The sequence below is a fragment of the Planktothricoides sp. SR001 genome (genome assembly GCF_001276715.1).
Taxonomy (GTDB): domain Bacteria; phylum Cyanobacteriota; class Cyanobacteriia; order Cyanobacteriales; family Laspinemataceae; genus Planktothricoides; species Planktothricoides raciborskii.
In genome coordinates, this window is sequence record NZ_LIUQ01000006.1 from 2,707 (window position 1) to 60,377 (window position 57,671).

General features: G+C 43.2%; 51 protein-coding genes, 1 tRNA gene and 2 CRISPR repeat arrays (1 of these 54 running past the window's edge). Of the genes, 26 read left to right on the top strand and 26 right to left on the bottom strand.

Annotated elements, in window-relative coordinates:
• Positions 1-32: 32 nt before the first annotated feature.
• Positions 33-3,268: direct repeats of the CRISPR family, unit length 37 nt; unit sequence GTTTCAATCCCTAATAGGGATTCAATATAGTTGCAAC.
• Between the two features lie 113 nt (positions 3,269-3,381).
• Positions 3,382-11,583: a CRISPR direct-repeat array (repeat unit 37 nt; unit sequence GTTTCAATCCCTAATAGGGATTCAATATAGTTGCAAC).
• Between the two features lie 359 nt (positions 11,584-11,942).
• Complete coding sequence (gene dusA, locus AM228_RS05290; protein WP_054465062.1) at positions 11,943-12,977, bottom strand: tRNA dihydrouridine(20/20a) synthase DusA; 1,035 nt, start codon at positions 12,975-12,977, stop codon at positions 11,943-11,945.
• A gap of 53 nt (positions 12,978-13,030) precedes the next feature.
• On the opposite strand from dusA, the gene AM228_RS29220 reads away from it, so the two are divergent.
• Positions 13,031-13,309, top strand: coding sequence for a hypothetical protein (locus tag AM228_RS29220; protein WP_156331557.1), 279 nt, complete (start codon positions 13,031-13,033; stop codon positions 13,307-13,309).
• Positions 13,310-13,328: 19 nt separating this feature from the next.
• Here the strand turns inward: AM228_RS29220 and AM228_RS05295 are convergent.
• The 4 genes from AM228_RS05295 to AM228_RS05310 all read right to left on the bottom strand — a co-directional run bounded on the left by AM228_RS05295 (position 13,329) and on the right by AM228_RS05310 (position 18,020).
• Positions 13,329-13,401, bottom strand: a tRNA-Glu gene (locus AM228_RS05295).
• 210 nt (positions 13,402-13,611) lie between these two features.
• Positions 13,612-14,325, bottom strand: a complete 714-nt coding sequence (locus tag AM228_RS05300) for a YdcF family protein (RefSeq protein ID WP_082348763.1) — start codon at positions 14,323-14,325, stop codon at positions 13,612-13,614.
• Between the two features lie 172 nt (positions 14,326-14,497).
• Positions 14,498-16,102 carry a B12-binding domain-containing radical SAM protein gene (locus AM228_RS05305; RefSeq protein ID WP_054465063.1) on the bottom strand — a complete coding sequence of 535 codons (1,605 nt, stop codon included), beginning with the start codon at positions 16,100-16,102 and terminating at the stop codon, positions 14,498-14,500.
• A 412-nt stretch (positions 16,103-16,514) separates the two neighbouring features.
• The gene (locus AM228_RS05310) at positions 16,515-18,020 is read right to left on the bottom strand and encodes an S-layer homology domain-containing protein (protein ID WP_231636631.1); all 1,506 of its coding nucleotides are present in this window, start codon (positions 18,018-18,020) and stop codon (positions 16,515-16,517) included.
• 82 nt (positions 18,021-18,102) lie between these two features.
• Between AM228_RS05310 and AM228_RS05315 the strand changes: the two genes are divergently transcribed.
• Positions 18,103-18,324, top strand: coding sequence for a DUF6887 family protein (locus tag AM228_RS05315; protein ID WP_054465065.1), 222 nt, complete (start codon positions 18,103-18,105; stop codon positions 18,322-18,324).
• Between the two features lie 107 nt (positions 18,325-18,431).
• Here AM228_RS05315 and bioF read toward each other — a convergent pair whose 3' ends face one another.
• From bioF to AM228_RS05340, 5 genes are all read right to left on the bottom strand, one after another.
• Positions 18,432-19,610 (bottom strand): 8-amino-7-oxononanoate synthase, encoded by a 1,179-nt coding sequence (gene bioF / locus AM228_RS05320; RefSeq protein WP_054465066.1) that lies wholly within the window; start codon positions 19,608-19,610, stop codon positions 18,432-18,434.
• 65 nt (positions 19,611-19,675) lie between these two features.
• Positions 19,676-20,062: a hypothetical protein gene (locus tag AM228_RS05325; RefSeq protein WP_054465201.1), complete on the bottom strand. Its 387-nt coding sequence runs from the start codon at positions 20,060-20,062 to the stop codon at positions 19,676-19,678.
• A 28-nt stretch (positions 20,063-20,090) separates the two neighbouring features.
• Positions 20,091-20,474, bottom strand: a complete 384-nt coding sequence (locus AM228_RS05330; RefSeq protein ID WP_054465067.1) for a papain fold toxin domain-containing protein — start codon at positions 20,472-20,474, stop codon at positions 20,091-20,093.
• A 76-nt stretch (positions 20,475-20,550) separates the two neighbouring features.
• On the bottom strand, positions 20,551-20,754 hold the full coding sequence (locus AM228_RS05335; RefSeq protein WP_054465068.1) for a hypothetical protein: 204 nt from the start codon (positions 20,752-20,754) through the stop codon (positions 20,551-20,553).
• 137 nt (positions 20,755-20,891) lie between these two features.
• Positions 20,892-21,212: a hypothetical protein gene (locus tag AM228_RS05340; RefSeq protein ID WP_156331558.1), complete on the bottom strand. Its 321-nt coding sequence runs from the start codon at positions 21,210-21,212 to the stop codon at positions 20,892-20,894.
• An 89-nt stretch (positions 21,213-21,301) separates the two neighbouring features.
• On the opposite strand from AM228_RS05340, the gene AM228_RS05345 reads away from it, so the two are divergent.
• The 8 genes from AM228_RS05345 to AM228_RS05375 all read left to right on the top strand — a co-directional run bounded on the left by AM228_RS05345 (position 21,302) and on the right by AM228_RS05375 (position 30,308).
• Positions 21,302-25,015 carry a filamentous hemagglutinin N-terminal domain-containing protein gene (locus tag AM228_RS05345; protein WP_054465070.1) on the top strand — a complete coding sequence of 1,238 codons (3,714 nt, stop codon included), beginning with the start codon at positions 21,302-21,304 and terminating at the stop codon, positions 25,013-25,015.
• 132 nt (positions 25,016-25,147) lie between these two features.
• Positions 25,148-25,270 carry a hypothetical protein gene (locus tag AM228_RS36025; RefSeq protein WP_255353155.1) on the top strand — a complete coding sequence of 41 codons (123 nt, stop codon included), beginning with the start codon at positions 25,148-25,150 and terminating at the stop codon, positions 25,268-25,270.
• Positions 25,271-25,726: 456 nt separating this feature from the next.
• On the top strand, positions 25,727-27,184 hold the full coding sequence (gene ffh / locus AM228_RS05350; RefSeq protein WP_054465071.1) for a signal recognition particle protein: 1,458 nt from the start codon (positions 25,727-25,729) through the stop codon (positions 27,182-27,184).
• Positions 27,185-27,356: 172 nt separating this feature from the next.
• Entirely contained in the window at positions 27,357-27,623 is a 267-nt protein-coding gene (gene rpsP / locus AM228_RS05355) for a 30S ribosomal protein S16 (RefSeq protein WP_054465072.1), read from the top strand.
• A complete protein-coding gene (locus tag AM228_RS05360) occupies positions 27,610-28,050 on the top strand; it encodes a KH domain-containing protein (protein WP_231636632.1) in 441 nt (146 codons plus the stop codon). The genes rpsP and AM228_RS05360 overlap by 14 nt, the downstream gene beginning before the upstream one ends.
• 296 nt (positions 28,051-28,346) lie before the next feature.
• A complete protein-coding gene (locus tag AM228_RS05365; protein WP_054465073.1) occupies positions 28,347-29,300 on the top strand; it encodes a PhoH family protein in 954 nt (317 codons plus the stop codon).
• Between the two features lie 232 nt (positions 29,301-29,532).
• A complete protein-coding gene (locus tag AM228_RS05370) occupies positions 29,533-29,949 on the top strand; it encodes a XisH family protein (protein WP_054465074.1) in 417 nt (138 codons plus the stop codon).
• Positions 29,937-30,308, top strand: a complete 372-nt coding sequence (locus AM228_RS05375; RefSeq protein WP_054465075.1) for a XisI protein — start codon at positions 29,937-29,939, stop codon at positions 30,306-30,308. The genes AM228_RS05370 and AM228_RS05375 overlap by 13 nt, the downstream gene beginning before the upstream one ends.
• Before the next feature lie 69 nt (positions 30,309-30,377).
• Here AM228_RS05375 and AM228_RS05380 read toward each other — a convergent pair whose 3' ends face one another.
• The 4 genes from AM228_RS05380 to AM228_RS05395 all read right to left on the bottom strand — a co-directional run bounded on the left by AM228_RS05380 (position 30,378) and on the right by AM228_RS05395 (position 32,026).
• Complete coding sequence (locus AM228_RS05380; protein ID WP_054465076.1) at positions 30,378-30,590, bottom strand: hypothetical protein; 213 nt, start codon at positions 30,588-30,590, stop codon at positions 30,378-30,380.
• Positions 30,591-30,671: 81 nt separating this feature from the next.
• Positions 30,672-30,980 (bottom strand): type II toxin-antitoxin system HigA family antitoxin, encoded by a 309-nt coding sequence (locus tag AM228_RS05385; protein ID WP_054465077.1) that lies wholly within the window; start codon positions 30,978-30,980, stop codon positions 30,672-30,674.
• Between the two features lie 145 nt (positions 30,981-31,125).
• The gene (locus tag AM228_RS05390) at positions 31,126-31,569 is read right to left on the bottom strand and encodes a hypothetical protein (RefSeq protein ID WP_231636633.1); all 444 of its coding nucleotides are present in this window, start codon (positions 31,567-31,569) and stop codon (positions 31,126-31,128) included.
• Positions 31,550-32,026 (bottom strand): Panacea domain-containing protein, encoded by a 477-nt coding sequence (locus AM228_RS05395; RefSeq protein ID WP_054465078.1) that lies wholly within the window; start codon positions 32,024-32,026, stop codon positions 31,550-31,552. The genes AM228_RS05390 and AM228_RS05395 overlap by 20 nt, the downstream gene beginning before the upstream one ends.
• 278 nt (positions 32,027-32,304) lie before the next feature.
• On the opposite strand from AM228_RS05395, the gene AM228_RS05400 reads away from it, so the two are divergent.
• Together AM228_RS05400 and AM228_RS05405 are read left to right on the top strand one after the other, a co-directional pair.
• Complete coding sequence (locus AM228_RS05400; RefSeq protein WP_054465079.1) at positions 32,305-32,565, top strand: hypothetical protein; 261 nt, start codon at positions 32,305-32,307, stop codon at positions 32,563-32,565.
• Complete coding sequence (locus tag AM228_RS05405) at positions 32,562-32,987, top strand: putative toxin-antitoxin system toxin component, PIN family (RefSeq protein WP_054465080.1); 426 nt, start codon at positions 32,562-32,564, stop codon at positions 32,985-32,987. The genes AM228_RS05400 and AM228_RS05405 overlap by 4 nt, the downstream gene beginning before the upstream one ends.
• A gap of 20 nt (positions 32,988-33,007) precedes the next feature.
• Here AM228_RS05405 and AM228_RS05410 read toward each other — a convergent pair whose 3' ends face one another.
• A complete protein-coding gene (locus AM228_RS05410) occupies positions 33,008-33,493 on the bottom strand; it encodes a LuxR C-terminal-related transcriptional regulator (RefSeq protein ID WP_072160669.1) in 486 nt (161 codons plus the stop codon).
• Between the two features lie 648 nt (positions 33,494-34,141).
• Here AM228_RS05410 and AM228_RS05415 point away from each other — a divergent pair.
• Positions 34,142-35,470, top strand: a complete 1,329-nt coding sequence (locus tag AM228_RS05415; protein WP_054465081.1) for an RDD family protein — start codon at positions 34,142-34,144, stop codon at positions 35,468-35,470.
• A gap of 4 nt (positions 35,471-35,474) precedes the next feature.
• Entirely contained in the window at positions 35,475-36,671 is a 1,197-nt protein-coding gene (locus AM228_RS05420) for an RDD family protein (protein WP_054465082.1), read from the top strand.
• A 242-nt stretch (positions 36,672-36,913) separates the two neighbouring features.
• Here the strand turns inward: AM228_RS05420 and AM228_RS05425 are convergent, their stop codons facing one another.
• The 3 genes from AM228_RS05425 to AM228_RS05435 form a co-directional block, all read right to left on the bottom strand.
• On the bottom strand, positions 36,914-37,240 hold the full coding sequence (locus AM228_RS05425) for a hypothetical protein (protein ID WP_054465083.1): 327 nt from the start codon (positions 37,238-37,240) through the stop codon (positions 36,914-36,916).
• A gap of 182 nt (positions 37,241-37,422) precedes the next feature.
• Positions 37,423-38,172, bottom strand: coding sequence for a fatty acid desaturase (locus AM228_RS05430; RefSeq protein ID WP_054465084.1), 750 nt, complete (start codon positions 38,170-38,172; stop codon positions 37,423-37,425).
• A gap of 220 nt (positions 38,173-38,392) precedes the next feature.
• On the bottom strand, positions 38,393-39,355 hold the full coding sequence (locus tag AM228_RS05435) for an orange carotenoid-binding protein (RefSeq protein WP_054465085.1): 963 nt from the start codon (positions 39,353-39,355) through the stop codon (positions 38,393-38,395).
• A 469-nt stretch (positions 39,356-39,824) separates the two neighbouring features.
• On the opposite strand from AM228_RS05435, the gene AM228_RS29225 reads away from it, so the two are divergent.
• Positions 39,825-39,992 (top strand): DUF433 domain-containing protein, encoded by a 168-nt coding sequence (locus AM228_RS29225; RefSeq protein WP_072160671.1) that lies wholly within the window; start codon positions 39,825-39,827, stop codon positions 39,990-39,992.
• Between the two features lie 115 nt (positions 39,993-40,107).
• Here the strand turns inward: AM228_RS29225 and AM228_RS05440 are convergent, their stop codons facing one another.
• The 4 genes from AM228_RS05440 to AM228_RS36030 form a co-directional block, all read right to left on the bottom strand.
• Positions 40,108-40,353, bottom strand: a complete 246-nt coding sequence (locus AM228_RS05440; protein ID WP_054465086.1) for a DUF4926 domain-containing protein — start codon at positions 40,351-40,353, stop codon at positions 40,108-40,110.
• Entirely contained in the window at positions 40,346-40,687 is a 342-nt protein-coding gene (locus tag AM228_RS05445; RefSeq protein WP_054465087.1) for a DUF6883 domain-containing protein, read from the bottom strand. The genes AM228_RS05440 and AM228_RS05445 overlap by 8 nt, the downstream gene beginning before the upstream one ends.
• A gap of 266 nt (positions 40,688-40,953) precedes the next feature.
• Positions 40,954-41,148 carry a DUF433 domain-containing protein gene (locus AM228_RS05450; protein WP_082348752.1) on the bottom strand — a complete coding sequence of 65 codons (195 nt, stop codon included), beginning with the start codon at positions 41,146-41,148 and terminating at the stop codon, positions 40,954-40,956.
• A gap of 101 nt (positions 41,149-41,249) precedes the next feature.
• Positions 41,250-41,378 carry a hypothetical protein gene (locus AM228_RS36030; RefSeq protein ID WP_255353156.1) on the bottom strand — a complete coding sequence of 43 codons (129 nt, stop codon included), beginning with the start codon at positions 41,376-41,378 and terminating at the stop codon, positions 41,250-41,252.
• 51 nt (positions 41,379-41,429) lie between these two features.
• On the opposite strand from AM228_RS36030, the gene AM228_RS05455 reads away from it, so the two are divergent.
• Positions 41,430-41,654, top strand: a complete 225-nt coding sequence (locus AM228_RS05455; RefSeq protein WP_054465088.1) for a DUF433 domain-containing protein — start codon at positions 41,430-41,432, stop codon at positions 41,652-41,654.
• 493 nt (positions 41,655-42,147) lie between these two features.
• On the opposite strand, the gene AM228_RS05460 is transcribed toward AM228_RS05455, so the two are convergent.
• Complete coding sequence (locus AM228_RS05460) at positions 42,148-42,348, bottom strand: hypothetical protein (protein ID WP_054465089.1); 201 nt, start codon at positions 42,346-42,348, stop codon at positions 42,148-42,150.
• A 346-nt stretch (positions 42,349-42,694) separates the two neighbouring features.
• On the opposite strand from AM228_RS05460, the gene bchH reads away from it, so the two are divergent.
• The 4 genes from bchH (at position 42,695) to AM228_RS05480 (ending at position 50,309) form a co-directional block, all read left to right on the top strand.
• Positions 42,695-46,426 carry a magnesium chelatase subunit H gene (bchH, locus tag AM228_RS05465; RefSeq protein ID WP_054465090.1) on the top strand — a complete coding sequence of 1,244 codons (3,732 nt, stop codon included), beginning with the start codon at positions 42,695-42,697 and terminating at the stop codon, positions 46,424-46,426.
• A gap of 107 nt (positions 46,427-46,533) precedes the next feature.
• Positions 46,534-47,037: a hypothetical protein gene (locus tag AM228_RS05470; RefSeq protein ID WP_156331560.1), complete on the top strand. Its 504-nt coding sequence runs from the start codon at positions 46,534-46,536 to the stop codon at positions 47,035-47,037.
• Positions 47,038-47,322: 285 nt separating this feature from the next.
• Positions 47,323-48,147, top strand: coding sequence for an Rpn family recombination-promoting nuclease/putative transposase (locus AM228_RS05475; protein ID WP_054465092.1), 825 nt, complete (start codon positions 47,323-47,325; stop codon positions 48,145-48,147).
• A 200-nt stretch (positions 48,148-48,347) separates the two neighbouring features.
• Positions 48,348-50,309, top strand: coding sequence for a P-loop NTPase fold protein (locus AM228_RS05480; RefSeq protein WP_054465093.1), 1,962 nt, complete (start codon positions 48,348-48,350; stop codon positions 50,307-50,309).
• Positions 50,310-50,380: 71 nt separating this feature from the next.
• Here AM228_RS05480 and AM228_RS36035 read toward each other — a convergent pair whose 3' ends face one another.
• On the bottom strand, positions 50,381-50,512 hold the full coding sequence (locus AM228_RS36035; RefSeq protein WP_255353157.1) for a hypothetical protein: 132 nt from the start codon (positions 50,510-50,512) through the stop codon (positions 50,381-50,383).
• Positions 50,513-50,637: 125 nt separating this feature from the next.
• On the opposite strand from AM228_RS36035, the gene AM228_RS05485 reads away from it, so the two are divergent.
• The 3 genes from AM228_RS05485 (at position 50,638) to AM228_RS05495 (ending at position 52,062) form a co-directional block, all read left to right on the top strand.
• Complete coding sequence (locus AM228_RS05485; protein WP_054465094.1) at positions 50,638-50,850, top strand: hypothetical protein; 213 nt, start codon at positions 50,638-50,640, stop codon at positions 50,848-50,850.
• A gap of 188 nt (positions 50,851-51,038) precedes the next feature.
• Complete coding sequence (locus AM228_RS05490; protein ID WP_054465095.1) at positions 51,039-51,239, top strand: hypothetical protein; 201 nt, start codon at positions 51,039-51,041, stop codon at positions 51,237-51,239.
• 295 nt (positions 51,240-51,534) lie between these two features.
• Complete coding sequence (locus AM228_RS05495) at positions 51,535-52,062, top strand: DUF4330 domain-containing protein (RefSeq protein WP_054465096.1); 528 nt, start codon at positions 51,535-51,537, stop codon at positions 52,060-52,062.
• A 78-nt stretch (positions 52,063-52,140) separates the two neighbouring features.
• On the opposite strand, the gene AM228_RS05500 is transcribed toward AM228_RS05495, so the two are convergent.
• Together AM228_RS05500 and AM228_RS05505 are read right to left on the bottom strand one after the other, a co-directional pair.
• On the bottom strand, positions 52,141-52,833 hold the full coding sequence (locus AM228_RS05500) for a response regulator transcription factor (protein WP_054465097.1): 693 nt from the start codon (positions 52,831-52,833) through the stop codon (positions 52,141-52,143).
• 188 nt (positions 52,834-53,021) lie between these two features.
• Positions 53,022-54,308 (bottom strand): PAS domain-containing sensor histidine kinase, encoded by a 1,287-nt coding sequence (locus AM228_RS05505; RefSeq protein WP_197285226.1) that lies wholly within the window; start codon positions 54,306-54,308, stop codon positions 53,022-53,024.
• A gap of 192 nt (positions 54,309-54,500) precedes the next feature.
• Here AM228_RS05505 and AM228_RS05510 point away from each other — a divergent pair, with 192 nt between their 5' ends.
• The 3 genes from AM228_RS05510 to AM228_RS05520 all read left to right on the top strand — a co-directional run.
• Positions 54,501-55,034, top strand: coding sequence for a DUF4255 domain-containing protein (locus AM228_RS05510; RefSeq protein WP_054465099.1), 534 nt, complete (start codon positions 54,501-54,503; stop codon positions 55,032-55,034).
• A 323-nt stretch (positions 55,035-55,357) separates the two neighbouring features.
• Positions 55,358-57,076 carry a phage tail sheath C-terminal domain-containing protein gene (locus AM228_RS05515; protein ID WP_054465100.1) on the top strand — a complete coding sequence of 573 codons (1,719 nt, stop codon included), beginning with the start codon at positions 55,358-55,360 and terminating at the stop codon, positions 57,074-57,076.
• 307 nt (positions 57,077-57,383) lie between these two features.
• A protein-coding gene (locus tag AM228_RS05520) for a phage tail protein (RefSeq protein ID WP_054465101.1) crosses the window boundary here: on the top strand, positions 57,384-57,671 show its 5' portion. Its footprint extends 186 nt past the window's final position; the window shows 288 of its 474 coding nt (coding positions 1-288); it begins with the start codon at positions 57,384-57,386; the stop codon falls past the right edge of the window.

A 57,671-nucleotide genomic window follows, 5' to 3' on the forward strand; every position in this document is an offset into this window, starting at 1 on the left:
AAGTTCTCCCGCTTTTTTGGTGATTTGGGTCAGTTTCAATCCCTAATAGGGATTCAATATAGTTGCAACAATGCTAGGCCGCGACCGGCGTAGGCGGCAGGAAAGTTTCAATCCCTAATAGGGATTCAATATAGTTGCAACGCATCAGAAAACTACACTTAAATGGAGCGATAGCGTTTCAATCCCTAATAGGGATTCAATATAGTTGCAACTGGAATCAAATTAAGGAGAAAATATAATGAGTTTTAGTTTCAATCCCTAATAGGGATTCAATATAGTTGCAACTTTTCTCAGTCGGGCGATCGCTTTCGAGATGGCCGTTTCAATCCCTAATAGGGATTCAATATAGTTGCAACGACTAAGCAAGCCTTCGGCGCAGCGTAGAAAGAATAGTTTCAATCCCTAATAGGGATTCAATATAGTTGCAACGCGCGATCGACATCATTGCCACGGAAGGTCCTGAGAAGTTTCAATCCCTAATAGGGATTCAATATAGTTGCAACCTTGATAATTTCTATCAGATTGCTCCAACATTTTTTGCGTTTCAATCCCTAATAGGGATTCAATATAGTTGCAACTCCGGGATTACCGCCTAAAGGTTGGGGCGATCGCCAAGTTTCAATCCCTAATAGGGATTCAATATAGTTGCAACTATGGGGTGAGTCTGATAGCGATCGCCCACACAAGCGTTTCAATCCCTAATAGGGATTCAATATAGTTGCAACGGGAAAGTCTGGGATTGTGGGCATGACAGACTAAAACGTTTCAATCCCTAATAGGGATTCAATATAGTTGCAACGCCGATAGCCGATACAACATATCAGCTATCCGTAAGTTTCAATCCCTAATAGGGATTCAATATAGTTGCAACCGGGGATTGAGTTTCAGCCGTCCCAATCAAAAGTTGGGTTTCAATCCCTAATAGGGATTCAATATAGTTGCAACCATAGAGGTTCGGGATTCATCATCCGTTGATGATTTTGTTTCAATCCCTAATAGGGATTCAATATAGTTGCAACTCTTTCTCAGTTTTCCAGTTTTCCGTTTTGATTCCAGTCAGTTTCAATCCCTAATAGGGATTCAATATAGTTGCAACTAATTCATCCAAAAATTTAATTTTAGGTAAATAGTTTCAATCCCTAATAGGGATTCAATATAGTTGCAACGTTAGCCCCCGGTGCAAAGCAGTAGTCTCTAGCCGTTTCAATCCCTAATAGGGATTCAATATAGTTGCAACGATCTTGGAAGCTGAGGCTAAGGCTGCCCAGTGGGGTTTCAATCCCTAATAGGGATTCAATATAGTTGCAACACGCTAATTCAATGGTACTGCTGAGTTGGCCGATGGGTTTCAATCCCTAATAGGGATTCAATATAGTTGCAACCATCCTAACTTGCCAGCCCTATCGCAACCAACCACGTTTCAATCCCTAATAGGGATTCAATATAGTTGCAACAATACAGCCGCACATCAGGAAAAGAGCGATCAACGTTTCAATCCCTAATAGGGATTCAATATAGTTGCAACTTCTCTCCTTTTATATATGTATATATATAGGGAAATTGGGTTTCAATCCCTAATAGGGATTCAATATAGTTGCAACGAATTTCGCCGGCCTGACACTTCTTAAATGCCGCACGTTTCAATCCCTAATAGGGATTCAATATAGTTGCAACATCCCCGATAAATTTTGCAGGGAATTTCGCCGGCCTGTTTCAATCCCTAATAGGGATTCAATATAGTTGCAACAATATATTTTCTAGCAAGCTGTTAAAAAAAAAAAAAGTTTCAATCCCTAATAGGGATTCAATATAGTTGCAACAAAGTAGAAATCCCAAAATATTCTAGATCCTTTTGAGTTTCAATCCCTAATAGGGATTCAATATAGTTGCAACTCTTTTCCTGGTGGGCCTTGCCCCGCTGGGTTGCGTTTCAATCCCTAATAGGGATTCAATATAGTTGCAACAGCGAATCATTCACGGCGATATATCGTCGGCAAGCGTTTCAATCCCTAATAGGGATTCAATATAGTTGCAACGGACCCGAACCCCAGAGCCCAGACGAGACAGAAAACACAGTTTCAATCCCTAATAGGGATTCAATATAGTTCCAACTTTTTAAAATCCTGCAAAAATTGTCCCTTGCTGAGGTTTCAATCCCTAATAGGGATTCAATATAGTTGCAACCGAAATCGAAAATTGTGCCATACTCAAAAATTGTGTTTCAATCCCTAATAGGGATTCAATATAGTTGCAACGTTGACCAGCGCCATTGATGAGGAATTAGCCCGGTTTCAATCCCTAATAGGGATTCAATATAGTTGCAACAAACCTTGCTACTGATAGCTTTCGGCGGATTCTCTCGTTTCAATCCCTAATAGGGATTCAATATAGTTGCAACTGTAGGCTGACACGCCCTCGGTTTCAATCACAACGGATGTTTCAATCCCTAATAGGGATTCAATATAGTTGCAACGAAATCAGGCTCTTTACCATCTCGTAGGCGTTGGTTTCAATCCCTAATAGGGATTCAATATAGTTGCAACTCTAAGGCGTCACTTGATATTGGCCAAGGCTTGTTTCAATCCCTAATAGGGATTCAATATAGTTGCAACATTTTTCTGAAATGATGAATCTAGCCATTCAGCACATCGTTTCAATCCCTAATAGGGATTCAATATAGTTGCAACTCGGGGTGCATTGTACCGGATGCGGGCCAATGCCTGTTTCAATCCCTAATAGGGATTCAATATAGTTGCAACTTTGGCAGGGCTTTTGGATTCCCATAAATTCGATTGGAAGTTTCAATCCCTAATAGGGATTCAATATAGTTGCAACAAATGGATTGGTAGACCGGCTGCGGGCCCCATAAATGTTTCAATCCCTAATAGGGATTCAATATAGTTGCAACTAGGTAGAGAATTAATTAAGGAGAGAAGATATTATGTTTCAATCCCTAATAGGGATTCAATATAGTTGCAACTGTTTGAGTAGTTGGCTCTGATTTTTCCTGCGGTGGTTTCAATCCCTAATAGGGATTCAATATAGTTGCAACAATTATTTCACCGTGGCAGGGCTGAGGATGGCAAAGTTTCAATCCCTAATAGGGATTCAATATAGTTGCAACAAATCCTTATTATGCAAGATTCTCCACTGAATCCCGTTTCAATCCCTAATAGGGATTCAATATAGTTGCAACGCATCAAAGCTGGCAGAAATTTAATAGCTACACCCGTTTCAATCCCTAATAGGGATTCAATATAGTTGCAACTCTACCGGGGCGTAAATCCATCTGTCACAGTTGTATCGGTTTCAATTTCACAGCTTTATCATGGCATTGCCAAGCCATTTCCAAGCGTAAATCCATCTGTCACAGTTGTATCGGTTTCAATCCCTAATAGGGATTCAATATAGTTGCAACCGATTGAAATTCCCTCGGATGCTTGCTCATCAGTCGAGTTTCAATCCCTAATAGGGATTCAATATAGTTGCAACGATTTGTCCAGACGGTAGCAATGCTACTACAATAGTTTCAATCCCTAATAGGGATTCAATATAGTTGCAACGCAAATGGAAATTTTGTAATTTGCTCAATAGGCGGGTTTCAATCCCTAATAGGGATTCAATATAGTTGCAACAGTTCAGTGACCTGCGCCACGATCTTTCTAGCAATCAGTTTCAATCCCTAATAGGGATTCAATATAGTTGCAACATGCAGCGGACGGACTCTGGACAATCGAAAATTGGGACGTTTCAATCCCTAATAGGGATTCAATATAGTTGCAACTTAATGCACTAAATCAGCAAATTGAATCGGCAAATGTTTCAATCCCTAATAGGGATTCAATATAGTTGCAACAGGAACCGTAGTGAATGCAACGCCATAAGCCAACCAAGTTTCAATCCCTAATAGGGATTCAATATAGTTGCAACCGCCACCCGCTTTAGAGGTGGTGCTGATGAGGTAGTTTCAATCCCTAATAGGGATTCAATATAGTTGCAACGAATTCAAGAATTAGATGATTTTATTACAGATGGAAGATGAGGTAGTTTCAATCCCTAATAGGGATTCAATATAGTTGCAACGATACAGATCGATAACGTGGTCAGGAAAAATTTTAGTTTCAATCCCTAATAGGGATTCAATATAGTTGCAACTTGATATGTTGGTTGCACCATACGCCAAAGCTGGGTTTCAATCCCTAATAGGGATTCAATATAGTTGCAACTTCTACAGAGATTTTCCCGGCAGTGCCTTCGCCGGGTTTCAATCCCTAATAGGGATTCAATATAGTTGCAACGCAATAATTAGGCAACCTAAATATGCTTATTCTAGTTTCAATCCCTAATAGGGATTCAATATAGTTGCAACGCGATCGCTGGGTTGTTTACCCAGTTATTTTTGAGTTTCAATCCCTAATAGGGATTCAATATAGTTGCAACAAGATAAGTTTGATTTTTCATTGCTACCTCACAAGTTTCAATCCCTAATAGGGATTCAATATAGTTGCAACCTGAATAAGCTGTCAGAATTACGGGCAAAAGAGTGCGTTTCAATCCCTAATAGGGATTCAATATAGTTGCAACGAGCAAACAGCCCTATAAGCGGATGCAGTCTCTCCAGTTTCAATCCCTAATAGGGATTCAATATAGTTGCAACCCTAAGAAATCTCGTCAATACCGCGAGTTTTGTGGTTTCAATCCCTAATAGGGATTCAATATAGTTGCAACCTCCAGATGATTGGCAAATTCTGGGAAATATTGCTGGTTTCAATCCCTAATAGGGATTCAATATAGTTGCAACCAGCGGCGGATGATTGATATGGAAGAACGCAGAAGTTTCAATCCCTAATAGGGATTCAATATAGTTGCAACTGGGTGACCAGGGTATTCAAGGACCAAAAGGAGACGTTTCAATCCCTAATAGGGATTCAATATAGTTGCAACCTTTATGAGTAATTTAGTATTTCACTCGCTGAATGTTTCAATCCCTAATAGGGATTCAATATAGTTGCAACTCTACAGTAATCGGTCTACCGAGTAACATTCGGTTTGTTTCAATCCCTAATAGGGATTCAATATAGTTGCAACAAAAAAATAGAATCGGTTTTATATGAATTCTTTTTGTTTCAATCCCTAATAGGGATTCAATATAGTTGCAACTGTATCAACAATTGCAAATTGAAGGCCAAAAAATGTTTCAATCCCTAATAGGGATTCAATATAGTTGCAACTGTGAGGCTCGGTGAGAGTTAGTGCTAAGTCACGAGTTTCAATCCCTAATAGGGATTCAATATAGTTGCAACAGCCTTACGCCATACCGATTCTGAGCGACATAGGGTTTCAATCCCTAATAGGGATTCAATATAGTTGCAACTTTATTGGTCAACATGGGATTTGAAAAAAATCTGGTTTCAATCCCTAATAGGGATTCAATATAGTTGCAACAAAGTGATCGCCAGCAAAGCCAGTGGAAATTAGCAGTTTCAATCCCTAATAGGGATTCAATATAGTTGCAACTTTTCAGCAATTCTACGTTACGGCGTCCGGTTAGGAGTGTTTCAATCCCTAATAGGGATTCAATATAGTTGCAACATCTTTTTACTAGATAGCCAGATAGCCGATAGCCAGATAGTTTCAATCCCTAATAGGGATTCAATATAGTTGCAACGATATCCGATGCGAAAATAATTGGATTACTGGGAGTTTCAATCCCTAATAGGGATTCAATATAGTTGCAACCTGTACTAAAATTGTCAGCCAAATTACAACAGGGCTGCGTTTCAATCCCTAATAGGGATTCAATATAGTTGCAACTCAAGCGCCCTTTGCAGTTGTCGATTTTTTTTCAGTTTCAATCCCTAATAGGGATTCAATATAGTTGCAACGGTCTAATGCAATCCTTTAAGTCAGCAATTTTTGTTTCAATCCCTAATAGGGATTCAATATAGTTGCAACTAGTGGAAGGCAAGCAAGTCATCCGCATTGAGGAAGTTTCAATCCCTAATAGGGATTCAATATAGTTGCAACGCGTCGTTTTCGGGGTTGTAGGGTTTTGCAATGGTGTTTCAATCCCTAATAGGGATTCAATATAGTTGCAACATTTGGAAGTAAGAAAAAAGTATCCCCGCGTAGCTTGCGTTTCAATCCCTAATAGGGATTCAATATAGTTGCAACCAAATCTACTTTCAGGTTTACCAGAATCGGTTGCTAGACGTTTCAATCCCTAATAGGGATTCAATATAGTTGCAACATTTTTTGACCCACATTCGGGACATTTGGGGCCATCAAGTTTCAATCCCTAATAGGGATTCAATATAGTTGCAACTATCATGGGAGGTATCCCTCGGAAAAGGGATCGATGTTTCAATCCCTAATAGGGATTCAATATAGTTGCAACTCCGTTTTCGGGTTGGATGATGAACCTCTAAAACCAGCGTTTCAATCCCTAATAGGGATTCAATATAGTTGCAACTATGCCGTGACATAAAATCTCTAATTAGTTTTTGCTCTGTTTCAATCCCTAATAGGGATTCAATATAGTTGCAACTGACTTTCTGCGATATAATCAGAGTAGTCAAAAATTTGTTTCAATCCCTAATAGGGATTCAATATAGTTGCAACCTGCCATATAAATGTAATTAATGTTTAATTACAAGTTTCAATCCCTAATAGGGATTCAATATAGTTGCAACGCGATCGCTTGCTGATCGGTTTTTTTCCAGATGTTTCAATCCCTAATAGGGATTCAATATAGTTGCAACAAAATGCCATCATTACCCCGGCTGAACTGCTTAATGTTTCAATCCCTAATAGGGATTCAATATAGTTGCAACGGGTAAGTCTTTAAGAGCGATCGCCTCTCACCTTTCGGGTTTCAATCCCTAATAGGGATTCAATATAGTTGCAACTCTTCAAAAATTGCATAGGATCCATGAGTAGGATGGTGTTTCAATCCCTAATAGGGATTCAATATAGTTGCAACTCACCACAAGGAGCCCTTTATGATTTCAATTGTATGTTTCAATCCCTAATAGGGATTCAATATAGTTGCAACATCCGTTGATATGGTTCGGTCTTATCGGCTAGATGTTTCAATCCCTAATAGGGATTCAATATAGTTGCAACATTGTCTAGCGAGTGTGAGGCATGGCAGTGGCGTGTTTCAATCCCTAATAGGGATTCAATATAGTTGCAACTCGGAAAATTGGTGAGGCTATCAAAATAGGTGCGGAGTTTCAATCCCTAATAGGGATTCAATATAGTTGCAACTTAAGCCGCCATTTGATAGCCATGTTTTTGGTTCTGTTTCAATCCCTAATAGGGATTCAATATAGTTGCAACCTGATAACGACGCTCAAATTTACTTTCAGGTCTATCAAGTTTCAATCCCTAATAGGGATTCAATATAGTTGCAACGGTAATTAGGTGGTATTCTAAAAGTATCAAAAAAATGTTTCAATCCCTAATAGGGATTCAATATAGTTGCAACTTTGCTTTGCAATCTTTTCTGCTTCTTTGATTGAATATTCGTTTCAATCCCTAATAGGGATTCAATATAGTTGCAACGCTCCTGTTGTACCGATGATGGTAAGCCAAGAAAGTTTCAATCCCTAATAGGGATTCAATATAGTTGCAACAAAAGAAACCTGCCATTTTTTGGCAGTTTTTACTCTTTGGTTTCAATCCCTAATAGGGATTCAATATAGTTGCAACTATTCGCTTAGTTTTTGATGGAAAAATTGATATTGTTTCAATCCCTAATAGGGATTCAATATAGTTGCAACTTGAATCCAGCGAACCCGAAACAAAGTCAACATCTGTTTCAATCCCTAATAGGGATTCAATATAGTTGCAACCAGATTAGTGTTAACCCCGTGGACTTTTTTAAATCCGTTTCAATCCCTAATAGGGATTCAATATAGTTGCAACCCTTGTCTACCCCCGATGGTTGCAATTGGAAATCACAGTTTCAATCCCTAATAGGGATTCAATATAGTTGCAACCGCAGTTTCAACAGCACCGGGAAATGGTCGTGTCCGTTTCAATCCCTAATAGGGATTCAATATAGTTGCAACAGTAAATGGATTGATGCGTACACGCCAAACTTTGAAGTTTCAATCCCTAATAGGGATTCAATATAGTTGCAACTATATAGATAGGCTACCACTGAGTACAGATATTTCTGTTTCAATCCCTAATAGGGATTCAATATAGTTGCAACCTGGTCAATTCCGGTTATCTCCCGAAGAAGGGCAGGGTTTCAATCCCTAATAGGGATTCAATATAGTTGCAACGCGCGGATAAAAGATTATGAAATGTTTCTAGAAAAAAGTTTCAATCCCTAATAGGGATTCAATATAGTTGCAACCTGATCTCGCAAAGGCTTCTGTTGTAGCTCTATCTGTTTCAATCCCTAATAGGGATTCAATATAGTTGCAACTTACCGAGTTCAAGGAATCCGCAAAAACAATTTATGGTTTCAATCCCTAATAGGGATTCAATATAGTTGCAACTGTGCCGATGGTGGCACCAGTAAGCCATCAAGTTTCAACTCATCTGTTTCAATCCCTAATAGGGATTCAATATAGTTGCAACAAATTTTGCATTTTGGTCTCCAGTTTTGCTTTCGATGTTTCAATCCCTAATAGGGATTCAATATAGTTGCAACACGAAAAAACAAGTTATTTGTTTGAATAATTTTTGTTTCAATCCCTAATAGGGATTCAATATAGTTGCAACGAATCAAATTAAGGAGAAAGTACAATGAGTTTTAAGTTTCAATCCCTAATAGGGATTCAATATAGTTGCAACCTTTTTTTGGTAACTGTGTTACAATGAAAATAAAATGTTTCAATCCCTAATAGGGATTCAATATAGTTGCAACGCCAAAGAACTTTGGCAATCATTAGAGGTTTTGATGTTTCAATCCCTAATAGGGATTCAATATAGTTGCAACTCAATCGAATAAAAATCCAATAATTCAAAAAATTGTTTCAATCCCTAATAGGGATTCAATATAGTTGCAACTATCCGGGTGCCAGAGAGTATCGCTGAAGACGTGAGTTTCAATCCCTAATAGGGATTCAATATAGTTGCAACCTAACCCTTGATTTGGCTAAAGAAGCCATTTTAATGTTTCAATCCCTAATAGGGATTCAATATAGTTGCAACTTGGTTTTGCAAATAGTAGTGCGGCTCCGCCCGCGGTTTCAATCCCTAATAGGGATTCAATATAGTTGCAACGATACAGCAACCGATACCGCCACCACTGCGATCGCGTTTCAATCCCTAATAGGGATTCAATATAGTTGCAACTATGAAGTTATTCAATTAGATGCTGGGCAATTGTTGTTTCAATCCCTAATAGGGATTCAATATAGTTGCAACTCCGTGTATGTGATCAATCCCAGTGAATTGCTGAAAGTTGTTTCAATCCCTAATAGGGATTCAATATAGTTGCAACCCGAAACAATAGGGGGCATCTCCTATTGTCTGCGTTTCAATCCCTAATAGGGATTCAATATAGTTGCAACTGGTGTGACTGGTGGATGCCTTCCGAGGGATATGCAGTTTCAATCCCTAATAGGGATTCAATATAGTTGCAACTTTTGTTTTGGGGATTTAGCCTTTAGCCGCTTCGAGTGTTTCAATCCCTAATAGGGATTCAATATAGTTGCAACTGTGGAAGCACTTAGATCCGTTGGGTTGGGTGGCTTGTTTCAATCCCTAATAGGGATTCAATATAGTTGCAACTTAGCAGAATATATTTATGGCGATCGCGATATTCAGTTTCAATCCCTAATAGGGATTCAATATAGTTGCAACTTTTATCTCTATTTTTTGGCCATTTCTTAAGCCAAGTTTCAATCCCTAATAGGGATTCAATATAGTTGCAACGATAAGGCTGTTGGCTTTTAAGGGTTTTTTGCCAGTAGTTTCAATCCCTAATAGGGATTCAATATAGTTGCAACTTGTAAGAGATGGGAACTAGATTCCATCGTGGACGGGTTTCAATCCCTAATAGGGATTCAATATAGTTGCAACCACAAATTACTGGCAATATCTCTGGCAATGCAGCGGTTTCAATCCCTAATAGGGATTCAATATAGTTGCAACATTTTCTCTAGCTGGCGATTGTCGGAAAGATAAGTGCAGTTTCAATCCCTAATAGGGATTCAATATAGTTGCAACCTTTACCAAGTTCTTAAACTTGGTAAATTCGGCATCGGTTTCAATCCCTAATAGGGATTCAATATAGTTGCAACTGATCACTGTTTTTATGGCTTATAATCTGTTGTAAGTTTCAATCCCTAATAGGGATTCAATATAGTTGCAACTGGTTCGGTTTTATCCGCTAGGTGCCCGTGGTAGGGTTTCAATCCCTAATAGGGATTCAATATAGTTGCAACCCCGGTTTGCTCCGTGTTCTTGTTAGAGTGGTGAATCGTTTCAATCCCTAATAGGGATTCAATATAGTTGCAACTTGTCGTTGATTCGTGAGGCAAGAAAAGTAGGGTGTTTCAATCCCTAATAGGGATTCAATATAGTTGCAACTCATCGTAGGGATTTTCAATTTGTCGAATTGACTGTGAGTTTCAATCCCTAATAGGGATTCAATATAGTTGCAACACTAAGTAGAAAAAATCACGCGATCGCTGTTAAGATCGTTTCAATCCCTAATAGGGATTCAATATAGTTGCAACAAATTTTGTCCATCCGTACTACCAAGGGGCGATCCGTTTCAATCCCTAATAGGGATTCAATATAGTTGCAACGAAGCCTTAGCCCGTGTGTATCGCGATTCTTGGTTAGTTTCAATCCCTAATAGGGATTCAATATAGTTGCAACAGCTTAGGGCGATGGGTTTAATCAATTGGTCTGTTCCTGTTTCAATCCCTAATAGGGATTCAATATAGTTGCAACGCCTAGAGATGAAAGATGGGCTGCGATCGCTCTCAGGGTTTCAATCCCTAATAGGGATTCAATATAGTTGCAACACATGGAATTCTAACCAATTTGAAAGTGCCAAGTTGCGTTTCAATCCCTAATAGGGATTCAATATAGTTGCAACCAGCTTTTTCGGCCCACAAGCGCATCCGTTTTTGGTAGTTTCAATCCCTAATAGGGATTCAATATAGTTGCAACTCTATCCCATTTTAGAGGTTAAAAAATGCTTGATCTGGTTTCAATCCCTAATAGGGATTCAATATAGTTGCAACGTTACTCAAAAATTGCCTGCTCTACCGGCTTTCGGGCGTTTCAATCCCTAATAGGGATTCAATATAGTTGCAACTCCAGTTTACCTTGTCAAGCTTGCCACCTTCGTTTGTTTCAATCCCTAATAGGGATTCAATATAGTTGCAACTGCTACTGTAAAGTTTTATTAGTTACAAATTGCCGTTTCAATCCCTAATAGGGATTCAATATAGTTGCAACTTGGGGGTTGAGTCTAAGGGCAATTCCCCACGGGTTGGTTTCAATCCCTAATAGGGATTCAATATAGTTGCAACTGCTCATCTTTTGAAGCCCGCAAAAATTCATCAACCGTTTCAATCCCTAATAGGGATTCAATATAGTTGCAACTGGCCGGGGCTCGGAACCCTTGATTTATTTAATTTTCCAGGTTCATTTGCGCGAATCGACTTCATCATACCATCAAAGCCCCCAAACTTGTCAACAGACCTCAAACCTGAATCAAGCAAAACCCTCACTCACAAAGGATTTCAGGATTTGCGCGGATCGGTTCGAGACTCAAAAACTCTCAAACCTCGACCCCATAAACAGTTCAGAGGAAAAAATGCCCTGCCCTGTTTTTACACCCACCCCTCCGCGCAAATATCCCCTGACGCAGATTGCGGGTCAACCTCTATTATACCCCGCCCATAACCAACCGCAAAACCGATAAGCACCCATCCCCATAACCTAGCCGATTCAGACCGTTGTCAAATATTTGATACCGTTAAACCGGCCATCTCTGGGGGAGGAACTTGGGCTAAAGCCGCCAGAATCACCTCAACTCCCGCCCCAGGAACATGAGTATTTTCACTCAGATATCGTTTCCAAACACGACTCCCCGGTTGTCCATTAAACAATAACAACAAATGTCGGCTAATCTTATTTAAACTCAACCCTTGACTCAGCCAATACTCAATATAAGGCAGCATCGCCTCAACCACCTGATGCCGCGTCAGGGGCGTAGTATTTTCCCCATAAATCTCCCGATCGCATTCCGCAAACAAATAAGGGCGATCGTAAGCTGCCCGACCAATCATCACCCCATCCACCAACTGCAAATGTGCTTTAACCTCGGCCAAAGTAGTCACACCGCCGTTAATTTCCACAAACAAATGGGGAAAATCTTGCTTTAAACGATACACATCACCGTAACGCAACGGCGGAACATCGCGATTTTCCTTGGGACTTAACCCTTGTAACCAGGCTTTGCGGGCATGAACGGTAAACCGCTGACACCCAGCCCCAGAAACAACCCGGACAAAATTCGCCATATCCTCATAGCGATCGCGATCGTCAATCCCAATCCGATGTTTTACCGTAATCGGCAAATGGGTCGCTTGCTGCATAGCCTCCACTGCCCGGGCAACTCGGTCTGGTTGGGCCATCAAACAAGCCCCAAAATTGCCATTTTGCACCCGACTGCTGGGACAACCGACATTTAAATTAATCTCGTCATAGCCAAAATCCGTCCCAATGCGAACGCATTCCGCCAACTCCTGCGGATCGTCCCCCCCCAGTTGCAGGGATACGGGCTTTTCCTCTGGAGAAAAACCCAACAGTCGGGGGCGATCGCCGTGAATAATCGCTGCGGTCGTCACCATCTCCGTATATAACAGCGTCCGACGGGTAATCTGCCGCATAAAATAGCGAAAATGGCGATCGGTATAATCCATCATCGGCGCCACACTTAACGGGTTGCCCTGGAGTGTTAATGGATTTATGCAATCTTTCAGAGTCATCATTTATAGAACAGGGTGTAGGGTGTGGGGTGTGGGGTGTGGGGGGTGTGGGGGGTGTGGGGGAAGACAGTGATGCATTCGTAGGGGCGAATGGCCATTCGCCCGTAGTCGTAGGGGCGAATGGCCATTCGCCCGTACAAAATAAATATCACTATTCACTATTTACTATTCACTATTCACTATTTACTATTTACTATTCACTATTCACTATTCACTATTCTCTATTCCCTACACCCTACACCCTCTCTTCCCCTACACCCTACACCCTACACCCTACACCCCAACCAACAAACAACAAAAAAGAGAATCACTTGTTGTTTGTGACTCTCTTTTGAGGTGCTTTTCCTTTGGGAATACCCCCAGGGGAATTCGAATCCCCGTCGCCTCCGTGAAAGGGAGGTGTCCTAGGCCTCTAGACGATGGGGGCTAGGTTTTTGTTTGGGCTTGAGACTCACGTTATCTTAAGCGTTTTGTGCGCTTTGTGTTCGTTTGTCCCTCACACCTTTAATACCGTAACCTATCTTTTTAGATATGTCAACCCCTAAACCAAAAAAAATTTAAAAAATTTTTTTGGGGCAAAATCACCCCTGGGTTGGCGGGGGACTTAAAAGGCTATAACCCTTGTCCTGCCTAGGCTTTATCGTTTATGTCCCTGGCAGAACCCCGGAACCATCCGGCACAACCGCTCCCGTAAGCGCGATCGCTGGCTTTCATCTAAAGCCGAATTGGGCAACTCGGTTTCCACGCGGGGATTAAGGCTGGCGCCAGTGCGTCCGGTAAAAATCCAGACAATCGAACGAAAGCAGTCTCTCACAATGCGCCATCTTGATTCGCGGGGAAAATTTGGCGAAGGCACAGAAATGGGAGTCACAATGATGCCCTGACTCCCCAGGACAAAAGTAGCGATCGCTCGGGAACGGTCGATATGATAATCCGACGTAATCAAATAGAGATGCCGCCGCTGGGCCCGAATAAAATCATCTACGGTGCAAGTAAAATTAGTCACCGTATCCGTAGCACAAGGATCGTAGTGAATTTGCTCTGGGGGAATACCTGCTGCCGCAAAAATCCCGCTATATAAGCGCTTTTCCCTCTCCGAGCCCGCAGAAACCCAAATATCCAAACTCTGGTGAGACTGCCACAACTCAGCCGCAAATCTAATCCGGTTAGGATTGCCATTCAAGACTAAAATTGCCTGGGGTTCCGGTACTTGCCAGGAGGCGATCGCAATTCGCAGGGGAATAAAACTGACGCCAAAAATCAGCACAACCGCAAAGAGAACCAGGCAAAATCGGCTAAATCTTCTGGCGATCGACCTACTGCGGGATATGGCTTTTGACTTAAGTTTCATATTCACAGGGGAAAATCGCAACTGTAGGGTGGGCAATATTTTGCCCACCCTACTATAGCTATAGCAATTCATGCGAGTGATGCGAAAATTTTTGTAGGGGCAATCCCCCCGTGGTTGCCCCTGAGCGTATGCGGGTTGGGGGGATCTGTTGCCGAATTTATCGAAAATGGGATTAAGCCGCTGCGGACTCAATTTCCGGTTTCATTGCTTCGGTTTCAGCCATTGCCCGATCCGTAGCCGCTTTTGCTGCCAAATATTCGGCTAACTGGCTTTCGATTTGCTGACGCACCAGGTCACGATAATCATAAAAATGTTCAAAGTGAGCGCAAACCGTCAAATAATGATCCCAAACCCGAGGATTCTGCTTAAAAATGTTATACAGATAAATCCAAAACTTACTGCGAGTTTCCCGCACCACTCCTTGACGCCAAAACAGAATCAATAAAGCGCGAATCGTCGTCCAGCTAACTAACTTCCGCCGTTGCACCCGATTTCTCGGTGCGCCTAACATTAGAAAATGACGATAAGTGCGCTCTAAAAATTGCATTGGCTCGTAAATTTTCCAAAAGGCGTCAATATATTCGCGAGCAATATCTTCAATCGGTCGAGTCGGGACAAAGTTCATCAAAGTTGTCTGGTTGCCAGCCGCTTGTTGGTTGAGCATACGTCCTTCCTTCGTCAGACGATGCCACAGGGCTGTATCTGGCAGCGCTTGCAACATACTAAACATGGCAATAGGGATGGAAGTTTGCTGGACAAACCGGGCTACGCGATCGCCTGCCCCTGGTTTTTCCCCATCAAAACCAATAATAAACCCAGCCATCACCCGCAACCCAGCGCGAATAATCTTCTCCACCGAATCGCTCAGAGAATCGCGAGTATTTTGGAACTTCTTAGTTAGAGTTAAACTAGCTTCATCGGGAGTTTCAATTCCCAAAAATACCGCAATAAAATTGCAGTCAACCATCATTTCCATCAACTCTGGATCGTTAGCCAAATCCACCGAAGCTTCTGTATGAAACTTGAAATGATAATTATGTGCTTCTTGCCATTTCTTTAACTCTTTTAGCAATAACTTAACATTGCGTTTATTGCCAATAAAATTGTCATCTACCAAGAAAATACTTTGGTCAAAGCCCAACTCATAAAGGCGGTCTAATTCAGCTAACAACTGCTCTGGAGTTTTCGTCCGGGGTTTGCGCCCATAAAGCACAATAATATCGCAGAATTCGCATTGGAATGGGCAACCGCGAGAAAACTGAATCGCCATTGAATCATAAGCATCTTTATCCACCAATTCAAACCGAGGAATTGGGGTAGAGGTGACATCGGGTTTTTCTCCATTCGCCCGAAAAACCCCACGAGTTTCGCCGCGTTCTAGGGCTGCCACAAACATGGGCAGGGTAATTTCCCCTTCATCCAAAATTAAATAATCCACCCCAGCTTCTTCCGGTTCATGGGGTAATGCCGTGGCATAAGGCCCACCCACAGCCACAGGTTTGCCTCGGCGTTTGGCTTCCCGAATTTGCGCCAATAAATCCTCTTTTTGGACAATCATTCCAGACAGAATCACCAGTTCCGCCCAATCCCAATCTGCTTCGGTGGTTTCCTGAATATTGCGATCGACTAATTTATATTCCCATTCATCAGGAAGAATGGCGGCGACCGTAATCAAACCCAGAGGAGGTAGCAGGGCTTTACGACCAACTAACTCTAGACTTTTTTCAAATGACCAGAAACTTTTCGGAAATCGAGGATAAATCAGTAAAACTCGCATATATGTTCTCTGTGAAACAACACTTGTAATCAATTACTAAACTAGGATATATTGTCCAGGCTTTATCGGTTGATTCTGCGGGGAGTTTAGTTTCCTGGCGAAGCATTCGCGCATAAACTTTTCGGCTTAGGTTTAGAGATAAATCCGCGAATGCTTCGCCCCTACAGGCTGATTTACACAATCGGGATGATCCTACTAAGGCAAAATCATTTCCAAGGACAAAGCCATTGTCAACTTCCTAGTTTAGTTTTCCTCAAAATCGCGTGAAGTCATCATTGGTTGCACCATTCTCTCTAAAACAAAGGCAATAGTTCCATCATATCTCAAAGAATATTTTAATCAGAAACCTCCAGCAATTTTTGAACATTATAACTTTTGACGATAATATAACGTAGCAGCAAAATTGGCAGCTTTATGGGGTGGACTGAGTAGGCTGAGTAGGCTGAGTAGACTGAGTAGGCTGAGTGGACTGAGTAGCGGACAAGGCTAGGGCATCCGCAGCCGATCGCCCTTCTCCAGAAATGCCGAAATGCCAGAGCACTGCTGCCGCTTCAGCGCGAGTCACCGTCTTTTGGGGCTGAAACAAGGTGGTATAACCAAAAGCGCGGCGAATATTGGCCAAATCGCCATTTTGGTGATCGGCCAAAACTGCCCGCAGCGCCCTCGGATCGATTTTACTGGTGTCTTGAAAACCCCACGTTTCCTTAACTGTATCCACGGAAGCGGTGGGAAGCGATCGCCGAATATCCAGAGGAACTTTCCACAGGATCAAATCTTGCCTAGTCAGGGGTTGGTCGGGGCTAAAAGTCACCGTGGTGGTTTCCCCAGCCAAAGAACTGGGAATAATTCCCGCTTCCGCTAACCCTTGAATCACCGGAAAATCCGGGTCACTGATGGGCACATCTTGAAAAGCTGGTTGAGCATTAGTAGTCGCTACACGAATTTGTTTACTCGGTTGGTTGGCATAAATTTTATTATTCGCCAACATCAGCCATTGGGCGTATTGACGACGAGTAATAACTTTATTCGGTTCTAAGACCTTACCATTCTGTCTATTGATTTCTTTACTGACGGGGATTTGCAACACCCCTAGTTTACTCAAGTCTTGGATATATGAGCGTAACGGTTCGGGGGCTTGGTCAAGATCGGTAGAAATCGCGGTTTCTGTAGTTTCTGCGGTTTGTGGTGCAGTGGATGCGATCGTCTCAGGGGTGGTTTTTGGGGTAGTTGCCACCTCATCCGAGTCAAGACGATGGTAAGAAATCAGATATTGTGTCGGTAAAGGGGTGGGACTTTGGGGATTAGATGCTGCGGCATCGGGCTTTTGAACTATGGAAAAAGTGACTTCTAGATTCTCTTGACGAGCGATGATTTTATCTCCCTGAATATCCGGTTGACTATCGGTGGATGCCCCAACCAACTGCCAATTATTTTTTTGCAACTCCGATTGCCAAAAAGTCCTCACCTGTTCGGGACTATCATCAGTCTGCCAACGGGTAGAGACGATCTGCCCGGTTTTTGGCGGTGTGGGAACCGATGGGGTTTCCGTAGCCGCTTGGAGTTGTTCGGTTTCCACTGCCAGCAGTTTTGCCCCTGGATATAAAGGAATCTCAAAGGGGAAATCCTGGGGTAATGCCACGGTTGAGGCCGGAGTGGGAGTGGTTGGTTGGACGAGATCGGGCTGATTCTCTTTCAGTTGCGGATCCGCTTCTAATGAACGTTGTAGTGATTCGCCTGCCGGACTATTCGCACAAGAGGTCAGAAGCATTAAGAGTACAATCGTGGAAATGAGCGATTTGCTTTCGCGATCGCCAAGGCGGAATCGCAAACAGGATAGGTTAGGCAGCATCACATTCATATTTAAGCAATGATCGTTGTCAATTTTAAATGAATTAGATGGGCTTCGGAGCAAAATCATCTGCGATCGCCCAGAAATTCCCACCCAAGGGACAATTTTTGGGATTCCCAGGGGAAATTGGAGGTACTTGGAGGTACATTGAATGATCGAACCGAATTTTCAAGCAATGAGCCAAAAAGAATTGCAGAAATATATGCTGGCTCATCGAGACAGTCAAGAGGCATTTTATGCTTATATAGACAGGTTACATCAAGAAGGAAACTGGGTGGAGATGCCGCCAGTGGATTCGGTTGAGGATTTAGAACAATATCCAGAATTTACCGCCCGATTTCGTAAAGACTCTCTCCCCAAAAATCAAGGATAGTTTTTTCCCCCGAAAAAAAACCGGGTTTGTGTCGTGGATATGTAAGGGCGGGATTCACACCAATGGTTTGAATCCCGCCCTTACTCTGAGTTACAAAAAACCCGGTTTCAAGGGTTGCCAAATTGGGATAAAACATTGACTAAAAATTGGCAATGTTCTAACTCGTGAGTAGCCATAACGGTAATGCGAATTCGGCTAGTAGGCACCGTGGGGGGACGCACCGCCGCCGCCCAAATTCCCGCCGCTTTTAGTTCGCTTCCGGCGGCTAAAACTGCGGCCGCATCAGACATTTGCAGGGCAAAAATTGGCGACTGAGAGGGCAGGATTTTCCAGCAAGATGGCAGTTTGGTGGCAAATTCTTGTTCCAAATAGGCGATATTTTGCCAAAGTTTTTGCCGTCTTTCCGGTTCAGCGCGAATAATGGCGATCGCTTCCAAAGCGGCAGCCGTATCCCCAGGGGATAACCCGGTAGTATAAATCCAACTGGGGGCGCGGTTCCGCAAAAAGTCGATTAAACTGGCACTTCCGGCAATATAACCGCCCAAACTGCCCAAAGCTTTACTTAAAGTCCCCATTTGAATTAAAGGTTTGCCCGTGCAGCCAAAGTGTTCTACAGCCCCCGACCCAGTTTCGCCTAAAACTCCCGTACCGTGGGCTTCATCCACTAACACCATACAGTCAAATTCTGCGGCCAAATTTAACAATTCTGGTACTTGACAAATATCCCCATCCATGCTGAAGACGGTATCAGAAAGAATCAGGCAGCGTCGATGTTGATGACGATGTTGTTCTAAGAGGGTTTTTAACTCTTCTATTTGGTTATGGGAATATTCTTTGAATGTGGCGCCGCTGAGAATGGCACCATTTTTTAAACAAGAGTGATTATATCGATCGCCGAGGATTAAATCTCGTTGCCCAACTAAAGCAGCGATCGCGCCAATATTCGCCAAATAACCAGAAGAAAATACGATCGCCGCATCGGTTTGTTTCCAGTCGGCGATCGCTGCTTCTAACTGCTGGTGTAGGGGTCGATTTCCGGTAATTAAACGCGACCCCGTAGCCCCAGTCCCATAAGTTTGGGTGGCTTTAATTGCGGCTTGAATTAGGCGATCGTCCCCCGCTAAACCGAGATAATCATTACTGGCAAAATTCATCAGTTTTCTGCCTTCTACTTGTACCAATGACCCCGGCAAACTTTCTATAGTTTGGGGCGATCGATGCCAGTTAGCCCGGTGAATTGCTGAGAGAGATTTTTCTATCCAACTATATGGGTTTTCAGGATTCATAGATTAGACTTAGGCAATTTAAGGGCAAAGCATTCGCGGATAAATTTCTGATTTTAACCGAAAAATTATCGGAGCGAATGCTTTGCCCCTACAAAATTGGCATCTTTTGAGGCAGATTCGACGAGAATTGGATCGATCGTTTGGCTGCGATCGCGCTGGAGAAACTCATCTAACAGGTTAAAGAAATAATCAAAAGCTGCTTTTTCGTCGATACAGGTCAGCAAAATAATTTTATCCCACCCATTAACCGTATGAATGGATAAGCGATTTTGCAGCCAGGGTTGAAAGTTTTTGTAAAAGTCACTTTCTGCTTCCGTGTTAGTAATGCCCATTTCTGACCGAGCAAATCGATAGCCAAGAATGAACATTCTTAAATGAGTAATCGAACTCGTTCCCAGGTAAAGTGCCGGTTTTATCTTGATTTTATCCAGTAGATTAAATAATGTACTCATCTTTTTTTCCATACAATTAATTAAATCCCTAAAACTCCGAAATCACTTCAACATCAAATTCATTAGATAATGAGGTAAAATCTTTAATCCAATCATCGGGCAAAAGTCCCTCTGTAGAAAGATTATCAAAGATTTTGCCAAACACTTCGACTCCATAATGAACGCCATTTTCCGTAATAGTTTCCGTACAACCGATTTTTTCTAGTCGTTCGCTGAGAATAAAGTCTTCATAATCGTATCGAGTCGAGAGTCGCCAAATTTTTCCTGGGATTCCACGTTGTTTAAGCCATACTGTGAGGGTGCGAGCGCATTCCTCACAGTGGAGCAATGGAAATCGGATAACAAGGCGACCGATCGCGGCATAAATTTCCGCGATCTCAGCATCATCAGGACGATTTTTCAGGAAAAACACCTCCTTACTTAAAGAACGGCTTCATTGTAACTTTTTATCCACCGCATCTTCGCTTCCGGGCACGCCAATTCTTATCTTATAACTGTTCTTCTTTTGCGGCTTTACCTTGACTAGGGCGCAAGCGTTCTACTAAGCCCATTTCAAAGGCAATATCTGGTAACTGTTCCACCGGATAAGTTCCCGGGGCAAACATTTGGGTTGAAGTAAAACAAGGTTGTCTTAATTCCACAATTTCATTCGGGGCAAAAATAGCTCTGGATAATCTTTTTTCAATTCCCATAATTAACTTTTTCCTGTGATTTGTTTCTGTGATTTGTTTACAGCGGTTTTCAGATTACTGAACCACGCTAGGGCGAAGCATGACCGGATTCAGATTAATATTTTCATCAATAATTTGTCTGCGGTCATGCTTCGCCCCTACAGGTATTTGTGGTTTACTCGCGGAGAAAATTGCGCTCTTGCGATCGCCACAAAATCCGGCGAAAACGTCATTTCCTCACATTGTACCAAGGTTTGACCCCACCCAAGGGCGATCGCGTAGCGGATCCAGATCCGGGAATCCCGTTGCGGAGGCAATATCCCCTCCGTACCGCCTGAGTTTTGTAAAGTTTTCGTTGAGTTTGCTTGCAGATACATCAACCAAAGAGTAGTCAGGGTACAATCAAAGCGTTGTCCAAGTAAATACGGACGCTGGAGGATAAACCGGGTTGCTGCGGAGAAACCGGGTTTCTGCGACAACCTATGCTTTATACCGAGAACTTGATTAAGAAACCCGGTTTCTGAATTGTTTCTGAGTTTATACCGACTAACAAATAAATTTTATTTATATGAAGAAAAAATTTCCGGGTTTACCCGCAAAACTAATTATCGAAAGTTTGGCCGTGGTTTTGCTCGGACAAACACTTTATAGTATTTATAGTATTCCCACCAGCGCCCAAATTATCCCCGATCGCAGCTTGCGAAATAATTCTGTAGCCATCCCCGAAGGAAATACCATCAAAATCGAAGGGGGAACCACCACTGGTGACAGTTTATTTCATAGTTTTCAGGACTTTTCTGTGCCTACGGGGACGGAAGCTTTTTTTAACAATTATTTAACAATTGAAAATATCTTTAGTCGAGTGACAGGGGACAATGTTTCTAATATTGATGGCATAGTTAAAGCCAACGGCAACGCTAACTTATTTTTACTCAATCCGAATGGGATTTTGTTTGGGCCAAATGCTCAATTAGCCATTGGCGGATCTTTTATCGCTGCTACCGCGCAACAGATAAATTTTAACGATGGTAATTTTTTTAGTGCCACTCAAAAAAATGATGCGCCATTATTAACCATTAATCTACCCATAGGATTGCAATTTGCCACCAGTCCGGGGTCAGTCACCGTACAAGGTTCAACCCTACAGGTGAACCCTGGACAAAGTTTAACCCTGGTGGGTGGTGATGTGAACCTCAATGGGGGGCAAATTTTCGCCAGCGATGGCCAAATTGCGATCACTTCTCTAGGAAATAATGGCGAAGTTCCGTTAAATTCCGCCTTGGGTTTAGGGCAAATTTCCCCAGAAATAACCAGGGGAAATATTACTCTAGGAAATCGCAGTTTAATTAATGTTTCTGGTATCAATCAAGGTATCAATATTGATGTAGGCAATTTAACCGTCACTGGGGGCAGTCGCATCCAAAGTACCATTAACCAAAACGGCAAAGCGGGGGATATTGCGATTAATGCTACTGGGGCGATCGACATTTCTGGATTTACTCCAGATGGACTATTTAGCGGCATTTTATCCAAAACAGAAACCGCAGGAACCGGGGGCAATATTATCATTAATAATCCTGCGGGAAATGTCACCTTAGCCAACCGAGGCTTTATCGCTGCCGTCACCAACAGTCCGAACAATGGCGGACAAATTCAGATTAATGTAAATAATCTCGCGATCGCAACTGGGGGGCAAATTATCACCGCCACCACTGCCCCCGGAAATGCCGGAGATATTACAATTAATGCCACCGAAAGCGTCCAGTTGTCTGGCAGCAGCCCAAATTTTCTCCCCAATCCTTTGGCGAAGATTTCCGCATTTGATTTAAACCTATTAGAATTTATCACCCAACCGAATCCTGATGTAGAAGCATCTGGATCTAATGGTATTCCTTATACCTCAATTCAGCGAACTCCCGCACAAATCATCGCCGGGACAACGGTACTTGCTGACCCTACAGAATCATTTGATTATTATAAATTTTCTATTACTCAAGCTAATTCTCAAGGCATATTTGATATTGATGCCGCCAAAAAATCTGGCCCCGGAGATGTAGAAACTCAGATATTTTTATATAACTTAGCCACGGCACACTTACTCTATACCAATGATGATTCCCCGACGACCAGTGGGGCGGGGGGTAGCAGCGAACAACATGATGCTTATTTAAACGTCACCTTTGACCAACCGGGAATTTATCTGCTGGGAGTGGCGGAATTAGATTCTTTTGCCGCTACCGGATCGCCGATTAGTGGCAATAGGTTAGATGTAGGTGATACTTATACCTTACAAGTTTCCTTACAAAACCGAGGCAGCGAAGCTGTCACCGTGGCGGAAACTATGATTAATCCCGATAACTTTAATCCTAACCGAGGGGCGAATAGTGGTTTATTTTCCGAGTCCGGTGGCATTGGATCGGGGGGCAATATTACGATTAATACGGGGAAATTAATTGTCTCCGATCGCGCCGACATTTCTATTAATGCCTTGGATATGGGACGGGGCGGCAATTTACTGGTCAATGCCAGAGATATTGTGGCAATTAAAGATGCGGAAGTTTCCAGCATTACTCGCGGGACGGGGAATGCGGGAAATTTAATTTTTAATACGGGAAAACTCACCCTGGAAAATGAAGGCATTCTGAATACTTCCACCTTTGGTGCCGGAAATGCCGGAGATGTGACGATTAACGCCACCGATACGGTAGAAGCTTTTGGGGTCAATGACGTGGGCCGATTTAGCGTGATTAGAAGTGAAGCCCTTGAAGGCAGTACCGGCAATGGGGGCAATGTGAATATTACCGCTAGAGGCTTGAGTTTACGGGATGGGGGTCGCATTCTCAGCACCGCCAAAAGTGATGCCCCAGCGAATAGCGGTTCGATTACCGTGCAAACTTCGGACTTTGTGGAAATCATCGGCGCCGACCTAGAAGGATCTGCCAGTCGCTTGCGTACTAACGCTTATTTAGAAGGTGGCAGTGCCAATGCGGGAGATATTTTAATTGAAACCGGACGGTTAGTGTTTGCTAATGGCGGCAAAATCGAAAGTAGTACCTATGGGTCAGGTCATGCGGGAAATGTCACTTTAAAAGCTTCAGAATCCATTGAAATGACTGGCGTAGATCCCGTTGAATCCGATCCGGGTTTTGTGGCTTCTAGCACGTTTTCTACTGGTCAAGCAGGCACAATTACCATAGAAACAGGCGGGTCATTGACTTTAACCGATGGGAGTCAATTTACTGCCAATACCAGTGGATCGGGTAATGCCGGAGATGTGATTGTCCAAGCCAAATTAATTGAATTAATTGGTGTATCAGAAAATGGCAGCAGTGGGTTATTTGCTAGTGCTTTTGATGAAACGGAAGATGGCAGCGGCACCGGCAAGGGCGGGGATGTGATTCTCAATACGAACCAGTTAATTATCCGCGATCGCGCGGCAATTTCTGCCAGTAATTTTGCCAGTTACGCCCCATTGTCTCCGGGAAAAGGTCCTGCGGGAAATGTGGAAATTACCGCCAGAGAAATTCTGTTAGATAATCAAGGGATTATTAGCACTACTGCCGCTGCGGGCGATCGCGGGAATATATTTATTTCGTCGGGAGATATTCAATTAAGAAATAACAGTAATATTACCGCCAGCGCTTTTGGGGAAGCAACTGGCGGTAATATTACTCTGAATAATGATAATTTAATTGCTCTAGAAAATAGTGATATTTCTGCCAATGCAGAACAAAGTTTTGGCGGGCGAATTGTGATTAATGCTAACGGTATTTTTGGCACGGATTTTCGAGATATTAATACTCCCTTGAGCGATATCACCGCTTCCTCGGATTTAGGGGCAGAATTTAGCGGCACCGTTAAGTTAAATACCCCTGATGTTGACCCCGCATCAGGGTTAGTTGCATTAGAAAATAATGTGATTTCACTGAGTAATTTAATTGCTGATACTTGTGATGCCTCTGCTGGCAGTAGTTTCTATGTCATCGGTCGGGGGGGATTGCCTCCAAACCCTGATGCATGGCTGGGTAGCGATACAGTTTGGATCGATCCACGGATTGATGACCGGGCTAATTATTCCGCATCAATTGAACCGTCAGAGGCGATCGACAATCAACGGATTGTAGAAGCAACTGGATGGACAGTTGATGCCGATGGTTCGGTGAAATTAATCGCCCAAGCCGCTAATGTTAATTCAGGAAGTCCTTGGGAGCGATTCCGCGAAGCGGATCCCTTACGGGAATCTCCCCAATGTTCCATCTTGCCCCCAATATCACAAAAATAAATTACAGCGGTTTTCTTTCTTACTGAACCAGGGTAGGTCCCGCGCATTCCGTAGGGGCGAAGCATTCCGGTAGTCCATCTAATATTCTAAGCATCTTCTGGGGCGAATGGCCATTCGCCCGTACAAGGGCGAATGGCCATTCGCCCCTACGGAATGCGCGGGCCCGTACATTTAATCTTTTCAGCAATAATTTGTCTGCCGGAATGCTTCGCCCCTACAAAAATTTGTGGTTTACTCTACAGAAAATTGCTGTAGGACTGACCCACTGACAGGGTAGGGGCGCGGGGCGACCACGGGCGATCGGGGCAACCACTGCCACGGAAGAGGCCCTACAAGCGCCCGCCCCCAACTTAGGGCGTTTTCCCAGGGTTCAAGGGCGCAAGCATTGCGCCCCTACAACAACCACAGGGATGGCAATGCCTTCCTTACTCTATTCTCTTTCCTGTATTCTCTTTCCTCTGGTAAGGTAGAACAAAGCAACGTGGCCTTACAGCAATTTTCTGCTGAATAAACCACAAATACCTGTAGGGGCGAAGCATTCCGGCAGTGTAGGGGCGAATGGCCATTCGCCCCTACAATAATAAATTAAATACCGCTTGGGCTTCGCCCTAGGGTGGTTCACTAAGAAAGAAAACCGCTGTAAGCCACGCCCGCTAAATACTATGCTGATTGATATAGTAGCGAAATAATTCTCTAAAAAACTCTAAATTCATGTTTGACGCACTTGCTGAACGCCTAGAAGGGGCATGGAAGAAACTACGGGGTCAAGATAAAATCTCCCAGTCAAATATTCAAGAAGCTTTAAAAGAGGTCAGACGGGCTCTTTTAGAAGCAGATGTCAACCTCCAGGTTGTCAAAAACTTTATCGCTGAGGTAGAAACCAAAGCCCAAGGTGCGGAAGTCATTGCCGGGGTTCGACCGGATCAGCAGTTCATCAAAATTGTCTATGATGAACTCGTCCGAGTCATGGGGGAAAGCAACGTCCCCCTAGCCAAGGCAGACACCGCTCCCACTATTGTCCTGATGGCTGGGTTACAGGGAACTGGGAAAACCACTGCCACGGCCAAACTTGCTTTACTTTTACGCAAGCAAAAACGCAGCACCTTAATGGTGGCCACCGACATCTATCGACCGGCAGCCATTGACCAGCTAATTGCCCTGGGTAAACAAATCAATATTCCCGTCTTTCAACTCGGTACTGATGCGGATCCCGTGGAAATTGCCCGTCAAGGGATTGCTCATGCCAAGGAAATTGGCGTAGATACGGTGATTATTGATACCGCCGGTCGTCTCCAAATTGACGAGGAGATGATGGCTGAGTTATTGCGGATTAAACAAACCGTTCAACCGCACGAAACCCTGCTGGTGGTAGACGCCATGACCGGGCAGGAAGCAGCGAACCTGACTCGGACATTCCACGATCAAATTGGCATTACCGGCGCGATCCTGACCAAAATGGATGGGGATAGCCGAGGTGGTGCGGCGTTGTCGGTACGGCGGATTTCTGGGGCGCCGATTAAGTTTGTTGGGGTTGGGGAAAAAGTCGAAGCCCTGCAACCGTTTTATCCAGACCGGATGGCTTCCCGCATTCTGGGTATGGGAGATGTGCTGACTTTGGTGGAAAAAGCCGCCGAAGAAGTGGATCTCGCTGATGTCGAGAAGATGCAGAAAAAAATTCTCGCCGCTCAGTTTGACTTCACTGACTTTCTCAAGCAGATGCGGTTGATGAAAAATATGGGTTCTCTGACCGGGGTGCTGAAACTGATTCCGGGGATGAATAAGCTTACGGACGATCAGTTGGAAAAGGGAGAAACTCAGTTAAAGCGCTGTGAGGCGATGATTAATTCCATGACCCAGGAAGAACGCCGAAATCCCGATTTATTGGCTTCTTCCCCTTCCCGGAGACGGCGCATTGCCAAAGGATCCGGTTATCAGGAAAAAGATGTCAGCAAGCTGGTGACAGATTTTACTAGGATGCGGGCGATGATGCAGCAGATGGGTCAGGGGCAATTTGGCGGCATGGGTATGCCCGGAATGCCCGGAATGCCGGGAATGCCCGGAATGATGGGCGGGCCAGGTGCGCCACCATCCGGCTGGCGTGGCTATGCTGGCGGTGGGGATCAGAAGAAAAAGAAAAAGAAGCCAAAAAAGGGCTTTGGTACGCTATAATAGTCGATTGTGCTTTGTTCTTGACGATCAGGATCTTCCCAGAGTGTAATTGGTGAAAAATTTGTGATGTATTACCGAGAATTTTAGCTTTCAGCGAAGAATAGTCCAGAAGAACTGTTGCATCAAGAACAAATCGCTTAAAATTATTCAGGAGGAATATACTCTTAGCAAGATGATCAAACTGCGATTAAAGAGATACGGAAAAAAACGGGAAGCCAGCTATCGGATCGTGGCCGCACAAAGTACCAGTCGCCGCGATGGTCGTCCTCTGGAAGAATTGGGATTTTATAATCCCAGAACCGATGAGACTCTCTTAGATGTTCCGGGACTTGTCAGACGACTCCAGCAGGGTGCTCAACCTACAGATACAGTGCGTCGCATTCTAGAAAAAGCGAATGTCTTTGAACAAGTCAAAGCCAGTTCCAGTGTCCAAGCCTAAGAACCCAGTGGAAGTGGTGACTCAAACAATAGAAGATAAGGCTATTCCTGATTATGTAGGCTTGGTAAGGTTTTTATTGGAGCCTTTATTAGAGTCGGCAGAGTCTTTGCGCGTGGATTGCGAAAAGTCCGCCAGTAAACCAAAGGTCTGGATTCGGATGTCTTTTGAAGATCCGGAGAAGGGGCGCGTTTTTGGTCGCGGTGGCCGAAATATTCAGGCCATTCGCACTGTGTTGGCGGCAGCGGCTGAAACGGTGGGCGAGTCTATTTATTTAGATATTTATGGCAGTGGGTCAGGCGATCGCGATCGCGATCATTCATCTGATCGCTCATTTGAGCATTCATCGGATGAGCGATCGGAGCGCAGAAAATCCCCGCCCTCAACCCCCCGCGCCAAGCTGCCGAAACCTGCGCCAAGAGACAAATGAGAGGTTGATAGGAGAGAGAAAAGAGCAGAGAGGATAGAGAATAAACATAACCATACTCTTTAATCTTTACTCTTTACTCTTTACTCTTTACTCTCTACTCTTTTCTCTTGACTCTAAATTGCTGATTTTTCAGTCCCCATCCCTATTAATCCCATCTATTGAATCGACGCCTGTGAAGAGTCTTAGCCGACTCTAGGCGTCTTTTTACGTTGCGGGTTGCAGAAACCCGGTTTCTGCGGTAACTTTGATTTTCTAGCAGAGATAGTATAAAGAAACCCGGTTTCTTTGGTAATCCCATGTCAGAAAGAATCACGATTTCGTTGCCTTCGGTGGAGAGTGCGATCGCGCTTAGTGGTAGTCAACAAGAAAATCTGAAAACTTTGTCCAAGCAAACGGGTGCAATGGTCGATTTGCACGGACAAGAGTTGGCGATCGCGGGGACAGCAGCCCAAGTCGATCGCTGTCGTCGCTTAGTGGCATCTCTCGAAGAGATTTGGAAAGCGGGGAAATTGATTACCGGGGTGGATATTCTCACCGCTTGTCATGCCCTGGACACCAACCGTCAAGAAGATTTGCAAGATTTACAACGGGATGTTTTGGCCAAAACTCGTCGCGGAGATGATATTCGGGCGAAAACTTTCCGACAACGGCAATATATCCAAGCCATTCGCAACCATGACCTGACTTTTTGTATTGGGCCTGCGGGTACAGGTAAAACTTACCTAGCGGTAGTTTTGGCGGCTCAAGCGCTTTTATCTAATCAATACGATCGCCTGATTCTGACGCGACCTGCGGTAGAAGCGGGGGAAAAGTTGGGCTTTTTGCCTGGAGATTTGCAGCAAAAAATTAATCCTTATTTGCGTCCGCTTTATGATGCGCTTTATGAGTTAATCGATCGCGAAAAAATTGAAAACCTGATGGAACGGGGGGTGATTGAAGTTGCCCCCATTGCCTATATGCGCGGTCGGACTTTGAATAATGCGTTTGTGATTATGGACGAAGCCCAAAATAGTACCCCGTCCCAGATGAAAATGGTGTTAACTCGTTTGGGTTTTCGCTCGCGCATGGTGGTGACTGGGGATATTACCCAAACGGATTTACCCAGTTATCAAGAGTCGGGTTTAGCGGTGGCCCAGAAAATTTTACAAAATGTAGAGGGCATCGCTTTTTGCCAATTGTCTCAAGCGGATGTGGTGCGGAATCCTTTGGTGCAGCGCATTGTCGCCGCTTATGAGAAGTATCAGCCGTAGTAGTGTATTAGGGGGTAGGGTGTAGGGTGTAGGGCCGCCATCGGTGTAGGGTGTGGGGTTCCTCTGCTCGATTGGCGGCTCGATTGGCGGCTCCTCTGCCGACGGCGAGTCCCTTATCCCTGTAGCAGTAGTTGCCTATTCCCTGTTCCCTGTTGTGTAAGGCCGTCATCGGTCGCCATCGGGTGCGGAGGTGCGATCGTATTATCATTATAAATAGACAAAAAAAATCACAATGGGAGCTAAAGATAAATTTCATGCTGCGGTTAGAATTGCTCTAGAAAAAGAGCAGTGGAATGTCACGGACGATCCATTAAGACTCGAAGTAGGCGGCACAAAATTTGAAATTGATTTAGGTGCAGAGCAACTGTTAGCAGCAGAACGAGGCCAAGAAAAAATAGCCGTTGAGATAAAAACCTTTTTAAGTGATTCACCCCTGACCGATTACCATGCTGCATTAGGACAGTTTTTGAATTATCGGCTTGCTTTAGAAATTAGCGATCCCACAAGGATTCTTTATTTGGCAGTGCCGGTGGGGGTGTATCAAACCTTTTTTAAGCGCGAATTTGCCCAAATTTCTCTGGAAAGATATCAAATTAAACAAATAATTTACGATCCGAATGAGGAGGTAATTATCCAATGGATAAAATAGTGGATAAAATCGGAGATAAAATCGGGGATAAAATAGAATATTATCGCCAGATTATTCAGTCTGTGTTAGCGGATTATGCGTCTATCCCGATCGCGAATGGCTCGATAGATTGCTACACGGTTTTTGACACGAAACAAGACCACTATCAGGTAATGAATGTGGGCTGGGATGGGTATCGAAGAGTTTATGGTTGCGTGTTACATTTGGATATTCAAGGGGGGAAAATTTGGGTTCAGCAAAATATGACCGAAATGAGAATCGCCCAAAAACTGGTGGATCTAGGGGTTCCTAAGCAAGATATTGTCCTGGGGTTTCAACCTCCTGAAATCCGGCAATATACGGAATATTCAGTTGTTTAATTTTGTTTTGTTTTGTTCTGTCCGGTGTTGTGAGTAGTAGCCTTAAATAACGCGATCGCTTTCTCATGTTTACCGATAAAGATTATGGTCTGGGTCTAACCAGATAGCGTAAAAAACATTTTCGCTAAAAAATCCATGCACTCTGCCATATTCATTGGCAGAGATTTGAAACTGGTAGGGGGTATTGACTAGCTGCTCTTCATTAGCAATCCCAAAACCATTGGGTTCAGTTGTATCTTGCCAGTAGTGTAGGGTGTAGGGTGTAGGGGGTAGGGCCGCCATCGGTGTAGGGTGTGGGGTTCCTCTGCTCGATTGGCGGCTCGATTGGCGGCTCCCCTACTCCCGTGCTCCCGTACTCCCGTGCTACCCTGCCATACCCACCTCATTCAAAGCCTCTTGAATCACGCGATCGCTGACTCCCCGACGCTTCAATCCTTGAATAAAATTAGAGACCGTTAAAGAAGGATGACGGCTTTCTAAGTGGTAGAGAATTGCCTCATCAGGTAAAGGTGATTCAATTGGATGATGCTTTTTTTCGTAAGCTTCAACCAAGGTGACGAGAATTTCCAAGCGATTGCCCTCTGGGGTATTCAATTCTGCCTCAAAAAGCCGTTCAATTTCCGCCAACGCTTGACGATAATCTGCCTCAGTTTTTATCGGTTTCAAATCCATATTAATTAACCTCCCTATCAACGTTTTCCGGCCACAAATGTCTCCATTTTTCCCTCGTTACCCGGATATTCCTAGGGAAAAATTAACTAATTTTTAACACAATTAATCAATTGTAGCGATAAATAAGGCGATCGCTTTCTCATGTTTACTGATAAAGATGATGGTCTGGGTCTAACCAGATAGCGTAAAAAACATTTTCACTAAAAAATCCATGCACTCTGCCATATTCATTGGCAGAGATTTGAAACTGGTAGGGGGTATTGACTAGCTGCTCTTCATTAGCAATCCCAAAACCATTGGGTTCAGTTGTATCTTGCCAGTCTATTTTATGACATCGGAGACTTTTACTCTGATTGTTAATCAGTTCTTTCGCATTTAATTGAGATAAATCGCGCAGTCTCCGCAAGAGAGAAGCTAGATATCTGGCGTCCCTCTTACCTATGGAAAATTTTTCTTTATCATCCTGATAATACCGGAAAGAAAAACTAATTCCTTCCGGTATTTTTATCTCCCCTACATTTCTTCCGGCTGAAGATGGCTGAATGCGGATATCAGTGTCTTGTCTTTTTTTATTCTTCTTCGATGACACGGGTTTTGTAAAAGTTTCTCATTAACTCCTTAGTAATAATAGCATGAGAAGGTTCATCTTTTGGCAAGTCACCTCTGGCATTAATCCAAGGGTCTTCGCGGCGCACCATCAACTCTAACTCATAAGCGTCCAGAAAAAAATAATCGTCAGCTAACTCGTCTAAAAACTTTTGGACATCTTCTGAGAATTCGGGTTTTTCGACTTCTTTCAGAATGGGTTTAAACCCGAATTGTTCTTTGTATTCATAAAATAAAGCGGGGATAGTCGGCCCATGCATCCAGGCTTCAAAGTCTTCCTCAAATAGAGGTGTATCTTCAAAGGCTAAATACCAGGCTTGGGCATAGTATAAGAGTTTTTGCAGTTTTTGATTGCTGAGGTAAGAACCTACATCATTGGCAAACCAGATGAAGTAATCAGCGAGTTTGGCTGCGGTGGTTACGGGGGCGATCGTGGTCATATAAATTCACTGAATTAGTTGGATAATTTTGATAATAATTATAATAGCACAATGCGCGGGCCGTTGGAATGAAATTGGCGATTTTGTTTACCAAAAATATCGTCATGGCGAAGCATTTCGGCAGGTAAGTTATGGGTGGTAAGCGGGGATTTTCTGCCGAAATGCTTCGCCCCTACAGCCATGATGCAGCCATGATGCAGCCATGATGAAACTGAAATAGAAAAATTTTGTGGTATAATTGTGGTATAATCATCATCGTCAGGAATAATGAAACAAATATGGAAGCCACAATTACGATCGCTTTAACCCCAGAAGGAAATTTAGAACTCCCACCGGAAATTAGAGATAAATTCTCGCAGGGGGAAAAATACTCAGTGATTACCAATGGAGACACTATTGTTTTTACAAAAGTCCCCACATTTGATTGGGATGACTTAAGAAAACGCCGAGAGCAGTTAGGAGACGATCCGGATCAGCTTACTACTGAAGAAATTTGTGCGATCGTCAAGGAAGTTCGTCACGAAAGAGCAAAGAAATGAAAGTAGTTTTAGATACAAATATTTGGGTATCTGCGGTGATTTGGGGCGGAGTTCCTGATGAAATTGTCCAATTGGCAGAACAAGGAAGAATCACAATTGCCATGTCTCAAGAATTATTGGATGAATTAGAAGGCACATTCAATAAAACCAAACTGCAACCCAAGCTAAAAGCTTTAGGTTTAACGGGATCTACTGTAATTGCTCTGATTCGCTCATCTGTTATTTTATATCCAATTGATGAATTAAATGTGCCTGAACTCAGAGATCCAGATGATACTATGGTCTTGGCAACTGCGATCGCCTCTCAAGCGGATGCGATTATTACAGGCGATATGGATTTACGCGTTTTAGCAGAATATCAGGGCATTAAAATCATGGCAGCCCAAGATTTTATTCAACAATATTTTGACCTAGGTTCGTAGTGATAACTTTAGGCTTGACTTTATTCTTCCGTTTCGGACTCACAAGGTAATGTTAATCGGATATTGATATCAATTGTCAGTGTATTTTGATTTTCAAAACTCAGATTAACTATCTTTAATAATGGTTCTATCGGCAAAGAAGGATTAAATTTATTAGCCTTGACCGCAGACTGAGTTTGACTTTTATATCCCCCTTCTTCCAGCAAATTATTAATATTTCTCCAGTTCTTTACCTTCTCATTCGGGACATCGGCCATTATTTTGCAGTATTGATATAAAGTTTTGCACATATAAACTTCCACTCCCTTGGCACTCTGCAAAAGTTGGCGGGCGATCTCAGCCGGACTGCAACCGCACAGCAGCCCCCGCAGATAGAGCTTTTCCCGCTCAGTCAGTCCCTTTCTGGCCCGAGGAGAGCATTTTTGCTTGGCTGCGGCCAGGTCTTGGTACAGCCTTTCTAGATCCCAGTGTTTTGCCGCTTCTGCAAACATCTCATCTTTAGACATGGCAAGGGTTTTGGATAATTTGATAGTGTAATGCTAACCGAAAATTATAGCGTATGTTAGCAAAAATTTGCTTAACCTTAACCTCTTTTGGCACTCTTTACCAGCCATTACAGCTACAATGTCACACACAGCAGCCCACCCAGAGCGTTTTTCACATGAATAGAGCACATCTGTAGGGGCGAAGCATGACCGCATTCGATGGTTAAAAACAGAAACTTTTTCCGGTCATGCTTCGCCCTTGACTTGATTTGTGGTTTAGCCAGCAGAAAACCCCTGTAGAGTAAAAAATCCTAGTAATTTTCCTACTCGGCAAAGATATTATTCCTAGACATGACAAGGGTTTTCGGCAATTTGATAGTGTAATCCTAACCAAAACAGATAGTGTGTGCTAGTTGCTTGATAATTATTGTTAGTTTATTATTTTTATAAAGTATGACTTAGGTGGCTGTATTAGCCTCTTGCTCCGTAAAAACACTGAGTTCATGGCTAGAGGGATCTGGACAAATGTAAATAGTTGTAACAGACCCCGAACTTTTGCATAAAAGTTCGGCTGGAAGCAGAAATACAGGTAAACATTCCCAAAACTTTACTCAACAGCGCAGCGAAAGGGTTAGGGCGATCGCTAATTTAAAGGTAGTAAACTTTTATATGTCTGGGAACAATCTAGTTGGACAAACACTTAAAGGACATTACGAGATCACCGAGGAACTGGGATCCGGTACTTTTGGAGAAACTTATCTAGCGATAAATACCGAAAAATTTAATGACCCTTGTGTTGTCAAAAGACTGAAACCTCAACATCCATCTTTGATCCAATGGGTGCAACAGAAATTTGAGGAAGAAGCGAAAACGCTGAAACTGTTAGGAAAACACCCTCAAATCCCAGAATTATTTGCTCATTTCCAAGAAAATCAAGATTTTTTTCTCGTCCAAGAATATATTAAAGGTGACGATCTCCGCACCCAGTTCGTCTCTGGGGTGCCGTGGCCTGAAAATATAGTGATTTTTTTACTGAGAGATATTTTAGAAGTTTTAGAAATAGTTCATAAAAATAACGTCATTCACCGCGATATTAAGCCGGAAAATATCAGAATTACAGAGCAAGACAATAAGATTGTGCTAATTGATTTTGGTGCAGTTAAGCAAATTACCACCCAAATCTTTAACAGTCAGGGACAAGTAACAAAAACAACTGTGGTGATTGGTACACCGGGCTATATGCCGATGGAACAAATGAAAGCAAATCCTATGCTATGCAGTGATGTTTATGCGGTGGGAATGATTGGCATTGAAGCTCTTACTGGCATATTTCCCGCTAATATTCCTATGGATTCGACTGGAAAACCTGAGTGGCGCAATAAAGCCCAGGTGAGTAATGAATTTGCTGCTGTTTTAGATAAAATGGTGTGTTTATATACGCGCGATCGCTATCAATCTGCATCAGAAGCACTAGAAGCTGTCCGTAAGTTAATCGAATCAACAACACCGCCACCAGTACAACCAGGAGGAACAACACCAACAGTAATAGCATCACCACCACCTCCGCTACCTACACCACAACCGCCACCGCCACCTACACAATACGCCGGTTTTTCTACGCGATTAATGGCGGATATGATTGATAAAACCATCTTAATATTTGGCAGTATAATCTGGGATTTAATCACCCAAACACCAACCAATGATGGTGCAGAATTTTTGGGCAGGTTTATTGCCACATATGTCATTCTGGGATTTCTCTATTGTCCAATCATGGATAGCTCTAAGTTTCAAGGAACCATTGGCAAGAAGGTGCTGGGAATTGCTGTCACCGATATCAACGGAAATCAGCTAACTTTTGAGCAAGCCACTAAAAGACATAGTAGTAAATTTTTATCTTATTTAACTTGTTTGATCGGTTTTTTTCTAGCGGGCTGGACAGGGAAAAAACAAGCTTTACATGACAAAATTTGTGAAACTTTAGTCGTGAGGAAATAAGTAGATGTCTAGAACAAGTCACTATGCCGGAATTAACAAGCGATTTGTTGCGATTTTGATTGATAGTATTTTCTTGACATTTGCATACCTGCTTGCTGGGGTGAAAGCCCCGGATATTTTTGCTGAAAACTTTCAGCCAGACCAAAAATATTTTATATATACTATTTTGACAAGTATTGTAGGCTGGATTTACTTTGCAGGCATGGAAAGTTCGGATCTACAAGCCACCTTTGGGAAAAGGCTACTGGGCATTATTGTCACCGATACTCAAGGAAATAAAATATCTTTCGCCAGAGCAACAGGTAGATATTTTGCCAAGTCAAGTTGTGTCCTAGTTTGGATAGTAGCGTTAATTGCTGTATTCATAGCATATAAAGCCGGAGATGACTCCCCTTACTGGGTCGTAGCTTTATTAATATTTCTTGGCGGATTGTTATTAGGAACAATTGGCTACCTGATGGCAGCTTTCACCCCAGAAAAGCAAGCTCTCCATGATATTATGGCCAGATGTTTGGTGGTGAATGGCAGCGGTCAATCCATTACTATTCCCTGGAAGCTTATAATTGGATTGGCAATTGCCGCAATTCTATCTGGACGAATTATAGACGCTATTCCGACAGATACAAATACGACAAATACAGGCACGACGGAAATTACCCTGGATCCAGGGAACACAGATACAGACACGACAGGTACGGACACCAAGGTTCCAAGCGAGATAGTAATACCTCCTGAAGCTAGACAATTTCTTCAAGAAACGCCCTCTCCTACAGAAAACAACCCAAATATTCCTACCTCTGGTAGATTTACTGTTTGTGGCTCTGAGGAACAACTTCTTGAATATGACAATGTAGTCATAGACGGTGACTGGAAATTTCAGTTTAGTAATGGAGCAGGCGCTATTCATATAGCAAGAATTAAAATGCAAGGAGATTCAGGAATAATGAGAGTTGTATTTCCTGACCCTAGTGAAGCGGGTGGATTCGGAAAAGTGCAACAAACAATGCATCTCTATAGATCGTCTCAAGGATTAGTTGTGTTAGGCTTTAATCCGATGAATCCTGAGACAGGAAATCCTGTTACTTCTTATCAGCCGGATAAGTTTCTGATTAGACAGGAGTTTGATGGTTCGACTACGGTGAGAAACTGTGGTGATGGGGGCGATGGTTCACCTGTGAATGTAGAGCCATACCTAAATTGATTTTTCAGGGATATTTGATTCGTGAGAGATCGGAAACCGGGTTTCTTGACCAATAAGAAACCCGGTTTCTGCAATAACTTTTATTTTCTAGCAGAGATAGTGTGAAGAAACCCGGTTTCTTGTTTGCCGAAGCGAGAAAACGGGTTTCTTTGGTAGGCGCGATCGCCCAGAAACCGGGTTTCTTTCTGCCATTGTTATTTTCTAGCAGACATAGTGTGAAGAAACCCGGTTTCTTTGATCAATTAAACGAGTGTCAGCGCTTTGACCTTGGCGATTTTATCGGGACTCAATCCCGCTAATTCTCCAATTTCTAACCAGCCTTCTTTGACTAATTGGGCAAAGACAAAAATTAACATCGAATCACGAGAATCATATTTCCCATCCAGGTAATGCCTTCTGGCACTGAGAAAATCATGCAGTTTCCAGAGTTCATCGGGACTGGTGGCTGCTTCCGCTTGTCGTTTGACCTCTGCCATCATCGAAGCAACTTCACGACGATAGGCAGTATCAAAAGCAGTCTTGACAATTTTTTCTTCTGTGGGAGACCATTGAGTTTCAGTAAGGGGCATCGTCAAAATTAATAGTTTTTTGAATTTAAATTGCAGTCAAAGAAGATTACTTTCCTTGATATGAGTAAAAATTATAATAAATATTTGGATGCATAAACTAGGGGATTGGCTGAGAAAATTTCTGGACAGAGAGGAATTTTATGTCAAAACCCTTGCTATGTATGGATTTCACGGCTGTGCTATTACTTCTTTAAATTTTGCGGGATTGGGGGAATGGCGGCAGCTTGAGGCAGTTGGAACCAAGGAATTTGGGGAAAAGCGTGGTGTTCTTGGTGATACGCTCCAAAGTGATAACAAGTTATTAATGACCAACAATGCCATAAAAAATTAGTCGGGCGATGCCGGTTTTGTCCAGTCTTTCCCAAGCCATGAGGCAAATATGTGCCAAAAAAGAAAAGCTGAAGCGAACTTAAGATTAGCGGCACCAGGAAGACGAGGAATAAATTTAAGTAAGTAATATGAAACCAACTATGCACCGAGAAGGAAAATAGCCCGATCGCCCCGATAAATTTGAGAAATTGGCCAAGAGAAAAGTACCCGCCCAGGAATTTAGCATACCAGAAAATCGGCTGAGGATGGACTCCATCGTGAAAGTCAGGATCGCCAATCTGTCCCGGTTTTAAATGGTGAATTCTATGATTTTGTTGACAATTTTTATAGGATAATAAAGCATAGAGACTCACCGCGAGTTGGCCGATTCTCCGGTTTAAATGCCGATGGTTCGGCACGAGATTGCCATGCATCGCATCATGGGCAAGGATAAATAATCCCGTATGAAGAAAAGACCTTCCCCCGATACCAAAAGCGATCGCCAGCCAACTCATTTTTTCCAGAGGCAAAGCCATGAGAAAAATCCCACTGCCAACCCATAATAAAATAATCGCGATCGCCAACCATAAACCCAAATATGATCCTTGTTTTTGTAATCCCATAATTGCCATTTTAAGACTATATATCTATATAGCACTTGTCAGAGTTATGAAGGACAAAAAAACTGTCATTCCCGCGCAGGCGGGAATCCAGAAAACCTCTGTACTTCATTTGAATAATAACCGCTATATCTATGCGAAAAAAGCGCCCCCACTGAGGACGCTCTCATTTTAATCCGTTGAAAAATTGGGACATATTTCAGTCCAAATTATCAACAAATTTCTATCTTCTAACCAAGTTTAAAAGTTCCTTGGCCGATGCTAATAAATCAACCGCCACAAAGAATATCTTGCCATCAGGATTTAACAGGAAGCGCCAAGCAATATTCATGCCCACATTGCCACCAAACCAAGGGGTTTGACAAGTGCCAGTAACTTTAATTTGCAGGAACTCATCATTTGCTGGTTCAACCACACCCCGTTCAGGGACGAGTTTGAGATTTTGGCATTCTTCTCGGAAGAAACGCAGTACAGCTTCTTTGCCCACAATAGGACGTTGAAAAGGAGGTTGAATCGCACCATCTTCAGCAAACAATTTAATCAGAGCATCAAAATCATTTGCATTAAGATTGGTCATGTATTGAATCACCGTTGGATTATCAACTCCTTCGATGGTCACTTTTTGACGCTCAGAAGTCTCTGTGGGGACAACGACAGGTTCAGATACACGCTGATATCCTTGAATTTTGTTCGGGTCATAACCCATGTCTACCACTGCATTTCTCAAAACCGTGATTTGTTGTCCCGGTTCCATACTGCAAATGGTGGCTAAAACTGCGGAAGCGTTGGCAGAAAGTTGATAGCCAGAAGGAATGGGCGCAACGAGTCCTTCGTCCATCCATTCAGCTAGACGATACCAAAAGCCCAGTTTGATATTCGGTGTCCAAATCGCATACATCCGATTGATCGGAGTGTCGGTCCGATTGGCCAAATCGCACATGGCTTGGGATTGTTCCCGGAAGGACATTTCCTTGATTTGTGCCAAAGTGGATTCGGCAAACTGCATACTAGCCGCACCAGGAGCGGCAATTGTGATGGTTTTTCCCATTTCCAAGTAAGCAAACCAAATTAATGCCAGTTGATCTTCTGCACTAAGCTGGTTGAAACGGGCTGTTGTTGCGGGAACAACATCGGCAGCCAGAGTATTTGAAAAGATATTGCGTGCTGTATCAACGGTGTACGGCATAAAGTCTCCATTAGATGCTGAACTTGTAATGAGAAAGAGCTTTTCGAGCTTTTCTCTAACTCCAAGCTTTCTTGTTGTATTAACCTTAGCACATATAACTTAACAAAACGCAATATTTCTATAAAAATTTTTACGGGGGGATATTGCCTAAACTGATGATTCAACCTGTAACCCTTGAGAATACGCGGTGTCTGTCCCCTAAGTTTTGTTAAAATTACTACACATGAAGGTAAATTATGTGATATAATTAAGGTTTTGCTTTATTAATGCGATCGCGACAAAGCCCCAAAACCGAGTTTTTTGAGCAAAGTTCTGCTGAAAATCCAAAAATTGTCGTAAAAACCGGTTTTTTGTGTGCAAGAAACCCGGTTTTTTTATTAGGCGCGATCGCTATTTTTTTACCCTCGTCCCCAGCCATCTCACCATTTCTCTGTTAAAATATAAATTGTCGGTTTAGCCAAAAAAAGTTATGCCCGTAAAATGGAGAGAACATATTGTCACTACGCCTGATATACTCCGAGGTAAACCAAGAATCAAAGGAACCAGAATTCCCGTTAGTTTGATTTTAGGTTATTTAGCATCAGGAAATACCGTAGAAGAAATTATTAAGGTTTATATTCATGTGAATGAATCGTAATTTTGCAAGCGATCGCCTCTCTCTCATCTCCCCATCTCAAAGCCCGCCTCTTCCATGCCAAATCAGAAAAAGCGCGATAATTGATCGGAAGACTTCGTGCTTCGATACCCACGATTTAGCAAACCTCTGCCAGGATACGAACGCTTAAAATTTCATCGTTTCTCAGGGGTTTAATTGCAGAAATAGGAACGATGACAACGGCAATTGATTCCCCAGTAGCACTGAAGATTTCTAGCACGCCACCTTCTTCCCCGTTCCCCGGATGGGGGACATAATCAATGAGAGTGGCTACATCGCCTTTTTTGAGGTGATGTTCGGGAAAATCGCAATTTAAGGAAACGCGCTGGTAGAGGTCAAACATTTGTTGATTTCTCCTTTTTCGGTTTAAGGGTGATAAACTGGAATTTGCCGTCTATTTTACGATTGAGCCAAATGGTAATTACCGATAAGTTTCTCTTGTTAATGCCGATTAACTCTCCTTCTACACGATAGAAAATTCCATATTCGTTAGTGGTGTCTTCTACGGCTTCTGCTGTATCAGCTAATTGACGCAGGGCAGATATTAACTGTTCGGGGTTATCTTGGGTAAATCCAGCCTGTGCGAGAAATTTTGATTTGTCATCCTGTTCTCTTTGAACGAGCAAATAGCGAGTTATTTTAGAATCTGGAATCATGCCATCAGCGGGAATTTTCATACTACATTTTATTCATCTGTATAAATAGTTGCAAATAGTTTCACGGTTTTATCATTGCCGCTTTCACAGCAGGATGAATCAAGTCTTCAGAAATTCGATGGCGGTCAATATAAGTATTTATTTCTTCCTGGTTATCCAAATAAGTAGGTGAACATAATTAATTGCACTTTTTGTTCCCCGCCGATAGGCTGTGGATTCCCGCCTTCGCGGGAATGACAGTTTTTCTTCTGATCTGGTCTGTGGTGCATTTATTTCTGCCCACCTACTTAAAAGCTCAGTGCGTCAAAAATTTGAGCTAATTTCAGATGAGGTAAGTGCATCGGGATTTCTTCAGAAATAATACCTAAACGCCACAATTCCCCGATCGCACGAACCGAAGTTATCATTTCTGCGATAATTGGTTCCCCGTGCAAAATGTCAGGGTAACGTGCGACATAACGCGAAGCAGATTGTGTAGTCATTATGAGATTAGCCAGACACATTGATCTTGATTATAACTTACCCTATTGATTATAACTTACGCGAAAACACCGTCAAGTCGAGCGTAAACATCACCTAATTTTCACTTTTCAAATGTTAAGCTTATTTTACTATTTTGTCGAGATCGCTCTCTCATCCCCCCATCCCAAAAGCCTCGCGATCGCCCCCCCAAAAGCGCGATCGCTATTTTTTTAGCCTCGTCCCCAGCCATCTCACCATTTCTCTTTTAAAATATAAATTGTCGGTTTAGCCAAAAAAAGTTATGCCCGTAAAATGGAGAGAACATATTGTCACTACGCCTGATATACTCCGAGGTAAACCAAGAATCAAAGGAACCAGAATTCCCGTTAGTTTGATTTTAGGTTATTTAGCATCAGGAAATACCGTAGAAGAAATTATTCAAGAATTTCCCGACTTAATCAAAGAACAAATCCATGCTTGTCTTGATTATGCTCGCGATTTATCAGATTTTGAAACAGCCGCCTAATGAGTTTAAGATTTTTTATCGATCGATGCGTTCCTAACTCGATTGTCAAAATTCTGCGGGATGCCGGTTATGAAGTTTTCGTTTTAGGCGATTTCATAATTTAATGGCTAGGTTAATTGACTATTTATCCTTACACAATTGGTGAGAACACTACCAGGGAAAATTACTAATTGTATTTACAGGATTCGAGTTAAAGAGTAATCATTAATGGCGATCGCCTATTTTCTCCTTTCCCCAGAACCTAAAGGGATCAGAAACCGGGTTTCTGTCATAACTTTGATTTTCTAGTAGAGATAGTGTTAAGAAACCCGGTTTCTTGGAAAGCCAAAGTGAGAAACCCGGTTTCTTTGGTAAGCGCGATCGCCCCCACAAACCGGGCTTAAATCTTCCTTAAACCCTCCTTTATGTCCTTTGTGTCTTTGTGGTTCAAAAATTCTTACCCCGAAACCGAAAAAATTTAAATTCCCATCAATTAGAATCGCTCAAAAAAGGATTAACTAATAAATTCTCGGTTTTCGCGCTGGGGAATTTCCAGCAGATAATCTTCCTCGGCACATAGATTACGCAACTCAGCAAAAGCATCAGCAATTGAAGCTTTTTGACGCTGCTGTTGCCAGCTTAAAAAATCTTGAAATACCCGATGATCTACTACCGCTGCCACAAGGCGATCGCCCAGAAACCGGGTTTCTGCCATAACTTTTATTTTCTAGCAGAGATAGTGTGAAGAAACCCGGTTTCTTCGCTTTTGGCGTCCGACTAATAATTTCGTGAAAACTTTGTTCAGCCTGACTAATATCCCAATTCAAGCGATCGCCTCTTAGTTAAACGATTACTTAATTAATCTTAAAATTAGGGTAGGCATTGCCCACCTGTACTCATACTGGCTTAATTTTAACAAAAACAGGCGATCGCCCCCACAAACCGGGCTTAAATCTTCCTTAAACCCTCCTTTGTGTCCTCTGTGTCTCTGTGGTTCAAAAATTCTCACCCCGAAATCGAAAAATCAGCCTAAGATCGAGATAAACCTATCGACTCGATCTATGAAACGCATTGTATTAATCACTGGATTTGAAGCCTTTAACGCGGATCTGTACCGCAAAGCCGCCCAGATAGCGACTTCTCGCTGTCCTGACCTGGAAATCCGGGTATTCTGCGATCGCGACATTACCACAGATCCAACCGCAGTCGAAACTGCCTTAAAAGGGGCGGACGTATTCTTTGCCAGCTTAATTTTCGACTATGAACAAGTTCTATGGCTGCGGGAACGAGCACAAAACATTCCTATCCGCTTAATTTTTGAATCAGCCTTAGAATTAATGGCCCTGACCCAATTGGGCAAATTTGTCATTGGGGACAAACCCAAAGGAATGCCCAAACCCGTACAATTTATCCTCAGCAAATTCTCTAGTGGCAGAGAAGAAGACAAACTCGCGGGATATATTAGCTTCCTCAAAACTGGGCCAAAACTGCTGAAATTTATCCCCATTGGTAAAGTCCAAGACTTACGCAACTGGCTAATTATTTACGGATACTGGAATGCCGGGGGCATAGAAAATGTTGCCGCAATGTGTTGGACATTAGCGGAAAAATATCTCGGCTTAACCGTGGGGGAAATACCCCCACCCCAAGAAACCCCAAACATGGGCTTACTTCACCCAGAATTAGAGGGATATTTTGAATCACCCCGGCAATATTTAGAATGGTATTTTTCTCGCCCTGGTTTTCGTCTCTGGGAAATCCCCGAAACCGAAACTAGCCTAACTAAGAAAAAGCCGGTTGTAGGCATTTTACTTTATCGCAAGCACGTCATTACCAAACAGCCCTATATTCCCCAACTGATTCATCAGTTTGAACAAGGGGGAATTGTTCCCGTTCCTATTTTTATTAATGGGGTAGAAGGTCATGTCGCTGTCCGGGATTGGATGACCACAAGTTATGAACAAATGCAACGCAAACAAGGTAATATTTCTATTCCTTCGCTATCCCCAGAAGCGGTAGAAGTGGATACGATTGTTTCTACTATTGGCTTTCCTTTAGTCGGTGGCCCAGCCGGGTCAATGGAAGCGGGCAGACAGATAGAAATTGCCCAAAAAATTCTCACGGCCAAAAATATTCCTTATATCATTGCTGCCCCATTACTGATTCAAGATATCCATTCTTGGACGCGGCAAGGAATTGGTGGTTTACAAAGTGTGGTTTTATATGCTTTACCAGAGTTAGATGGGGCAATTGATACTATTCCCTTGGGGGGTTTAGTCGGTGAAAATATCTATCTAATTCCCGACCGTGTACAGCGGTTAACGGGACGGATAAAAAACTGGGTGAATTTGCGCCAAACTCCGCCATCAAAAAGAAAAGTTGCCATAATTTTATACGGATTTCCTCCGGGTTATGGGGCAACGGGAACCGCTGCTTTATTAAATGTCCCTCGCAGTTTATTAAACTTATTAAATGCCCTGAAAACCCAAGGGTACACGGTGGGTGATTTACCGGAAGATGGGGAACAAATTATCCGCCAAGTTAAAGAAGCAGATGAGGCGATCGCTTCTGAAGGTCAATCGTTTTCTGCTAATCGCAAAAAAATGGGTAATCTCACTACCACCGTTAACGTTAAAAGCTTAGAAAAATGGTTAGGCTACCTGCTGACAACCCGGATCGAAAAACAATGGAAATCTTTGACCGATACGGGGATTAAAACTTATGATGACCAATTTCAAATTGGCGGCATTCACTTAGGAAATATTTGGATTGGGGTGCAACCACCTTTAGGAATTTCCGGCGACCCTATGCGGTTAATGTTTGAACGGGATATGACCCCGCATCCTCAATATGCGGCATTTTATAAATGGCTACAAAATGAGTTTCAACCTCATGCGATCGTTCACTTTGGGATGCACGGAACCGTGGAATGGCTGCCCGGATCTCCGTTAGGCAATACGGGCTATTCTTGGTCAGATATTTTATTAGGAAATCTGCCCAATTTATATATCTATGCGGCGAATAATCCCTCAGAATCTATTTTAGCTAAACGGCGCGGTTATGGGGTATTAATTTCTCACAATGTTCCCCCCTATGGACGGGCTGGGTTATATAAAGAATTGATTACCCTACGGGATTTAATCGCTGAATATCGGGAAGACCCGCAAAAAAATTCTGCGTTACAAGAAGCCATTTGTCAAAAAATTGTGGATACGGGTTTAGACAGCGATCGCCCCTTACCGGAAGCGAAGAAATTAGGCATTGAATTCACCGTAGAAAATGCCCGAATGTTTAGCATGGAAGTTTTGCGTAACTATTTTATCCAAGTGTATGAATACCTCCAAGTGGTAGAACAACGGCTATTTTCTTCTGGGTTACATATTTTAGGGCAACCCCCAGAACCAGACCAATTAAAATCTTATTTAGATGCCTATTTTGGGGAAAATCAATCACCCAATTCAGCCGAACCAGAAAAATCGGGGACAGTGACGCAAATTCAGGATTTGTTAATGCAAAATACCGATGAAATGACTAATTTACTCCGTGGTTTAAATGGGGAATATATTCCCCCAGCCCCAGGAGGAGATTTATTGCGCGATGGGCCGGGAGTTTTGCCCACCGGACGGAATATTCATGCTTTAGATCCTTATCGAATGCCGTCCCCCGCAGCTTATGAACGGGGTCGAGAAATTGCCAAAAAAATTATTGCCCAAAATGTGCAAGAAAATGGGCAATATCCCGAAACCGTGGCGGTGATGTTGTGGGGTTTAGATGCGATTAAGACTAAAGGAGAATCCTTGGGAATTCTGTTAGAATTAGTGGGGGCAGAACCACTGAAAGAAGGAACCGGACGCATTGTGCGTTATGAGTTAAAACCTTTAGCGGAAGTGGGACATCCTCGGATTGATGTATTAGCAAATCTTTCGGGTATTTTCCGGGATAGTTTTGTGAATATTATTGAATTGTTGGATGACTTATTTTTGCGGGCAGCGGAGGCTGATGAACCGGAAGAACATAACTTTATTCGCAAACACGCTTTAGCTTTAAAAGCGAAGGGAGTTGAGAATGTTTCGGCGCGATTATTTTCTAATCCTGCCGGTGATTTTGGGTCTTTGGTTAATGACCAAGTAGTTGATGGGAGTTGGGAAAATGGCGATGAGTTGGCAAAGACTTGGGAAAGTCGGAATATGTTTAGTTATGGCCGTAAAGATAAAGGTCAAGCCCGACCAGAAGTGATGGCAGAGTTGTTAAAAACGAGCGATCGCATTGTGCAACAAATCGACTCGGTAGAATATGGTTTAACAGATATCCAAGAATATTATGCCAACACGGGAGGTTTAAAACGGGCAGCGGAAAAACAAAGCGGCAAAAAAGTCAAAGCTAGTTTTGTGGAAAGCTTTTCTAAAGATACCAATCCCCGAAATTTAGACGACTTGTTACGGTTAGAATATCGTACCAAATTATTAAACCCTAAATGGGCGGATGCAATGGCCAATCAAGGGTCAGGTGGGGCTTATGAAATATCCCAGCGGATGACTGCTTTAATTGGTTGGGGAGGAACCGTAGATTTTCAAGAATCATGGGTTTACGATCAATCCGCCGAAACTTATGCTTTAGACCCAGAAATGGCGGCTAAATTACGCAAGTCTAACCCGGAAGCTTTTCGGAATATTATCGGACGAATGTTAGAAGCCCACGGGCGAGGATTTTGGCATCCGTCCGAGGAAAAATTAGAGAAGCTGCGGGCTTTATATGATTTAACCGAGGACGAAATAGAAGGAGTTAGCGTGTAATAATTCCTCAAGAAACCGGGTTTCTGGTCTGGGCGATCGAATAAGTTGTCTTCTTAGGTAAAAAAACCCGGTTTCTCGGTTACTGTAATATGGATATAAAGGAATATATGATGAGAAAAATCAGCTTGACAGGATTAGCGATCGCCTTCCTATTTTTCGGTAATTTACTAGGGTGTTCCAGCCCCGTTACCGGGGAAACCAAAAATGGGCAAACGAACAATGAATCAGCCGAAATAAATATGCAACAAAATACTCCAGAAATCAAAGGAGAACAGGTGACATTAACAGGTGTGGTTATTCGCAAATCTTGGAATAAAAGCTATGAGTCTTGGAACGCGGGAGGCGGTGATTATTTCGTCCTAGATGTAGGAGATACGGAAATAGCAGAACGTTCCGCTGAGGAAGGGGTAATTTTACGCGGTTCTGATGCGGTAGACTGGGAAAGTTTTGCAGATTATGAGGGTCAAAGGGTGCAAGTTGAAGGCTATTTTATCGAAGCACAACCGTATGTCCCCCAAAGTCCAATGGAACAATATCCTATGGGTATGGATGGGAAACCTTTACCCCGTGGGAGTGGTTTTCAAGTTGATGCTATTCAGATTTTGAATTGATGATGATTTAGGATGTTAGAAAAAGGCGCTCGGCGAAATTATCCCAATTTTGCCGAGTGTTTTTTGTTCAAAAAATAAGACAATTTTATCGGTAAATAGCCATCCTAAAACAACGGCGAAATAAGCGATCAAGCCTCTCTTTCCCAAAAATAGAGAGTGTTGCTCAACAGTTCAGTTCATCCTGCACGGATAGCTACATAATAAATACACAAGGAAGAAATACACAAGCAAGCGATCGCTGGAGATTATTTATGTTATACTTAAACTATATAAACTGCAATAAACATGAAAACTGACAGTATTTTTTACCGCCTAGTTTTGGAATTCCCTCAAAGCTTTTTTGAATTAATCGGGAATGAGTCATCAGAGGCGACTCGGTATGAATTTACATCGAGGGAAGTCAAACAACTGGCTTTTCGATTAGATGGGTTATTTTTACCCACCACTAACGAGGAATATCGCCCTTTTTATCTGGTTGAAGTGCAGTTTCAACCGGACGATACATTATACTATCGTCTATTTAGTGAACTGTTTCTCTATTTAAAGCAATACCAAACGCCATTCCCTTGGAATGTGGTGGTAATTTATCCTACTCGTAGTATAGAAAGAGAAGTGGCTGTTCAATTTGGCGATTTACTCAATCTAAACCGGGTAAAACGAGTCTATTTAGATGAGTTAGGGGAGATAGGCGATCGCTCTTTGGGAGTTGGACTTGTTAAGCTAGTTGTAGAAGAACCAGATCAAGCGGTCGATCGGGCTAAAGGTTTAATCCAACAAGCAAAGCAAGAGTTAACTAATGAACAAATTCAGCGAAACTTGGTGGATTTAATCGAAACGATCATTGTCTATAAATTACCTAAAAAAAGTAGAGAGGAGATTGAAGCAATGTTTGGCTTAAGTGAGTTGAAACAAACCAAGGTATATCAGGAAGCTTATTTAGAAGGTGAGGAAAAAGGGGAACAAAAAGGTGAGGAAAAAACCAAATTAAAAGCGATTCCTGCTTTGCTTAAGGAGGGTTTGACTGTTGAACAAATAGCCCGCGCCTTAGATTTACCTTTGGCGGTGGTTCAGCAAGTGGCCACAGAAACAAATAAGTCAAATAATTCTTAAGATTTAGGAAATTAACCGTAATTTCCAGAAAGATATTTACCACTTCAGACACAGAGAGCACAGAGAATACAGAGATGTCCTGGCTTTGTGTTTTCTGTGTTTTCTGTGTCTGAATTAGTTAGATCGATCGCATCAGCCAGAATTTGAGGCAAACTAGAAGAAGAATTACTATTAGATCCAAACAGATAACCCAACCCCAAATGGCCGAATGTTCGATTTCATTATTGCAAGAGATCCATGAGGCGATCGCCGCAGATAACCCCTTTGCCCGACCCCCGGTAGTCACTGACCAAGACATCTGGGGCGAACCCTTCCCGGATCTCACCACCCTGAACCGTCATGCGAGTGATGCGGTCTTAAAACTGCTGACGGCAAATTCTTGTTATCCCAAACTGACCTCGATCGCGATTACAGGTTCCACCGGGACGGGCAAAAGTCATATAATTGGACGCATTCGCCATCACCTGAAAACTCATCCGGGCAACTTATTTATCTACGTCTCTTTAGGCCAATATACCGATGCCAACTTGTTGCGTTACCAATTCCAACAAACCATCGTCAATGGGTTGCGGCAAAAAGGCAGTCAAGGGGTGATGCAATGGTGGCAACTGGCAGCGGAAATTGCCAACCAAACCTTAAAAGTGGTGAACCCAGAGGCCAGAGTTTTTCATCCTTTGGAGTTAGTAAAAAACCTCCAAGGGAATAACTTGGCGAAAAACCAAGCCTGGATTAATCAACTGACCGAAGCCTTTTTCAGAATTAAACCGAATATTGGCGAACCGGATATCCTTCGCGGGATTATCTGGACTCTTTGTAATGCCCAAACTCCTTATGCTTTGAAATGGTTAGCGGGTCATCCCCTGACCACGGAAAAAGCCGAACAATTGGGGCTGCCGAATCACACGGACAAATACCGGGATACCGATGCTTGGGAAACCGTGGTGCAACTTTTAACTTTAATTAGTGATTATTATGGGGTGATTATTTGTTTTGATGAGGTGGAATCTAGGGATAAAGGAGAGGCAGGGTTAAAACGAGAAAGAATTGTGGCCAGTTTGGTGAAAAGATTGTTTGATACGATTCCCCGATCGCAACTCAATCATCCCCTGATTCTGTTAACAGTAATGACCCCGCAAACTTGGCACAACAAAGTGCTAAATTTGCCCCAAGGAATTCCCTCTTATTTATCAGATATGGGCGTTCCAATTCGGTTACGACAAATGGTGGATGAGGAAATTGTCCAGTTAATTGCCCTTTGGCTGCAAAATTTTTATCAAGCGTACCAGCTAACCCCACCAACTCCGGTCTATCCGTTTGATGCAGATCAGCTAAAAGCATTAGGTCGGGAACAGCTTACCGTTCGGCAAATTTTAACCTGGTGTGCGGATAATGTGCAGTCCGTGGAAGTTTCCCCAGCCGAACAGATCGAACGGCTATTTGCCCGGGCTAATAGTTTAGACCATGAAGGGTTAAGCGAGGCAGAAGTCGATCGCGCTTTGACCGATCGCTTTTTATTAACGGATATTCTGGAATTTTCCCTAGAGTTGGCGATCGGACAAACCATTGGGAGTGTAACCCTGGAAGGGGTTGACCGTTTGCCGAGTGAAAAACAACGGAAATATATCCAATTACAAGCGATCGCCAAAGAAAATGGCCAAATCGTGAAAATTGGCATCGCGATCGCCCCACAAAACCATCCCCAAAGCCTTTGTGCCACCTTAAAACGCCTTGTGGAATATGAAAAATTTGACTTAACCAAAGGTTGTATATTGAGTTCTGAAAATCCAGCAATTCCGACCCATTGGCAAGCCTACGGTTATCTAACGAAATTATGTTCTCAAATGGGGGGAAAATGGGTCAAATTACAACGGGCAGATTTGAAACCCTTATTAGCCTTATGGCAGGTTTATCAACAAAGGTCTGATTATGGATTAACCGCCGAACAAGTTTATCAGTTTGCCCGATCGCACCAAATTATCGCCAAAAATCCCCTACTATGGGCAATTTTCACCAATTCCACCCCAGCGATCGCCCCCGACTCTCTGGAAGAAAAGCCACTTCCAGACCTGTTTACCGCCGAATATTCCTACTCAGACTTCGACTTAGCCCCGTTAGATTTAGGGTTAATCAGTGAATTGCCGGAAGACTCTGCTGATACCTGACTTTTACCATTGCGGATATAGCAACACACCTGCGGAAACCAATCAACAGCGATCGCGTCTGAAAAAAAACACTAAAAAACACTTTTCCATCTACTACCAAAGGCTAGTATCAAAGGCACATTGCCGTCATCTCTCGGTGTCTGATTCATCGGTGTCTGATTCATCGGTGTCTGATTCATCGGTGTCAGATTAATTTGTGTCACACACTTTTCTTCAACTCAGGTGTATCGCCATTAGCTTTTAATTAACTAATTTAAATAACAGTAGGCTGGGCAATGCCCACCCTACGACTCTACTGCAACTGTTGAAATCAAAAAGGTGAGTAAAAATGCTGAGTTCTTCTTTCATTGCTTTGGCGATCGCCTTTGGAATGGGACTACTATCCCTGTCATCTCAGGAAGAAATTGCCACGGTTCTCTGTGGGGCGATCGCGATTATCTGCTTCATTTTGTCCCTAGTGCTCGCATCTTGGCAAATCCAGTTAGCCCTAGTTCTCCTATTGATAGGTACTTATAACTACCGCTTAAGTCTCGATCCCTAAATCAGCGATCGCCCATTAGCCCATAGACTTACCGAATTAACTTCATATAACTAAACATTCCGATAAATTTTGTAAAAATTTGACAAATGATGTGACAATTTAATAAGCATCTGTTACATTTATTTGAACCATCAGCCAAACCCGAGGCTGAAAAAAACAATGTAAATTAGTCCAAGAGGCACAAAACTATGTGGCAACTTCTCCCAATCATTCTGCTGCCCATCGCTACCATCGCGATCGCCTATATCCTAGAATTTTCCACCTACTTGTTAAGTCAGGTCTGGGTTTTGTCCAGCATGATCCCCAACTGGATCCCCACCGTTGTCCTGCTGATCCTGGTAGTCTTCACCTACCGCAGTCTCAAAGCATCTTCAAGTCAGGATATTTAACTCGATCCTGAGTGAGTGTTCACTATTCACTTCATTATTTGTTATTTATTATTCATTATTCATTATTTGTTATTTGTTACTCGTCACAGTGAACCAACAACCAAAGAATCCCTACGCAACAACCAACAACAGATAACAAATCTGATAGTTAAAAAGCGATCGCCACAAATCAAAGCGTTTGCCACTATACTGACTTAAGAATTTTTCTAGCTGGGATAGGGCTTTTAGCCGGATCAAGCCAGAAAATGTTCGGATGATTTACCTTAACTCTTAGATGGATAGGGCATATTTGTAGATGAAGATTTTAGATTCGCAAGGGCGCTTATTTGGTAAATTAAGCATCTTAGATATTGGTGCAGGATTGGTGATTTTGCTGGTAGTCATCGGCATCTTTTTTCTGCCGGGGAAAACCGGGTCAGTCGCGCAAATTGGCGTCACCACAAAACCCGTAGAAATGGATGTGCTGGTTCGGGGACTGAGTGTGCGTAACCCGAATGGTTTAATTAAAGAATTTGAGAAAAACAAAAAAGCCAATATCATTATCCGCAATCAGCCTCACGGTGAAGTTGAGGTCACGGCTGTAAAACGACTCGTCGATGAGTTGGCCGTACCGCAACCCGATGGCACCCTAAAAGTCCTCCCAGATCCACGAGTGGAGGATTCTTATCGCCTGAATATGATTTTAACCATTGCGGGAAAAGCGACCATGACGGAGACAGGCCCAGTTTTAGGGAATAACAAGTTAAAAATTGGCACATCTGTGGAACTCGATGGCCTACTGTATAACTTCAATGGCAGTGTGATCGAGGTGCGAGTCAAATAATATTGGTTATTGGTTATTGGTTATTTGTTATTTTACCCTGGCATAGACAATCACGAATAACAAATAACCAATAATGAATCAAGCCGAAACTAACCCCAGTTTTAGGGCTTTAACAATAGCTTGACTGCGATTTTTGACTTGAAATTTTTCAAATATCGAGGTTAAATGAGCTTTAACAGTGGCGGTAGTGACACAAAGATTTTCAGCGATTTCTTCATTAGAAGCCCCTTGAACTAACCACTGTAAAACTTCTTGTTCTCGTTCGGTTAAATAAACGGTTTTATTGCCGGTCAGAGAATGTCCCCCATAAAAGTGAAACATCCGAAAAAACCGCGTTATCACTTCCGGGGCTAGATAAATTTCATCTTTAATCACGGTGGCGATCGCATCATATAATTGCTGGGCAACACAATCTTTAAACACATAACCCCATGCCCCCGATTCCATCGCTTTAAAGATTAATTCATCCTCGCGATGCGCCGATAAAACGATCGCTTTTCCTTTATACTTTAACTCTCTAAACTGATCCAAAGCATCAATCCCATCTTGTTTGGGTAATTCCATATCCAATAATATAATCATCGGATGTTGTTCCGCTGCCAGTTTCACCCCTTGGGCGACGGAAGCGGCTTCCCCCACTACATTAAATGTTAAACCACCATTGGCACTATAAAATGCCAGCAAAGTTTTTAATCCTTTGCGAAACATTGGTTCGTCATCCACTAATAAAATGGAAATGATTTGTGGTAATTTTATTTCATAATTTAGCATTACTTCTTCCTATTTTGTAGAGCGATATCAATGCCAGATCAATAGCAAACAATCATTGCAAAAATATCTTTGGTTATTCTGGTTTGAAAAAAGCAACTCCATGAAATGAATCGATGTGTTGCCATAAATGGACGTTATTTAGTAAAATTACCTGATTGACTTTTTAATTAATCCTAATTAATCCTATATCAGCGAGCATACCGGGGCAAAACAACGGAAACTTGCCCCCCACCTTCGGGAAGATTTTCTAACCAAATCGACCCTTGATGATCGAGGATAATTTTTTTAGCGATCGCCAATCCTAAACCTGTACCACCCGGACGCTTAGAATAGTAAGGAGTAAAGGCATTTTTCAGGTATTCGGGAGCAAATCCCGGTCCGCGATCGCTCATTTTAATCATCACTTCATTCCTAAATAGCCGCCAATGACAATTGACTACCCCGCCCACGGGACTAAATTCAATAGCATTGCTCAACAAATTCTCAAAAACTTGTTCAATTTGCCAAGGTTCAAATTCAAATTCCAAAGGCGACTTTTCCCAAAAAAAGCTGACTTTTTTTTCAGCCAATTTATTCTCAAATAACCGATATATTTTTTCGATTATTTGCTGAAAATTTTGCACTTTAATATGGTTTTTTTTCGGTTTAGTGTAGTTTAATAGTTGAGTTAAATTTTGGCTCATATTCCGAACCGTATCACCAATAATCATAGCCTGTTCCTTAAAAATGGGATCTGACAGACCCCAATTCAAATTTTGAGCATAAAGCCCAATCATTCCCAGGTAATTTCTGAGTTGATGTTCGCTGCGTCCGATCGCAATTTCTAGTAACTGAATTTCCTCTTGTTGACGCTCGTGATCTCGACCCATAACTAAATAATCACTGAGCAATTCAAATCGTTGTGCAGTGGCTTGTTGTTCCGCCGCCGAAAGCGGTTGATGCGCCCACAAAAGTAAATACTCATCTACAGATTCGTCAGAAATGCAGAAGCGATCGCCATTTAAAGAGAGGGCTTTCTGAGGGGCGATCGCGGCGAAATTAGCGGAATTAGTTTCGGGAGAATAGGCCAAAAGTTCGCCAGAATTTTCTATATCGGATTTGTCCGTGGCATCGGTAGCAACTAAAGGATAAAAATAGAGATCCGGAGGAACATTTTGCCGATCGCTATCTACATAATGTAGCCACAGTTCCGACTCGATCTCAGACAAGATTTGGCGATCGAACCCCGGACGTTCTTCGCGGACAACAGCCATTCGATGCCTATTCCCCAAGGGAGAGGGGCGATCGCGAAAAACCAACCAAGCACCCAGCAGGGGTAGTTGTTCGACTAACTGTGCTAATTGTCGCTGACAAACCTTGACCAAATTGCCAGATAGCTTAGGAGATGCATTGGGCGATGCCGAGGGCGATCGCGGGAGTGCTTGACTCCCCACCATCCCTGAAGATAAGTGCCGATCTAAACTCAACTTTTGCATAGAGTCACCTTCTAGTTTTAAAGCGGGGATCCCCTTATTTATCGGCATGGGATCGGTAGCACATCTACCTTAACCATAGATGTGGGCAAACGACTAGAAAACACAACAATTTTTAAAGTTTCGACCAAAGTCTAATAACCAGATGCCAGTCCCGTGACTAATCTATAACTTGTACGGCCTAATCACCCACTTATGATTCCTGCGGTTGCTCAGAGTTTGGCAGAAATCCTGGCTGGTAATGCCTCTTCAATTGCTACGGAGCAAATTGACTTCGACCACCCCACAGTGGATCGGGGGATCGGCTCACGGCTGAACTTATATTGTTATGAACTTCGACCCCATGAACAGAGGCAGTCACATCAGCAAATACCCGACAAAACCAGCCAGAAATCAGAGGCGATCCTTTGGTTTGACCTATCGTTTTTGATTACCGCCTGGGATGCCACAGCGATCGGCGAGCAGCATCTGCTTTCAGAAGCACTCAAGATGCTATTAAGCCACCATTGCTTACCCCAGGAAGTTCTGCCGATCGCGCTCCGAGGTTCTACGATTGTCCCCATCGATATTTCTACCATCGATCTGAATCAGACCATCGCCCTCTGGAATGCTCTGGGTGTACCGCTCCGTCCCGCCTTATATGTCACCGTGACAATTCCTATGCCAGTGGCAACAGACTTGCCATTGTATGTGGAAATGTCGCAACTGCCAACCGTGCCAAGCAATTAACTGGTTCAGCTTTGCTCTAGGGAAGTAGAAAGAAACCAAAGAAAATTTTCCATGCAGAGATGCTTTTATGCGATCGCACCTCCGCATGAAAAATATCAAACCCAATATTAATCATTTTACTGCTTAAGTTCTGTCTAAGTCCAGAGATTTCCCCATCTCCTCCTGGAAACCAAAGCCAACCTACTGGAATGAAGTAACGGGATCGAGAGATGAAGGAATGAACTAGCGGGATCAAGGGATGAAGGGATGAATTAGCGGTTTGGGATTAGACCTGTTGCCAAAAGCCAAGCTGTTGCCAAATAGCAAATGGAGGATATCCACTTATGCCTTTGGATTATTTTGCCCCTGGTGTCTACATCGAAGAAGTAGACCGGGGGAATCGACCGATAGAAGGAGTTAACCTGAGTGTTCCTGGCTTTATCGGCTTTACCGAAGATGTACGCGGTGACGCGGAAACCTTCAAACCGATGTTAGTCACTACTTGGGATCAGTATTTAGAATATTTTGGCAAACCCGGATCCGATGGGTTTACCGACTTTGGCGCGTATCTACCCTTTGCTGTTCAAGGTTGGTTCCTGAATGGTGGCGGTCGTTGCTGGGTCACGAGTCTTGGCAGCCGACTACCGGGTGCGGCGGCGCCAACGGCTCAAGAAACCGCCACGAAACTATTAACCTCTTCCGGCGTTACGGCTCTACTATTTAATGTCAAAGGAGCAGCCGCTGCTGGAGATGAAGCCGCATTACCCGCAGTCACCGGACAACTGACCGTGGCGATCGAAAGCGACACCCCGATCCAGCCAGAAGACGACAGCGAACCACCTTTAGACACTGGCGAATACTTTAAGGTGACAGTGAAGCGGGGCGACGAAACCCTGGAAAGCTTCAGCAACCTAACCATGAAAGAAGAAGTAGCCGCTGAAGTTGGCAGCTATGTACTCACCGCTTTAGCCGATTCGCAATATCTGAATGTGGAATTAGCAGCAGGACTGCCCGCAGTGTCAGCCCTATCCAAGCGGCCCGCCAATGGAGTCTATCAAGTCAGCCCACCGGCAGCTTATATTACTGACGTGAATCAGCTACCGCGAGAACTGCAAGGAAATCGCAGCGATCGCAAAGGCGTCCAAGGCATATTTGAAATTGATGATGTCTCCATCATTGCCTGTCCCGACCTGATGCTGCTTTACCAACAAAATCTAATCAACCTAGATCAACTCCACGGCATCATGGAAATGATGCTCAGTATGTGCGAAAACTCCGCACCCAGCCCACCGTATCGCATGGCCGTCATCGACCCACCGCCAGTCAAACCGGGCAAAAACGACAACAAAGCCATTCCCCCAGAACAGCAAAAACCCCAAGATGTCGCCACCTGGTTAAGTATGTTTAACCGGCGCTCCATGTTTGGCGCACTCTACTATCCTTGGGTTAAAGTGGCCAACCCCCGCAACGGTGGACGCCCGATTTTCGTTCCTCCTTGCGGACACATGATGGGCGTATGGTGCCGCACCGACGAAACACGCGGTCTATTCAAAGCCCCCGCGAACGAAACCCCACGGGGTGTCATTGGTCTAGCCTACGAAACCAACTTCCGGGAACAAGAACTCCTCAACCCCCTCGGCATCAACTGCATCCGCAACTTTGCCAACTTCAACCGGGGCATTAAAATTTGGGGCGCTCGCACCCTCGTTGAACCGGACAACATCCAATGGCGCTATATTCCCGTTCGCCGCTTAATGAGCTACATCGAAAAATCCATTGAAATTGGCACTCAATGGGTAGTCTTTGAACCCAACGACGAAGCCCTCTGGGGTCGAGTCAGTCAGACCGTTTCCAGCTTCTTAACTGGGCTATGGCGTGAAGGGGCTTTAGTGGGCAGCAACGTCAGTGAATCCTTCTATGTCAAGTGCGACGGGGATCTCAATACCCCAGACACCATGATGAAAGGACGCCTCTATATCGAAGTGGGTGTCGCCCCTGTGCGTCCAGCGGAATTTGTCATCTTCCGCATCAGTCAGTGGGCTCCTGGCCAATATGGCCAATAATTGATGATCTGGTAAATGTCATCCCCGCATCGTTTGTTTGCTGGAATGACACATGGAAAATTGTAGGTTGGGTTGAGGCACGAAACCCAACTTTTAAAGAGGAAAGGTAGTAGGTTGGGTTGAGGCACGAAACCCAACCGAAATAACAGATGTTAGGCATTACTGAAAATTGCCACCTGACAAATGTTGGGTTTCACTTTGGTTCAACCCAACCTACGCTAATCTTTTTAAGCAGACCAAGTTAAGTAGCCAAAGCGGCTACACGACACCTATCAACAATACACCTTGACTTACAAGGAGGAAAAAAATGGCAGACCTGCTTACTATTTCTTCTAACAGGTTTTCATTTAAATATGGTGGCACCGAGTATCCACTCTTGAAAGTTAGCGGCATTAATATTCAAGCCAAAACCGCTGGTCACGGTAAGCCGATCGCCTCTACAGCCAAAGCCCAGATGACCAGAAACACCACTTCAACTGGGTACTACAACAACCAAGATGTCACCATTACCGCCGTTATTGAAGATAAGAATAAAAAACTATTTGACCTCTTCAAAAAAGGGATGCCAGCCACTTATGGCGGCGATGGCAAATGG

Coding starts and splice junctions, on each gene's coding strand:
- AM228_RS05345 (WP_054465070.1), top strand. CDS start 21,302: ATGAAGAAAAAATTTCCGGGTTTACCCGCAAAACTAATTATCGAAAGT.
- rpsP (WP_054465072.1), top strand. CDS start 27,357: ATGATCAAACTGCGATTAAAGAGATACGGAAAAAAACGGGAAGCCAGC.
- AM228_RS05380 (WP_054465076.1), bottom strand. CDS start 30,590: ATGGCGGCCCTACCCCCTACACCCTACACCCTACACTACTGGCAAGAT.
- AM228_RS05445 (WP_054465087.1), bottom strand. CDS start 40,687: ATGAAAATTCCCGCTGATGGCATGATTCCAGATTCTAAAATAACTCGC.
- AM228_RS05480 (WP_054465093.1), top strand. CDS start 48,348: ATGGCCGAATGTTCGATTTCATTATTGCAAGAGATCCATGAGGCGATC.
- AM228_RS05385 (WP_054465077.1), bottom strand. CDS start 30,980: ATGGATTTGAAACCGATAAAAACTGAGGCAGATTATCGTCAAGCGTTG.
- AM228_RS05395 (WP_054465078.1), bottom strand. CDS start 32,026: ATGACCACGATCGCCCCCGTAACCACCGCAGCCAAACTCGCTGATTAC.
- AM228_RS05470 (WP_156331560.1), top strand. CDS start 46,534: ATGATGAGAAAAATCAGCTTGACAGGATTAGCGATCGCCTTCCTATTT.
- AM228_RS05495 (WP_054465096.1), top strand. CDS start 51,535: ATGAAGATTTTAGATTCGCAAGGGCGCTTATTTGGTAAATTAAGCATC.
- bchH (WP_054465090.1), top strand. CDS start 42,695: ATGAAACGCATTGTATTAATCACTGGATTTGAAGCCTTTAACGCGGAT.
- AM228_RS05405 (WP_054465080.1), top strand. CDS start 32,562: ATGAAAGTAGTTTTAGATACAAATATTTGGGTATCTGCGGTGATTTGG.
- AM228_RS36030 (WP_255353156.1), bottom strand. CDS start 41,378: ATGGCTGGGGACGAGGCTAAAAAAATAGCGATCGCGCTTTTGGGGGGG.
- AM228_RS05475 (WP_054465092.1), top strand. CDS start 47,323: ATGAAAACTGACAGTATTTTTTACCGCCTAGTTTTGGAATTCCCTCAA.
- AM228_RS05370 (WP_054465074.1), top strand. CDS start 29,533: ATGGGAGCTAAAGATAAATTTCATGCTGCGGTTAGAATTGCTCTAGAA.
- AM228_RS05500 (WP_054465097.1), bottom strand. CDS start 52,833: ATGCTAAATTATGAAATAAAATTACCACAAATCATTTCCATTTTATTA.
- AM228_RS05310 (WP_231636631.1), bottom strand. CDS start 18,020: ATGATTTTGCTCCGAAGCCCATCTAATTCATTTAAAATTGACAACGAT.
- AM228_RS05415 (WP_054465081.1), top strand. CDS start 34,142: ATGTCTGGGAACAATCTAGTTGGACAAACACTTAAAGGACATTACGAG.
- bioF (WP_054465066.1), bottom strand. CDS start 19,610: ATGAATCCTGAAAACCCATATAGTTGGATAGAAAAATCTCTCTCAGCA.
- ffh (WP_054465071.1), top strand. CDS start 25,727: ATGTTTGACGCACTTGCTGAACGCCTAGAAGGGGCATGGAAGAAACTA.
- AM228_RS29225 (WP_072160671.1), top strand. CDS start 39,825: ATGCCCGTAAAATGGAGAGAACATATTGTCACTACGCCTGATATACTC.
- AM228_RS05300 (WP_082348763.1), bottom strand. CDS start 14,325: ATGAAACTTAAGTCAAAAGCCATATCCCGCAGTAGGTCGATCGCCAGA.
- AM228_RS05335 (WP_054465068.1), bottom strand. CDS start 20,754: ATGGGAATTGAAAAAAGATTATCCAGAGCTATTTTTGCCCCGAATGAA.
- AM228_RS05315 (WP_054465065.1), top strand. CDS start 18,103: ATGATCGAACCGAATTTTCAAGCAATGAGCCAAAAAGAATTGCAGAAA.
- AM228_RS05305 (WP_054465063.1), bottom strand. CDS start 16,102: ATGCGAGTTTTACTGATTTATCCTCGATTTCCGAAAAGTTTCTGGTCA.
- AM228_RS05505 (WP_197285226.1), bottom strand. CDS start 54,308: ATGCAAAAGTTGAGTTTAGATCGGCACTTATCTTCAGGGATGGTGGGG.
- AM228_RS05515 (WP_054465100.1), top strand. CDS start 55,358: ATGCCTTTGGATTATTTTGCCCCTGGTGTCTACATCGAAGAAGTAGAC.
- AM228_RS05510 (WP_054465099.1), top strand. CDS start 54,501: ATGATTCCTGCGGTTGCTCAGAGTTTGGCAGAAATCCTGGCTGGTAAT.
- AM228_RS05400 (WP_054465079.1), top strand. CDS start 32,305: ATGGAAGCCACAATTACGATCGCTTTAACCCCAGAAGGAAATTTAGAA.
- AM228_RS05425 (WP_054465083.1), bottom strand. CDS start 37,240: ATGCCCCTTACTGAAACTCAATGGTCTCCCACAGAAGAAAAAATTGTC.
- AM228_RS05365 (WP_054465073.1), top strand. CDS start 28,347: ATGTCAGAAAGAATCACGATTTCGTTGCCTTCGGTGGAGAGTGCGATC.
- AM228_RS05410 (WP_072160669.1), bottom strand. CDS start 33,493: ATGTCTAAAGATGAGATGTTTGCAGAAGCGGCAAAACACTGGGATCTA.
- AM228_RS05450 (WP_082348752.1), bottom strand. CDS start 41,148: ATGACTACACAATCTGCTTCGCGTTATGTCGCACGTTACCCTGACATT.
- AM228_RS05455 (WP_054465088.1), top strand. CDS start 41,430: ATGCCCGTAAAATGGAGAGAACATATTGTCACTACGCCTGATATACTC.
- dusA (WP_054465062.1), bottom strand. CDS start 12,977: ATGATGACTCTGAAAGATTGCATAAATCCATTAACACTCCAGGGCAAC.
- AM228_RS05490 (WP_054465095.1), top strand. CDS start 51,039: ATGTGGCAACTTCTCCCAATCATTCTGCTGCCCATCGCTACCATCGCG.
- AM228_RS05430 (WP_054465084.1), bottom strand. CDS start 38,172: ATGGGATTACAAAAACAAGGATCATATTTGGGTTTATGGTTGGCGATC.
- AM228_RS05485 (WP_054465094.1), top strand. CDS start 50,638: ATGCTGAGTTCTTCTTTCATTGCTTTGGCGATCGCCTTTGGAATGGGA.
- AM228_RS05375 (WP_054465075.1), top strand. CDS start 29,937: ATGGATAAAATAGTGGATAAAATCGGAGATAAAATCGGGGATAAAATA.
- AM228_RS05325 (WP_054465201.1), bottom strand. CDS start 20,062: ATGAGTACATTATTTAATCTACTGGATAAAATCAAGATAAAACCGGCA.
- AM228_RS05420 (WP_054465082.1), top strand. CDS start 35,475: ATGTCTAGAACAAGTCACTATGCCGGAATTAACAAGCGATTTGTTGCG.
- AM228_RS05435 (WP_054465085.1), bottom strand. CDS start 39,355: ATGCCGTACACCGTTGATACAGCACGCAATATCTTTTCAAATACTCTG.
- AM228_RS05440 (WP_054465086.1), bottom strand. CDS start 40,353: ATGTTTGACCTCTACCAGCGCGTTTCCTTAAATTGCGATTTTCCCGAA.
- AM228_RS05460 (WP_054465089.1), bottom strand. CDS start 42,348: ATGGCAGAAACCCGGTTTCTGGGCGATCGCCTTGTGGCAGCGGTAGTA.
- AM228_RS36025 (WP_255353155.1), top strand. CDS start 25,148: ATGGCCATTCGCCCCTACGGAATGCGCGGGCCCGTACATTTAATCTTT.